The sequence below is a fragment of the Peptoclostridium litorale DSM 5388 genome (assembly GCF_900141635.1).
Taxonomy (GTDB): Bacteria; Bacillota; Clostridia; order Peptostreptococcales; family Peptostreptococcaceae; genus Peptoclostridium; species Peptoclostridium litorale.
In genome coordinates this window covers 1-57,671 of the sequence record NZ_FSRH01000016.1, presented here as the reverse complement: position 1 = coordinate 57,671, position 57,671 = coordinate 1, and the positions used below count along the sequence as shown (strand labels likewise).

Below are 57,671 nucleotides of genomic sequence, written 5' to 3'. Positions count from 1 at the left end.
CTTTAATATAAAACAAAAAGGCAAGTGGCGCTTAAGCGCCACTTGCCTTTTTGTTTTTGGACTTTAATAGACTGAGTCTAGTTAAGCCGTGTGCAGTTTTCATTTTTTAGCTTATCATATTTATTTTTAGACGGGATTAAGGGGTATTAATAATAAAACAGAGTAATATTGTTTAATAGTATTCCAGTCGTGGATGTGTACGCATATGAATTTGATTTTCACGAGTGCGCATGAGAGGGGTCGTATATATGGGGGGACACAGAAAAATGATTACGCCTTGCATTTTAATGATTATCTTTGCTATCCAAAATATGACGGTCCATCCGTCCGATAGGAGCGGAGGATTTGCATATACGGATACGCCGGCAGTCGTCAGCTGTGACACTGAAGATTCAATCGAAATCGAAAATGACTATTCGATACAAAACATTCAAGACTATATAGTTAAAGCAGACGTCTTTTATGACGACTTTGAAGGGGATCTTTCAAAGTGGGACCACCTCGAAAAAAGGAACGCCCAGGGGGGATCTATAAGGCAGGACCCTTTGGACTATGAAAACAATGTATTCATGGCATACACATGGAGGGGAGAAAACCCTTTCATAAGGCCAAGGTCAGAGCTTAGGGTGGATAATTACGAAAAACTCGGCAAGGACTACTGGTATTCATGGAAATTCATGATAGACCCGGATAAAAGGCACAACTCTGCATCTGAAATAATAGGCCAGTGGCACAGCAAGCCGGACTTTGAAGCGGGAGAAACCTGGGACGACTGGGTTGACGGAAGCTTTGCACTTGCTCTTGGACTGGAGCCTTTTACGGATGAGCTTGAATTTTCGGCCACATATATGGACGTGATAGACTTCAAGACCGGGATATTTCCCGAAAGAGGAAAATGGCACGAGATAGTTTGGCATATAAAGCACTCTGTCGAAGGTGACGGATATGTGGAAGCCTGGGTCGACGGCCAGCCGCTTTTGCCGTTCAATGGAGAGGATTACAAGATGTATGGAGAGACTGCTTATAACAATTCAGGAAGTTACCTGAAGATAGGCTCGTACAGGTACAACTATACAAGCTGGACAAATCCGGTTGATTTGGCTGTTGGGGAAAGCTGCATATACTATGACGATGTAAGGGTAGGAAGTGGAATATATGAAAGAAAAAATAAGTAGGTAAAAATAGTATTAACTGCGATTTGGGGATTATTGCTTATATGTTGCCTGTGCTGAATAGGAACTATTGACGTAGGGTATATTTAAATAAAATATTAAAAAAGATTTGTGTTTGAAAAGCGTTCAAAAATACAGTGAAAATCAGTAATGGAAAACAAACCATGACAGACACTTGATTGCAAGAGGAATGTTTTGTATAGAAAAGGGGGATTATTATGAGGGTGAGCATATTTGGTCTTGGATATGTGGGATGTGTTAGCGCCGGATGCCTTGCGGAAAAAGGGCATAGGGTAATAGGTGTTGACGTTAGCGAGAGCAAAGTGAATCAGATCAATTCGGGAAAACCTACAATAATAGAAAAGGATATAGATGTTCTTATAATGAAGGGACATGAAAATGGGCTTTTAGAGGCCACTCTCGATGCAACATATGCGGTTTTAAATACCGACATTTCCATAATATCTGTGGGAACTCCAAGCACCAGAGAAGGGCACTTGAATCTGGATTACATATTCAAGGTGGCCGAGGAAATCGGAGAGGCGCTCAGGGAAAAGGAGGAGTTCCATGTAATAGCCATAAGGAGCACAGTGCTTCCGGGAACGAATGAAAAGGTCGGAGCGGTGATAGAGGAATTTTCAGGCAAGAAGAGGAATGAGTCGTTTGCGCTTGTTTCAAATCCTGAATTTTTGAGAGAGGGAAGCGCCGTTAAAGATTATTTCAATCCCCCTATAACACTTCTGGGGTCGGACGACAAAAGGGCCATAGATGCCATGGAAAACCTGTACAGCAATATCTCAAGTGAATTTGTCGAAACAGACATAAGGGTTGCGGAGATAATGAAATACGTAAACAACACATACCATGCTCTAAAGATAGTGTTCGCCAATGAAGTGGGCAACATATGCAAATCCCAAAACATTGACAGCCACAAGGTCATGGACATATTCTGCAAGGACACCCAGCTTAACATATCGCCCTATTATTTCAAGCCTGGATTTGCATACGGAGGCTCTTGCCTTCCTAAGGATACGAAGGCCCTTATGACTCTTGCGAGGGACAATTACGTTAAAATCCCTGTGATAGAGCATATTATAGACAGCAATGAGCACCAAAAGGACAGGCTTGTTGAAATAGTAATTGAAAAGGGAAAGAGAAACATAGGGTTTTTGGGGCTAAGCTTCAAGCCCGGAACTGATGACCTTAGAAACAGCCCCATGGTAGACGTTGTGGAAAGGCTGCTTGGAAAGGGCTTCAACATAAACATATACGACAAGAATGTAAAGCTGTCTGAAATAACAGGCACCAACAAGGAATATATAGAGAGCAAGATTCCTCATCTTCAACATTTCATATCCAGCGATCTGGACGAGGTCGTAAAGGCGAGCGATGTAATAGTGGTCGGTCACAGGGCGGTCGAATTCGAGGATATCCCGGAGAAATACACAGGCAGGGTAATAATAGACCTTGTGAGAATGTGGAATGGCATTGAATATGACGGAAGCTACGAGGGCATAAGCTGGAGCAACATAAATGCCATAGAGGGGCTTTCGAAAGCAGGGGCAAGGTGATGATATGGACAGAAAAGTTCTCATAATAGTGGAAAACCTGCCTGTCCCTTTTGACACGAGGGTCTGGCAGGAGGCCACGACCCTTGTGAAAAACGGATATACCGTATCGGTGATATGTCCCAAGGGGAAGGGCTATATAAGTGAATATGAGCTTTTGGAAGGGGTTCACATATACAGGCACGACCTTCCGAAGGAGGGCAACGGATTTGGGGGCTATGTCAGGGAATATTCGGCAGCTCTGAGGGAAGAGACAAGGCTTGCGCAGAAGGTGTATGAGGAGGTTGGATTTGACGTTATTCACGGATGCAACCCGCCCGACAACATATTTCTTGTGGCAAGAAAATTCAAAAGCAGGGGAGTGCATTACATATTCGACCACCATGACATCTGCCCGGAGCTGTTTTATGCAAAATTCAAAAAGAGGGGAATGCTCTACCAGTCGCAGATAATGCTTGAAAGGCTGACATACAAAAACGCCTGCATGGCTTTTGTCACAAACGAGTCATACAAGAAAATAGCCATAGAAAGAGGGGGCATGAGCCCGGAGAGGGTTTTTGTCCTAAGAAGCGGGCCGAGACTCGAAAGGCTAAGGATAATGCCTCCAAAGCATGAGATAAAAAGAGGAAGGCGCTATATGGTTGGCTACGTTGGCGTGATAGGCCAACAGGAGGGCATGGACTACCTTCTGGATGCAGCGCACCACATAAAAAACCATATGAAGCGGGACGACATATTCTTTGGAATAGTGGGGGGAGGACCATACCTGGGGGAGGTCAGAAAAAGGACAGCAAACATGGGGCTTGACGACATGATTGAATTTACCGGAAGGGTGAGCGACCAGGTGCTTCTCGAATATCTCAACACCGCGGACATATGCGTAAATCCGGATGAATACAATGACATGAATGACAAATCGACAATGAACAAGGTGCTTGAATACATGGCCCTAAAAAAGCCCATAGTCCAGTTTGATCTAACAGAAGGGAGACATTCTGCGGGAGGGGCTTCGCTCTACGCAAAGCCAAACGATTCGAAAGACATGGCGCTCAAGATAGTCGAGCTGATTGACGATGAAGACAGAAGAATTCGAATGGGAGAGCTCGGGTATCAAAGGGTCGTAAACGAGCTTGGCTGGGAGCATACCAGCAAGGCACTTATTGAAGGATACGAGTATTTTTACAGAAATATAAAGGGGAAAAAATAGAAAGGAAGATGTCTATGAAAGGGATAATTCTTGCGGGTGGGAAGGGAACCAGGCTCTACCCCATAACAAAATCGATTTCCAAGCAGCTTCTTCCGGTTTACGACAAGCCCATGATATACTATCCGCTCTCAGTGCTCATGCTGGCAGGGATAAGGGACATACTCATAATATCGACTGAGAGGGACATCCCTCACTACGAGGAACTGCTGGGCGACGGAAGCGATATAGGAATATCCATAAGCTACAGGGTTCAAAAGGAGCCAAGGGGGCTTGCGGAGGCTTTCATAATAGGAGAGGATTTCATAGGTGGGGACAAGGTCGCACTTGTGCTTGGAGACAACATATTCCACGGGCAGGGCTTTACCCAGATTCTCAAAAGGGCTGCATCAACTGAAGAAGGGGCAGTGATATTCGGCTATTATGTAAAGCATCCTGAAGAGTTCGGGGTGGTTGGATTTGACGAATCGGGCAGGGTTACATCGCTTGAAGAAAAGCCGCAGGTTCCGAAGTCGAATTATGCAATTCCGGGGCTTTATTTTTACGACGAGCAGGTTGTGCAAATAGCCAAAAACATTAAGCCTTCTGCCAGGGGAGAGCTTGAGATAACATCCGTGAATGAGGAGTACCTGAGAAGGGGGCAGCTCAGCGTTGAGCTTTTCGGGCGTGGAATGGCGTGGCTTGACACTGGGACCCATACGACACTGCTTGACGCCAGCAATTTCATCGAAGCCATACAAAAAAGGCAGGGATTTTATATAGCGTGCATAGAGGAGATAGCTTTCAGGATGGGTTATATAGATGGGAAAAGGCTTGAAGAGCTTGCCAAACCTCTTTTAAAGACGGATTACGGCAGATACATACTGGACATCGCAAACGAGTGCAAAAACGGAGGGGAGTGCCATTGTCAAAGTTTAGATTTATAAGGACTGAAATAGAGGGGCTTTTGGTAATAGAGCCCACGGTGTATGGGGACGATAGGGGATTCTTCATGGAAAGCTATAATATGAGGGAATTCGCCCAAAACGGCATAGACAGGCAGTTTGTTCAGGATAATCACTCCAAGTCTTCAAAAGGGGTATTGAGGGGGCTTCACTTTCAAAAGGAGCATCCTCAGGCAAAGCTTGTGAGAGTGGTGGCGGGCAAGGTGTTTGACGTTGCAGTCGACTGCAGAAAAGGCTCTCCAACGTATGGCAGGTGGCATGGAGTTGAGCTTTCGCAGGAGAACAAAAGGCAGTTTTACATTCCGGAGGGCTTTGCGCATGGATTCTTGGTTCTTTCAGATGTGGCGGAATTCACATACAAATGCACTGAATTTTACCATCCCGAAGACGAATGCGGAATAATATGGAATGATCCGCAAATAGGTATAAAGTGGCCTACGGAAGGGATTGAAGATATAAAGCTTTCAAAAAAAGATGCATCCTTGAAAAAGCTCAGCGAGACAAATTTTTCATTTTAATGCGGGCCAAAAGGCTATGCGCGGCGCAAATCCAATGGGTGAGAAATGGAGGACAATATGAAAAAGACTATTCTTGTGACGGGCGGGGCGGGCTTTATAGGGAGCAATTTCATAAGGCACATGCTAAGAAGGCATACCGGATACAACATAGTGAATCTGGACGTTTTGACATATGCGGGGAACCTGGAGAACCTAAGGGACATAGAGGATAGTGATTCGTACAGGTTCATAAGAGGGGACATAGCAAACGAGGCACTTGTTGATTCCATATTCCAGTGCGGCATAGACATGGTTGTCAATTTCGCGGCTGAATCCCATGTAGACAGGAGCATAGAGGACCCCGGGGCGTTTGTGAGGACCAATGTACTTGGAACACAGGTTCTTCTTGAGGCTTCGAGAAAGCACGGTGTCTCGAGATATCTTCAGGTTTCAACGGATGAAGTCTACGGGAGTCTGGGAGGGAGCGGATTTTTCACTGAAAGCACTCCGCTCATGCCAAACAGCCCTTATTCGGCAAGCAAGGCTTCAGCCGACATGCTTGCAAGGGCGTACCATAGGACATACGGAATGGACGTACTTATAACCAGGTGTTCAAACAACTACGGCCCGTATCAGTTTCCAGAAAAGCTCATACCGCTTATGATATCGAATGCAATGAGCGGTATGCAGCTTCCGGTGTACGGAGACGGGCTTCAGATAAGGGACTGGCTCCATGTTAGCGATCACTGCAGGGCCATAGACGAGGTCCTCCACAGGGGAAGGCCGGGAGAGGTCTACAATATCGGAGGGAATAATGAAAAGACAAACATCGAGATAGTAAGGCTCATAATAGAGAGCACAGGTGCCGACGAAAAGCTCATAAAACATGTGACTGACAGGCTGGGGCATGACAGAAGGTATGCCATAGACTCATCCAAAATGCAATTGGAGCTGGGATGGAAGCCAATGTACGAGTTTGAAGACGGCATAAACGAGACCATAAACTGGTATGTAAAAAACAGCATATGGCTTGAAAGGGTTAGAAGCAAGGAGTATATGGATTATTATGACAGGATGTATGGCAGAATATAAGCTTGAAAGAGGGTGGATGTGGTGGAAAAACTGCTTATAAGCGGATGCAAGGGGCAACTTGGGACTGAACTTTCAAATCTTCTCAAGGGAAAATACAATGTGGTGGGAACAGAGAGAGAGAATCTGGATATTACGGACAGGGACGAGGTGGCAAGGTTTATACGGGATATAAGGCCGTCGGTGGTAATAAATGCAGCTGCATACAACAATGTAGACAGGGCCGAAAGTGAAGAGGCGTTTGCATTTTTGGTGAACTCAAAGGGCCCTGAAAACCTGGCTATCGCCTGCGAAGAGGTGGGCGCTAAGTTTGTGCATATCTCAAGCGACTATGTATTCGACGGGAAGAAGAGCTCGCCTTATGTGGAAGAGGATGACACCAACCCTTTGAACGTGTATGGAATGTCAAAGGTCGAGGCGGAAAGACTTGTAAGTGCAGCTTGTTCAAGGCATTTTTTGCTCAGGACAGCATGGCTGTACGGAGCGCATGGAAACAATTTTCTAAAGACAATGCTTTCTCTGTCGGAGCAAAAGAGTGAAATAAAAGTGGTGGACGATCAGGTGGGAACTCCGACATACTCACTGGATCTTGCAATGGCCATAGAGCATTTGATAAGCACAGATGACTACGGGCTCTACCATGTTACAAACAGCGGGCAGTGCAGCTGGAACGGTTTTGCAAGGGAGATATTCAGTATTGCGGAAAAGGATATAGATGTGATTCCCATAAGAACCCAACAGACGGGAAGGGATGCGCTGAGACCTTCGTATTCAGTACTTCAAAATAGAAGGCTAGAAAGGGATCATGGCTACTATATGAGGAGCTGGCAGGATGCCCTCAAAGAATTTTTGAGTACATATCTTTAGGAAAAGGGGTGATGGATATGCTTTCTAAAAAGATAAAAAGAAGGGTGAATCTCATAAGGGAGGACAGCAAAAGGGGAATTTACAGATTTTTTTCACTTTACTATTTGAAAAACAGGTTTGACAGGCAAAGGATTCAGGAAAACAGGGACATATACCCCATAAAGAAGGAGAACCCTCTCATATCGATAAGAATACCCACATACAACAGGGCTGACATACTTGTAAACAGGACTTTAAAGGGAATACTGAGGCAGACATACCAGAACTTCGAGGTTGTAATAGTGGCCGACCACTGCAGCGACAATACGGAAGAGCTCGTAAGGAGCCTGGATGACCCGAGGATAAGATATTATAATTCACAGGCGTATCCTAAGGAGCACTTCATGGACAGTGAAAAAAGGTGGTTTGTTCCGGGATACACTGCGCTCACTCAGGCTCTGGACCTTTGCATGGGAGACTGGATAGCGACTACTGACGACGATGACGAATGGCATCCGGATCACCTTGAAAAGCTCGTGAATTTCGCAATGGAAAACAACTATGAGGTTGTATATTCCAAGGTGAAAAGAGAGCTTGAAGAGGACGTCTGGGACACTGTTGGAGACGGGATATTCGAGTGGGGAAGGGTTTCGCACGCTTCAGTAATGTACAACAAGAGGCTGGCATTTTTGAGGTATTCAAGAGACTGCTGGAAATACCAGATGCCATATGACGGGGAGTTTTTTGACAGGCTCAGGATGCTTGGCGCAAGGATAGGATTCTTGGATGAAGTTACTGCCATACACTACAGAGAGCAAAATGCTGAATATCTAAAGGAAGAGAAGGAGACAAAAGACGAAGAAGAGGTGAAAAGGCTTCAAAGCCTCAAGGAAAATGAATGATGACATCAGTATTATAATGCTGCAGACATTAGTACTGCAGCATTTGCTTTATAGGGAACTTGGGCGGGGGTGAGGCATATGCGCAGGGAGGAAATTGCAAAGAAGCTTGATGTAAAAAAGATTAAAGAGAGCAAAGTGGCCAGAAACAGTTTTTTCATAACCGCGGCTCATTTCATGAACATAGCCTTTGGGCTTTTGGTCACTACAATAATAGCCAGATATCTTGGAGTAGAGCTTTACGGAAGGTTTGGATACTATACTGCGCTCATGAGCATACTGGCAATATTTCTCGACCTTGGAACCGACATATTTTCAGTGGTGCAAATATCAAAGGACAAAGACAGCATGGACAGGTACATATCAATGAATGTCACTTCGAGATTTTTTATGACAGCTATAATGAGCATTGTGTTTGTTTTCATGGGCATATCTGGAGTTGTAGATATGGAGGTGGCTGCGTTAATATTTTGGGCTGCGTTTTTGATGCAAAACTTCATAAAGGTTCCAAAGATATGCTTCCAGTCAAGTGAGGAGATGCACTATATGGCGCTTTATGACGTGCTGGACTATGTGCTGCTTCTCATATGCACAAGCGCATTTGTACTGCTGGGGCCAAAGGGCATAAAGCTGGAGCTTGTAGCCGGGGCTTATCTGGTCAGCCGCGGGCTGACGGTTGCAATGAGCATGAACAAGGCGATAAGAAGATACAAACTTAAATATGTGAAGGTGAGGTCAAGCGAGGTTTTGGCTCTTGTGAAAAAGAGTTCGCCCCTGTTTGTGAACTCCATAATAACTCTGCTTGCAATGCAAATAGACGTCATGATGATAAATGCGTTCATGGGAGACGTAGAAACAGGGTATTACAGCGCATCAAAAAGGATACTCACAAACCTTTTGATATTCCCGTCTGTAATGACTACTGTGCTTCTTCCAAAACTCAGCAACAAGTCGCTCGACGAGCAAAAGAGCGTTTATGTGCTTAAAATGAATTTTGCAGGAGGCATAATAGTTGCCGCAGGGATATTCATATTTGCAAAGCTGGGCATACTTCTGCTCTTTGGAAGAGACTACCTTCCGGCATACCACATACTCCAAATATTCGGATTTGCAATGCCAATGCTGTTTGTGAATTACTACCTCGGAACCTACCTTGTGGCAAATGAAAAGCAGTCGAAAGTGCTTTTTCTCAACATAATAAGCACTCTTGCAAACATAGGAATGAACTATGTGCTGATACCCGCATATCAGGGAAGAGGGGCTGCTATGGCCACGTTCATATCAATATCCATTGGCTTTGCGCTTTCCGCATACTACTATATGAAAACCAGAAGTGAAAATGACAGGGGTGAAGAGGCCAGCAGCTAAAAGGGATTAGAACCAGCATTAGTTAAACAGACCATCCGGTGAAAATTACCGGGTGGTTTTTATTTGGAATAAAAAGGAGATTGCAGGAAAAATATATTTGCAAAAAATCCAAAAAACCCATTGAAATAGTTGTTTAATTGTAGTACAATTAAACAAAGTTTGAAATAGACATTCAATTGTGCACGCAGCTAAGATAAATGATTGAAAGTATGATTGAATCCGATTTCAAACAAATGACACAGCGTTATTTTAGGTTCCACAAAACATAAGATTTCAAATAAAAATGCTATTCCTTGATTTAAATGGAGAATGTAAAAAATCTGTTGAAAAGGGGGCGCATATACCACGGTATAGTTTTGTCTTTGAAGGGGAGAGTGTTTAAAAGTCTATGGTAAAGAGTCTAGTGCTCTTTACTAAAAAAATCGAATTAAATGTAGGACAATCAGACAATCGAAAGGGAGGGGTATAACATGAGTAAGAAACTTAATTGGGCAATAGTAGGTGGAGGTAACGGCGGACAGGCGATGGCCGGACACATAGGAGTGAAGGGATTTTCAGTAAAGCTATATGACGTATTTGAAAAGACTGTAGACGCCATAAATGAAAAGGGCGGAATAGAGCTTACAGGAGCTGTTCAGGGATTTGGAAAGGTTGATATGGCGAGCACTGACATTTCAAAGGTGATCGAGGGTACTGACATAGTGGTAGTGGTGCTTCCATCACTTTACCATGCAAGCATAGCCAAGGCATGTGCACCTCACCTTGAAGACGGACAGATTGTAGTGCTTCACCCCGGTGCGAGCTGTGGAGCCCTTGAGTTTAGAAGGGTGCTTGATGAAAGCGGCTGCAAGGCGGATGTTGTTGTAGCTGAGACTCAAACACTACTTTATGCATGTAGGGCAAAGGTACCTGGAGAGGCGTACATATTCGGCGTGAAAAATATAAACGAGGTTGCAGCTCTTCCTGCCACTCAAAATAAGAAGGTTGTTGAGGCTCTGAACACTGCTTTCCCTGAATTCAAGGAAGGAAAGAACGTTCTTGCAACAAGCCTTGAAAATATAAATGCAATGCTGCATCCAGCGCCATCGCTGCTTAATGTTGCTAGGATAGAAAGCGAAGGAGAATGGCAGTATTACTATGATGGATTCACTCCTACAGTAGGACAGTATATTGAAGATATGGACAAGGAGAGGCTTGAGCTTGGAAGAGTTCTTGGACTTGAGCTAAGACCTATGACGGAGTGGTTTGAAGTTATGTATGATGCCTACGGAGACACTTTTGCAGACCAGGTTAAAGTGAATAAGTCATATGATGGAATAATGGGCCAAAAGACACTTAAGACAAGATATGTTCTTGAAGACGTACCAAATTCTCTAAAGGCAATAGTGTCGCTTGGAAAACTTGCAGGCGTAAACGTGGACAGAATGGAAACCATAGTTAAGCTTGGAGAATACATGCTTGGCGAAGATATAGATAAAGGCGGAAGAACTGTTGAAAATCTAGGGCTTGCAGGCATGAGCGTGCAGGAACTTGTAAACTATGTTGAAACAGGGGCAAGGAAATAAGCATTTAGATAAAAGTGTTAATATATACGAAAAGGCTTGTCGGAAATTTTTCCGACAGGCCGATTCGCATTGCAATTGCTTTAAAACCATCCAGCAGACAGGCATAATTAGTCGCGGATGGTTTTTGTTTTAATAAAAAACAAAAAAACTGTTTAAATGTAGAACGATTAAACTTGGATGTGGCGGGTAATATATGAAAGGCGGAAAAAAGGGAGGGGGCTGAATATGAAGTTGAAAACTAAAATATCCTTATATTTCATTTTGCTTGCAAGTATTGTCCTTATAAGTGTATCAAGTTTCAGTTATCTGACAATCAAAAAAAAGGTGGTTGAAAATATTGACACACATATGAAAACAAGTGTCATGAGCATAAAAAATGAATTGGAAGGATGGCTTAATCAAAAGTCAACGGTTGCCAAAACTGCTGTTGAGGTGTTAAAGCAAGAGACAGACATGGAAAGTGCGGCGCCAAATGTAGTGAAGGCGTATAAGCAAGACAAAGATATAATGAACATGTATTTGGGATTTGAAGAGAGCGGAATGTTTGTTGGAGGCGGCGACTGGATTCCTCCGCAAGGATATGATCCAAGAACAAGGCCTTGGTATACTGAATGTCTGGCGAAAAAGGCCGAAATATTTTCGAATCCGTACAAAGCGATATCTGGAGACTACAGAATTACATATACAGTGCCTGTAAAAGACCAATACGGCGAAATACGTGCTGTAATGGGCGCGGACATTGGGCTTAAAAAGCTGAGCGAGCTGACTTCGAAAATGAATGTCTCGGGAGAAGGGTACGGATTTTTAGTTGACTCGTCAGGCTCAATAATAGCGCATCCCAAAGAGGAAATGCTGAATGTGAATATTTTTGAAGATGTGCAATTTGAAGAGCTCGCCCAAAAGATTAAAGAAAGCGAAAGCGGCAAAGTGATAATGAACGTGGACAACGAAAAAAGAATAATACTGTATTCAAAGCTTCAGGACACAGGATGGCATCTTGGAATATCTGTGCCGGAAAATATTGTGTATTCACAAGTCAAGTCAATTAGAAACACTTATTATGCAATTAATGTAACAGCTTTAATCCTGGTGCTGGGATTTGCACTTTTCCTGGGAAGCGCAATAACAAAGCCCATTATCAGGCTTAAGCAAAATGCGGAAAAGATGGCAGAAGGAAATCTTAAGGTGAAATTCGATGAGATTAAAGGGAAGGATGAAATTTTCATGCTTTCAAAATCTCTTGAAAAGATGGCGGGAAATATTCAAAAGCTGATAGGGAATAGCCAGCATATAGCAAAGGCGGCATTTGAAAAATCAGACATCATATCTCAGTCAGTTGAACAAATGAGCCATGAGTCAGAGGAAATCTCATGCAGTGCAGCTGAGATTTCAGCAACAGCATTATCTCAGTCAGACAAAGTTCAAAACGGATTTGAAGTTACAGGTGTACTTGGGAAAGAGATTGAGAATTTAAGCAGCCGAATAAGGACTGTGGATGAAAGTGCAAATGAAATGAAAACAAAAAACAGTCTTATCAAGCAATCCATAGACAAGATGAAATCAATTTACACTGAAAATGAACAGTCTCAAAAAGACATTTCTGCAGGCATAGGGGAGCTGCTTTTGAAATCGAAATCAATTGAAACAATAGTGGCTCTTATAAATGCCGTTGCCGAAGAGACAAATCTATTGTCGCTAAATGCGTCCATAGAAGCGGCAAGAGCCGGTGAACATGGCAAAGGGTTCTCGGTGGTTGCAGACGAGGTTGGAAAGCTTGCTTACAGGTCTGCAGAGGCCTCGCTGGATATACGCAAAATGATAAGTGACATAATGAAAGTTATTGGAGATGTAGAGAAACTGCTTGAAGACTCCATTATAAAATCAGAGCATTCCAATGAATCCATATTTTATGCAATGGATGCATTTAGTCAAATACAAATGAAAATCGAAGAAGTGGTATCTCAAATTAAATGTTCGAATGAAAGCATATCTCAAATAAAAAATGTCAAGGAAAGCATGCTTTTATCGATAGAAGGCATACTTGAGGATTCCCATGCTGCAACAGCGTCAACACAGGAGATAAGTGCGTCAATAGAAGAGCAGACAATGTCCATAGAAAGCATAAAAGAGTCTGTAAAAGAGCTTGATGAGACTATAAAATTGCTTAATGAGTCGATAGGCATTTTCAAGGTTTAACGGCAAAAAGGGCTGCAGGAAGTAAAAAACAAGTTGATTATAATGCTACTAACTAGTAAAAACAAGTGCTGGAGCCGCTGAAAATAAGAAATATTCAGACTATTGAAAAAAACTGAATTTACTACTTGCAGATACTGTTTGATTGTAGTACAATTAAACAAATAAACTCAACAAACTTAATAAAGATTCAAAAAAATACCGAAAATTTTTTTGAAGGGGGGACAAACGTTTGCAAATGTAGAAAAGATTCAAACAAATCAACACATGCAATTTTAATTTTATTAATGCACCGCATAACTATGTGTTTATCAATTTAGTGAAGGAGGGAATTAGATGCAAATAAATTCTAATATGAAGAAAACTTGGACAACAGTAAATAAGTTTCAGGAAATAGCAACTTCATTTCTTATGATCCTGCTACCTTGTATGGTGTTTTATCAGGTACTGCTAAGATATGTATTCAAGGCGCCGCTCATGGGGATAGAGGAGATTATGATATTTCCGACTATATGGCTTTACATGCTTGGGGGGGCAAACGCCTCTATGGAAAGGAATCATATAACTTGTGGAATACTTACGCTTTATATCAAAGGTGATAGGGCAATTCAAATTTTCAACATAGTAAAGGGAATTTTAGCCTTAGGAGTCAGCTGTTGGCTGACATACTGGTCGTACTGGTATTTTTCTTATTCATTAAGTGTATGGAAATTTACAGACCTTGTTGGACTTCCGCTGTTTTTCGGAGAATGCGCTATTCTTGTAGGCCTTGTACTTATGACAATATACACAGCTGTTGAGATGGGTGACTATATGATACGTTTTGTTAAACATGATAAAGAAAAAGAGGAGGAGGCTGCATAATGTTAACGATTGTACTTTTAGACGTTTTACTTTTGGTATTTCTTTTGATGATGAGTATACCTCTTCCGTATTGCTTTGGAGGAGCACTGCTGTTCATGTCCATATTCGGGGGCGTGTCAATGAAGAGTATGATGCTTTGGTCGTTCTCACAGATAGTAAGCCCTATTCTTCTTGCAAGCCCCTTGTTTGTACTTGCGGGACTGCTTATGGGTGAAAGTGGTATAGCAAAAAGACTTCTTGACCTTGCGGATGTTTTCGTAGGCAGAGTGAAAGGCGGAATAGGCGTAGTTGCCGTAACGGTATCCGCTTTCATAGGGGCCATATCAGGCAGTGGATTTACAGGTATAGCTGCAACGGGCCCAATACTTATACCGAGGATGGTTGCACAAGGGTATTCAAGGGGTTATGCAACAGCGCTAGTTACGGTTTCGTCAATACTGGGGCTACTGATCCCGCCTAGTGTAATAATGATACTTTACGGATGGGTTACTGAAACTTCCATTCTTGCATGCTTTATGTCCACTTTGGTTCCGGGACTACTCATAGTTGCAGCGTTTTCGATTCTAAATCTTTTCTGGGCCAGAAAGAATCCAGACATAATAGTGCCGCCGCCAATGCCGGCAGCTGAAAAGACTAAACTGGCTATAAACAAGTTTACGGTTGCGCTACCAGCACTGGCAATGCCGGTAGTAATACTTGGGGGAATATACGGCGGAGTTTTCACGCCGGCAGAAGCTGCCAGTGTTGCGGCAGTCATGGCAATACCTATAGGATTCTTTGTTTATAAAGAACTAAAAGGCGACAATTTCTACAGGGTTGCAAAGGAATCGGCCACTTCGGTTGGAGCAATAATGACCATGATAATATTCACTCTTATGCTGAGCCAGACATATGTAATGTTACAGGTGCCGCAGGCCATAATAGAAATGTTCTTCAACATAACTCAAAACAAAATGATTATGCTCATTATAATCAATGTTTTCCTGTTCTTTGTAGGTATGATAGTAAACGATACAACTGGTATGATACTTGTTGCACCGCTGTTGCTGCCACTGGTTACAAAGCTGGGAATGAGTCCGGTTCACTTCGCGGCGATAATGGGTGTAAACCTTGCAATGGGAGGCGTAACGCCGCCTTATGCCAGCATACTGTACCTGGGAATGCGTATAGGTAAATGTGAATTCAGCGAAATATTAAAGCCGACAATGACATTCCTGATTTTCGGATATGCACCGGTTGTAGTGCTCACGACTTTCATGCCAGAACTTTCACTGTTTGTTCCAAGAATCATGGGGCTACTATAATTATTTGAATATAAAGGAGGAATTTTGATGAATATGGGAAATCATTTTAAAAAGGCAGGCGCGGTATTAATTTCATTAATGATGTTAGTGACGAGTGTTACAGGGTGCTCAAAAGCTGGTGCGGCTGATGGACCTAAAACTTGGAAAATAGGACACGTTAGGCCTCAGGGAACTCCGGCAGATAATGACGTGAACGCATTTGCACAGGCATTAAATGAGGCTTCAGGCGGAGATATCACATTAGAAGTATATCCTTCGGGATCGCTTGGAGACTATACTGTAGTTCAAGAACGTGTTGGACTTGGGGATGTAGAGATGCAGCTTGCACCTACTGCTACCGGCGTGGACAAGACTTTGGGACTTCCTGTTGCCCCATATCTTGTAAGAAACTGGGAAGAAGCTAAAGAGGTGTATAAAAAAGGCGGACCGCTTATGAATGTGGTTGAAGAAAGATTTGCAAAGCAGGGGATAAAAGTTCTAGCTTCATATCCTGTTTACTTTGGTGGAATAGCACTGACTAAAAAGCCTAATGACCCGGCTAATTTCGATGTCAACAAAATGAAAATAAGAGTTCCGTCAATGAAAGCATATGAAAAATCTGCACAGGCACTTGGATACCAGGCAACTCCGCTTGCTTTCTCGGAGGCGTTCACAGCTATGCAAACAGGTATAGTGGATGGAGCGATAGGTTCTGGCGCGGAAGGATACTATTCAAGCTTTAGAGATGTAACAAAATACTATCTTCCAGTAAACGACCACTTTGAAATGTGGTATCTATACATGAGTATGGATGTCTACAACAGCCTTTCTGATGAAGATCAGAAAATGATAGAAGGCGTAGCCGCAAAGATGGAAGCAGATCGTTATGAAGTGGCAGAGCAGCAGCAGGAAGAATTTGAAACCAAGCTTAAAGAAGCCGGCATAGAGGTTATAGAGTTTACCGAGGCTGAAATAGACAAGATGGCTGAAAAGGTAAGAAAAGAAGTATGGCCGGTAATAGCGGAAGAATATGGAAAAGAAGAATTCGAGTCGATTACAAAGGACTTGAAATAAAAAATAATTAAAAAGTTGAAAAAAATCAAAATAGAGTTAAAAAAGTTGAAAAAAAGTTGAATATAGTAGCTGGTTTTGGATTGAAGACAATAGTATCTGAAACCAGCTATTATAAAAAGAATAAATGTAGGATATTCGAACAATTCGATGCGGATAATTTCCGGATTTGGGATTTACTGTATCACAATTCAAAACAGGAGGGGTTATGATGAACAAGGAAGTTAAGTGGGCAATTATAGGTGGAGGTAACGGAGGCCAAGCCATGGCTGGGCACGTTGCACTTAAGGGTTTTGACGTTAAAATATATGATGTAAGCGAAGAAACGTGCAGTATTATCTCGGATAAAGGCGGAATAAATGTCAGCGGAGCTGTTGAAGGTTTTGGGAAAGTTGACCTTGCAAGCACAGACATGTCAAAGGTCCTTGAAGGGGCTGACATAGCAGTAGTTGTTCTTCCATCTTTATACCATGCCAGCATAGCGAGGAAATGTGCCCCATTTTTAAAAGACGGCCAGGTAGTTGTACTTCATCCAGGAGCAAGCTGTGGAGCTCTTGAATTCAAGAGAGTCCTGGAGGAAGAAGGGTGCAAGGCAGACGTTGCAGTTGCAGAGGCTAATACACTTCTTTATGCATGCAGAGCCGCTTCGCCGGGAAATGCACATATTTTTGGAAGTAAAAATTTTGTTACGGTGGCGGCGCTGCCTGCAACTGAAAACAAAAAAGTTCTGGGACTTTTGAATTCAGCATTCCCAGAGTTTATAGAAGCTAAAAATGTTATTCAGACAAGCCTTGAAAACCTAAATGCCATAATGCATCCTGCGCCTTCAATTTTGAATGTAGCAAGAATAGAAAGCGGCATAGACTGGCAGTACTATTATGATGGGTTCACACCGTCTATAGGTGAGTTTGTAGAAGGAATTGACAAAGAGAGAATTGAAATTGGAAAGGTATACGGACTAGATCTTATGCCTATCACAGACTGGTACAGAAAAACTTATGATGCCAAGGGAGATACGCTTTCTGAACTAGTGCAGACAACAAAGGCATATGATGGAATAAAAGGTCAAAAGACACTTAAAACAAGATATCTTTTAGAAGATGTTCCAAACTCGCTTAAGGCAATAGCTTCACTTGGAAAAAAAGCAGGTGTAAGCGTAGAAAAAATGGATCTTGTTGTAAGGCTTTGTGAGGTTATGCTTGAAGGAGATATATCAACTGAAGGAAGAACTGTCGAGAATCTGGGGATTGACAAGCTTTCAACCGAAGAAATGATAAACTATGTTGAAACCGGGATATACAGGTAAAAAGCATTTGCTCCAGGCTATGAAATCCAAAAAAACAATATTGAAATGCGGACACAAATGTAGTACAATATGACATATAGACAAATGAAAATATATCAAGCCAAATTGTTTGAAGAATAGTCTCAAAACCATTCCTTTTAAGCGTAGCTCAAAAATAAACGTAAAAAGAGAAGTTTTTTCTAAACAAACCCTTTGTAAAGATTATGTTTTCCAAAATGATTCCAAGTTAAAAAATTTGCAGACCAGAATAGCCAACTGATCTGCCCCGTGAAATTCACATGAGACTATTCGACAAACTGTGGATACATAACAACCATCTCTCTAGCATTTTGATATTTGCAATGGGGTGGTTGTTTTTTTTACCTGTGGAGAATAGGAGGGCTGTAATGAGATCATCATCACTGGTAATAATGCTGGGAATTTTCTGGTGTGTTTTAGAAGGGAAATTCAGCTCGGAGATATTGATATTAGGAGCTTTAATATGCACTTGCGTGTATTGCCTCAACAAGTTGAATTCTAAACCAAATAGGCGGGATGAAAATTGATTAAAAAATCATTATATGTATGCAAATATATATTTTTGTTGATAAGAGAAGTAATAATGGCAAATGTAGCTGTGGCAAAAATAGTACTCAGCCCAAAAATGGAAATTTCACCCGAGATTGTAGAGTTTGAAAGCAGGCTGAAATCGGAATTTTTGAGGGTTGTTTTGGCAAACTCCATAACGCTCACGCCTGGAACTATAACAATAGACATGCAGGACGGCATGTATACCGTGCACTGCCTTAAGGAAGAATTTGCCAGGGGGCTTTTTGATTCGGAATTTGAAAAAATACTTTTGAAAATTGAAGGGGAGTAGAGCATGGATACTATTTGGACAATAGCCAGCATAGCGCTTTCTGTTACGATAATACTTTGCATGTCAAGAGCCTCAAAGGGGCCATTGGCGGTGGACAGGCTTATAGCTGTAAACGTGATAGGAACGAAGACCATAGTACTGATAGCTCTCATTTCATTCATTTTAGATGAAACATATTTCATAGACGTGATTTTGGTATATGCGATGATAAGCTTCATAGCTTCTTTGGGACTTTCAGAGCTTATACAAAGAGCGGGAGGAGAAAGGGCATGAAGATGGCAATTGTAGTTCTCCTCATATCAGGCGGGATATTCTTTTTTTCTGTCGGCACAATCGGGATACTTAGATTCAAAGACACGTTCGAAAGGGCTCATGCTGCAGCAAAATGCGATACATTGGGTGCTGTTTTAAGCCTCTTGGCGCTTGTGGCGCATGATGGGATTACCAGTGCGAGCGTAAAGCTTCTTATTGTAATATTTTTTCTCTGGATGACAAATCCCACAGCCACTCACATTATTTCAAGGGCTGAATACAGAAGAAGAATCATGGAAAAAAGCGCTAGGGGAGTTGGTAGAGATGAAATTGTTTAGCCTTATAATGCTCCTGTTTTTGATAGGTTCGTCAATAGCAGTGTCACTTATAAAGGACATGCTCAGCACGATAATAGTATTTATGGTGTACAGCCTCATAATGGCGATACTCTGGCAGCAGCTCAACGCACCTGATCTGGCTATAACAGAGGCAGCCGTCGGAGCGGGGGTCACTACGCTCCTGTTCATATTGACGCTCAAGAGGATGAGGGGGGAGCGAAGGTGAGGAAAAGGTTTTCGGTGATTTTAACGCTTGCGCTGATAGCGCTGTTGCTTGGAGCGGTGGCTGACTTGCCGGAATTTGGGAGCGAGAGCTCGCCGGCACATAATTATGTGAGCAAAACTTATATTCAAGAGACGACAAAAGAGACAGGGGCTTTGAACATAGTAACAGGCATAATACTTGACTACAGGGCGTTTGACACTCTCATAGAGGCATCGGTGATTTTTACCGGGGTTATGGTCGTAATGATGCTTCTCAAGAAAGAAGGTGCAAAAGATGAAAAGCACGATACTTAGCGTAGTTTCAAGCGCGGTAATACCATTTATACAGATATTTGGCATATATGTCATAGTGAACGGGCATATTTCGCCGGGAGGGGGATTCGCGGGAGGGACAATAATAGGTGCAAGCCTCATACTTTACAGTATGGTGAACGGGGGAGAGTGTGCAAGGCTAAGGTACCCGCTTAAAAGGCTTCTTAAAATAACGTGTTTTTCGCTTTTGTCATATGGTCTTTTAAAGGGGTATTCTTTCATAAATGGAGGGCTGGGCCTGCACATGTACGATCTTCCGATCGGAACCCCCGGCAAAATATTTTCGGGAAGATACCTTCTACCTCTTAACATATTTGTGGGAGCCGTAGTTGCTGTTGCAATGTATTTTTTATATGCTCTGTTTAGCGAAGGGGAGGTATAATGGAAAAACTGCTTACAAACTACGTGGAGACTTGCTCGATTGTATTGTTTGGCATTGGGTTTATGACTCTTCTTATAAACAACAATATGCTCAAAAAAATAATAGGGCTGAACATAATGGACACTGCTGTATTCTTGTTTTTCATTGCAAAGGGATACATAAGCGGAAAAAAGGCCCCCATTGTAATTGGAAAGCTGGGGGCGGTTTTTGAGTACATAAACCCTGTTCCAACAGCGCTAATGCTTACGGGGATAGTTGTGGCTGTCAGCATGACTGCTCTTGCTCTTGCGCTTACAGTGAAGCTGCATGAAAAATATGGAACTATTGAAATGGATGAAATCATAAGGATTAGGGAGGCGTAGCTAAAATGGAGTATTTCAAGAGCTTTCCAATGTTTATTGTACTAATTCCGTTTATGAGTTCGTTTTTAATGCCGATGGTGAAGGGTGAAAAGACAGCTAAAGCCATTTCTTTCGCTGTGAACTTTGTTTGCCTTACACTGGCGGCGCTGACCTTTTACTATGTAAGCGTTAATGGGATGTTCAAATATGACATGGGACATTTCAAGGCTCCTTGGGGGATAGAGTTCAAGGTGGGAGTTTTCGAATCGGCGATGGCCTGCATTTTTACGCTTGTAGCATTTTTAGCGGCATGGCACTCCATATTAAATGTCCAAAAGGACATTCCAGCTGAAAAGATGCCTATTTACTACCTTGTATTCAACGTATTTAATGCGTCGATTTGCGGGATGACGTTTACGAACGACATTTTCAATGCATACGTGTTCATAGAGGTGAGCACTCTTGCCGCATGCGGAATGATAGTCGCCAAAGACAGAGCGCAGAACATAAACGCCGCAATAAAATATCTCGTCTATAGCAGTCTTGGTTCGGGCCTTATACTCATGGGGATAGCTTTCATATACTCAATCACAGGAAATTTGAATATGGATTTTATAGGGATTGAAATTTCAAAGGTCTACAGGGAGTACCGCGGTGTGGCCATGGCAGCTTTGGGACTTTTGACAATTGGAATAGGTATAAAGGGGGCAATGTTTCCATTTCACGTGTGGCTTGCGGATGCTCACTCGTCAGCAACCGACGTTACAAGTGCCGTCATATCGGCCGTAGGGCTAAAGGGTCCGGCGATTCTCTTGATAAAGGTTTTTCACACCGCATTTGGAGCTCAGATAATAAGGGAGAGCGGAGTGCTTGACATAGTGATTGCACTTGGGTCTGCAGGTATGATAATGGGATCTGTGTTTGCCGTATTTCAGGACAATATAAAAAAGATGGTTGCATATTCAAGCATAGCGCAGATGGGGTATGTTTTCTTTGGAGTAGGGCTTGGAAATACATTGGGATTTGTGATTTCCATAGTCCACATGATGGGCCACGCACTTACAAAATCAGCGATGTTTCTCAGTGTGGGATTGATAACTGAAAAAACAAATACCTATTCAATAAAAGGCATGAGCGGCATAGGGAGAAGAATGCCCCTGCCTTTGGGAGTGTTTGCATTGGGTGCGCTTTCAATGATAGGAATTCCAATTTTACCGGGGTTCGTAAGCAAGTGGAATCTTTGTATGGCAAGCATTGAATCAAAAAGGACAGGTCTTGTAGCTGTGGTCTTAATCAGCTCGATTTTAAACTGCCTTTACTATATTCCGGTTTTGACAAGGGGATATTTCAAATGCGAAGCTGAATTTGGAAATATCAGCAGTTCATGCAAAAGTTCGCTTGCCAATTCTATGCAGAGTGTGCTTTTGGTTGTTGCAATGGTTACACTTGGAATATTCTCGGGGAGAATTATAGAATTGTTGACTTTGGATTTTTCTAATATCATATAGACTATTTATTTTGCGAGGGGTGGGAATTTGGCCAGTCTTATAATTATGCCGATAGCATTACCTTTAATATCTTCACTTTTGATTCTATCAAGGCGGTTTGAAAGCGAAAGGCTCATGCGTATTATTGCGGGCGTTACCGTAATATTTAATATGGCAGTTGTAATATTGATTTTGGCTGTGGATTTTCCAAAGAGCATTGAGATTTTAAAACTCAATGAATATATAAGCATATTTTTAAAAATAGACAGGCTGGGGTCCTTATTTGCCGTATTGGCTTCAAGCCTTTGGATACTGACGGCTTTTTATTCTATGGAATATATGGAGCATGAAAAGGATTCCAGAGGTTTTTTTGCATTTTTCACTGCAACTTTGGGAGTGATTGTAGGGATAGCGTTTTCAGGCAATTTGGTTACACTGTATTTGTTTTATGAGGTGCTGACCCTGTTCACATACCCGCTTGTCATACACTCACGCAGCGAGGAGGCTTTCAGAAGCGGAAGAAAATATCTTGTATATTCATTTGGAGGAGCCGCCCTTATCGTTTTGGGAATGGTGATTTTATACAGCATTGCCCCAAATATGCAGTTTGCGCCTGCAAGCTTGGAATACAGCGCAAGCGAAAAAAACATGCTTTTGTATTCATTCATGCTTATGTTTTTAGGATTCGGAGTCAAGGCGGCTGTTGTCCCGTTTCATTCTTGGCTTCCAAGTGCAATGGTTGCCCCGACTCCGGTAAGCTCGCTGCTTCATGCGGTTGCGGTGGTAAAGTCGGGTGTGTTCTCCATAATAAGGGTGGCGTATTTTGTGTTCGGGGCCAATGCGCTTAAGGATATAAACGGGCATTTCTATGCCGGAGCATTTGCTTGCGTGACTATACTGATGGGATCTTTCCTCGCCCTTACTCATGATAATCTCAAAAAAAGGCTTGCATATTCAACCATAAGCCAGCTTGGATATATACTTCTGGGCGTTTTTGCACTCAATGAAAAGGCGCTTTGGGGCGGGCTTTTGCATTTTGTAAACCACGCACTAATAAAGATAGTGCTATTCTTTTGCGCAGGAGCAATATATGTGAAGCTGCACAAGAAAAACATATCAGAGCTCAGAGGCGTTGGGAGGAAAATGCCCGTTACAATGACATGCTTTGCCATAGCAGCTATATCGCTCATAGGAATACCCCCGACGAACGGATTCATGAGCAAGTGGTATATTGCAATTGGGAGTCTTGAAGCGGGCAGGGCTTGGTTCGCTGTAACACTATTAGTTAGTGCAGTTCTTACGGCCGCATATCTTATGCCGATAATTACAAAAGCATTTTTTTACCAGTGCAAAGAGGACAACGGAAGCATGGAAATGGAAAAAGAAGCCGGCTTCAAAATGCTGGTGCCCATAGTTGTTATTACGGCAATTATAATTGCCAACGGGATTTTCCCTTCGATAACGCTTGATTTTATTGAGGGGCTGACAAGTGAAATATCTTTTTAAGAGCGCAACACAATGGGGGGGATATTTTGAACAGTTACATTCTTTTATTCATACTGGCTTTCCCAGCAGTTTCATCACTGGCAGTTTATTTTTCAGGCAAAAGGAGCAAAAGGGCTGCAGATATTATACTGACTACAGCCCTTTTGATCGAATTCGGAGTTATATGCGCTTGTTTTAGAATGCTGCAAAAATCTGACATGAATATTCAACTGCCTCATGTAATGGGGTATGGATTGCACATGAAGCTTGACATGCTAAGGTATATCTTTGTATGCATGTCCGGATTCATATGGATGATTGCAGGAATGTATTCGACTTGGCATATTGATGCAGACGGCAGGGCACATAGGTTCCATGCATGCTTTATGGTTACGCTTTCAGCCGTTGTAGGTGTTTTTATATCTGAAAACCTGCTAAACCTTTTTACATTCTTTGAGGTCATGGCACTTGTATCATATGTGCTGGTGATTCACAAAGAAAGTGATGGTGCACATGAAGCGGGAAAATTATATTTCATGGTTTCTATAGCATCTGGAATGGCAAGCCTTATGGGTATATTCATACTCTACGAGCACACGGGAGAGCTCCAAATAGGCAAGCTGGCTGAAATGGGAAGTCAGATGGGCAACATAAAATACGCAGCTGCAATACTTATGAGTATGGGCTTTGCGGCCAAGGCATGCATGTTTCCGCTTCACATATGGCTTTCAAAGACATACTCGCACTCGCCTGCACCGGCCACTGTAGTTTTGTCGGGGGTGATGGCGAAAACTGGAGTTTACGGAATAATGGTGATTTCGTTCATAGTGAATTGGGATGAAAAATTCAGCATATTCCTCTTGATTGTATCAACAGCAAGCATGCTTATTGGAGGGCTTTTGGCGATATTGAATACTGAAATAAAAAAGATACTTGCCTACAGCAGCATGAGCCATATGGGATATATGGTTTTGGCTGTGGCGCTTGCGGGGCTTACTCACCATAATCCTCAGACTGCAATATCAGCGTCCGTATATCACGTTGTCAATCACGCCTTGTGCAAAAGCCTCCTCTTTATGGCTGCAGGGGTGATTATGCTGGATACAAAAAGCGAAGATATCAATTCAATACACAAGAGTCCAATAAAAGGCTCGCTCAAGATGTTTTGGGCGGTGGGGCTTCTTTCGAATATAGGATTTCCTGGATTTAATGGATTCACAAGCAAGACCCTCATACATCACGGCATTGCAGAGCTTGACATTGGATTTTGGAAGTATGCCATAGAGTCGGTATTTTTTATTTCAAGCAGCTTTGCAGTAGCTTATTCGCTAAAGCTATATTCAGCAATATTTTCATCGCCCATATGCAAGTCTGAGGGCAAGGGAAGCCCTGTGGGATATAACTTGTACATCCCGTTATTTATGACGCTGCTGCCTATGGCGTATATAAGTGCCGCTCCTGACTTTGTAAACCAGCTGATTCAGCAGGGGAGCGCTGGGATGTTCGCAGAATCAGCAATAATTGGTTTTGAGTTTTACAAGCTGGATTATTTGAAAGCTTCAGTTCAAGTTGTAGTTATGGGCTTTTTTGTATACAAAATATTCGAACTGAAAGGGTGCGTAAAAAGAAAGGGAGGAATATTGGTATACACTGATATTTTGGAGGATTGGTCAAAAAATATGAATTGGGTATTCGCTATAGCGTATAGATTTACATTCAAAGCTTTTAATGCGGCATTTGGTTTTATAGACGGATTCATGGAAAAAATCATACAGGGCGCTTTTGGGTGGTTTAAGCGAGTTTGCAAAATGCAGATGAAAAATGAAAGTTTGAAAAAGGGAGAAAATAAGTATTATGAAATATCAGAAATATCCAGAATGATTCTTATCAGAATGGAGAGTATAACCTATTCTGTATTTGTTACTGCAGTGATTTTTATAGCGGCGGTCAGTGCGCTTTTGATTAAATAAAAGAATCATTTCTAAAAAAAGGTTTAAATTTCAACGGGTTAGGGGAAAGGCGAGTTACAGGGGCGGAAATAAAGTGTTGAATATAATGTGGAAGTAGTGTAATATATACCGGGGAATGTAGGATGACTGGACAAGAGGTCCGGTCATGGAATTGCAAAGAGCAGTATATTGCGGGAGGTTTTATGGAGAGTTTTGATGGCTTTGAGGAAAGGGATAAAAACCTTGGAGTATTGAGCATTATTTTCACTTACACAGTTTGGGGGTTACAGCCCCTGTATTGGAGCCTTTTACAGGGGGTTCCGCTTATTCAACTTCTGGCCCACAGGATAGTATGGTCATTTGTGCTTCTAATATGCATGCTATTTGTCAAAGGCAGAGTACATGAACTAATTGATGTATTAAAGAATAGGAAAAAAAGGATTTGTGTAATTGCATGTGCAGCGCTCATTAGCTTGAATTGGCTTATAAATATATACTCTGTATATTCAAGACAGGTTGTGGAGGCAAGCCTGGGGCAATATATAACGCCCATAATGACAATTTTCATAGGTATATTCATACTAAATGAAAAAATTGATATATTTGAGGCGGTATCCTTATTTGTCGCTCTGGCAGGCGTTCTTATTATGACCGCCAATTTGGGGAAAGTTCCGCTAGTTGCAGTTTTACTGATTGTAACTTTTGTGGGATATACTTTTATGAAAAAGACTGTCGATATCAATCCCATTATAGGAATTACCGCCGAAGTCAGCATGCTGCTTCCAATTGCATTGGCATGCATAGCATACAGTGAAGCGAGTGGAAAAGGAGTACTGATTGGAGCAAGTGGCGCCAATATTTCAATGCTGATTTCAACGGGGGCATTTACAGCAATACCCTTATTGATGTTTTCTCATGGGGTGAAATTGGTAAATCTTTCGAGGATAGGATTCATACAGTATTACGCTCCGACATTAAGCCTTATTTTGGGAGTTTTCATATTCAAAGAGGTCTTTACGAAAACGCATCTAATTAGTTTCGGCGCCATATGGACCGCAGTAATAATTGCAATGATAAGCTCGTGTTTGAAAAGGAGGGGTGCAGCGTATAGGAGACAGTGACGGGATATAAGTAATAAGAGTGAAGGGTTATAAAAAGCACGTGAACTATAAATAGTTTACATATTAATTTTTTCGAATTGCTCATTGGAATAATTCTTTATGTGGTACAATATGAGTATATGAATGATTGAATATATTACAGTTGGACATGTTTTGGGAAAGTGTCGGATAGGAGGAAATATGATTAAACCACTTAGCAAAAAAACGCTATACGAAGAAGTTGTAAGTCAAATAATTGTAATGGTCAAAAATGGAGAGTGGAATCCCGGAGAGAAGATACCTGGAGAACTTGCTCTGTCTGAATCTTTTGGCGTAAGCCGAAACAGTGTAAGGGAGGCCCTTAAATACCTTGCGTTGTCGGGGATTGTAGAAGCTAAGCCGGGAAAAGGAACTTTTTTGTCAAAAAATGCACTTAACAGCATAAACTCAATGGAGCTTTTAAATGTGCTAAAAGAAGACAGCACCATACTGGAGCTTATGGAGGCCAGGCTTATTATTGAGCCTAAGATTGCACGTCTGGCAGTTGAGAGAGCTCAAAAAGAAGACATCGAAAAACTAGAGAAAATACTCAATAAGAGCAAAAAGGCTATAAAAGACAAAACATATAATGTATCAATGGGTTACGAACTTCACAAGATCATCGGGGATATGTCTAGAAATAGAGTGTTGAGCAAACTTTTAGATTCTATTACAAATGAACTCAATGCGCAAAGATTCATGTATATATACAGCTATGTGCATTCTAATGAATTGGAAAATGAAATAGCTGAACACATGGAGCTTTTAAACTTCATAAAAAATAATGAGCCTGGGAAGGCGGAAGCGCTTATGGTCAAGCACATAGAGACCAGAATAGAGCGCTACAGAGAAGAAATACAAAAAAATGGAATCGAAAAGCAGAAAAAATAAAAATATATAGCGGTACATCAATATAGAATATATTTTTTTTGAATAAATATGTTTAAAATTTTATGAACTGGGTATATAAAAACAGCAAATTTCGACACGAATGGCTGTTTTTTTTTTGCCTTCAAAAAAGTTTCAAAAAAAATCAAAAAGCCTCACAAGAAGCATTGGAATATTTGTTTGAATGTAATACAATCCAAAGAAATGGGATGATTTTTCAATGAAATCGGAGGGGTTTTGAAAAAATAAGTTTCAAATACGAGGGGGGATTTATTATATGAATGTGATTTTTCTTATGATTTTAAGCGCTGTAGTAGTGCTTGGAGGAACAGGGCTACTATCTTTTTTTATGGGCAAGCATACGAAATCAGGGGAAGACTGGGCATTAGGGGGGAGAAATCTTCCTATCTACGTAATAATAGGAACTCAGTATGCTACTGCCATGGGTGGAGGAGTACTGGTTGCGCATGTCGGCATAGGATATGCAAGCGGGTGGTCTGCACTTACCTACGGCGTTTTTTTATCGGGAACGCTTGTACTGCTTACAGCTATAGCAGACTGGCTCAGAAAATCAAATTTCACTACTGTACCTGAAATATTCGAGAGGCTGTATGGAAAAAATAAGCTTTTAATTTCAATGACAGCAATTATGACTATAATAGTTCCTTTTGGATGGATATGCACTCAGCTTGTCGCCTTCGGAAAGTTGTATTCTTCGCTCACAGGATTTTCCATGCCTTTGCTTATAATAGTGTTTGCGGTAATAAGCCTTATATATGTGCTGCCAGCAGGACTGGCATCTGTGGCATGGACGGATTTCATATTCGGCTGCCTTATGATTTTGGTATCGGCAGTATCGCTAGTGTTTACATTGAAAATGGGAGGAGGAATACAGACTATAGTATCCAACGTTCCGCCAGAAATAGCTGAATTTCCAAAAGGAATGAGTGCGGCAGGTGGATTTACTATATTGCTGTGGGCGCTTTCAATACTCCCCGGTGGGCTTACAAATCAGATGTACTACCAGCGAATATATGCAGTTGAAAATGTAAAAACTGTAAAGACGAGCCTTATAATAAGCGCAGTGGTGGTTCTTTCAGCTGACGTATGGGCTGCATTCATGGGGCTTTCGATAAGATCAATGAATCCGAATCTTGCACCTGAGATGGCTGCGGGATGGTTTTTGACTCAGGTTCCTGCGTGGTTTATGGCACTATATTCGGGATTCCTTGTGGCAACCATAATCTCCACAACTGATAGCGCCGTCCAGTCGATAGTGGTTAATCTAACAAGGGACTTTTATGCTAAGGTAATAAACCCAAATGGATATGATGAAAAGAAAATGATAAGACTTTCGCGCATACTTTCAGTAGTAGTAATGGCGCTGGCAGTTGCGCTTTCACTTGCGTTCCCACATGCACTGAATTGGCTTATAGCCACTTATGCATATTCTGCATCGGCGCTTCTTTTCCCTATATTTGTGGGGTATTTTATGAGGAATAAAAATTTTCTCACCGTTCAGGGTGCTATAGGCAGCATGTTTTGTGGATTTGGAGGATGCATTATAGGGCAGATTATGAACAGCAATGTGCCATATGTGGCGTTTGGACTGATAGGTTCATTTTTAGGACTTGTCATAATAAGCGCCATTACAAGCAGGCGAGTTCAATCGGAATATAGCTTGGATGAAGAGCTTGCTTTGGCGGAATAAATGGTAAAAAATCTTTTTTACTCTTGTTGGAGTTCACAAAAAAATGAAAATAAAATATAATACTCTTAAGGAATACTTCGTAATCAGTAGAACTTTATTGAAAAAAATCTGGAATAAGTATGGAGGATGGGGCCTTGAGAGATATAGATGTAAAAGTCATAACGCAGGCGGTAAAAAAAATGTGCATAAGCGCCAACATAAACCTTGGGGAAGATGTGGTGAAGTGCATCAATGAAAGAATAAAAGATGAAAGCTCTCCTACGGGAAGGGACATTCTCGAAATAATGCTTCAAAACGTGGACATAGCAAAGAGCGAGCAGACGCCTCTTTGCCAGGATACAGGAATGGCCGTAATATTCATGGAAGTGGGACAGGATGTGCATTTTACCGGGGGAAATATAGTGGATGCCGTGAATGAAGGCGTAAGGCAGGGATATAGCGAAGGATACCTTAGAAAATCTGTAGTTTCAGACCCGCTTATAAGGGAAAACACGGGAGACAACACCCCAGCCGTAATATACACTGACATAGTACCGGGTGAAAATGTAAAAATAGTGTTTGCGCCAAAGGGATTTGGAAGCGAAAATATGTCGAGGACTAAAATGCTCAAGCCTTCGGACGGGGTGCAGGGCGTAATTGATTTTGTGGTAGAGACGGTTTCAATTGCAGGCCCGAATCCATGTCCGCCGGTTGTAGTCGGAGTCGGTATAGGCGGAACAATAGACAAGGCGGCTCAGATTGCCAAAAAGGCCCTTACAAGGGAAATAGGAAAAAACAGCGAAAAAGAGCACATAATAAAAATAGAGCAGGAACTTCTGGAGAGGATAAACGAGCTGGGGATAGGGCCTCAGGGTCTTGGTGGAAACACTACGGCTCTTGCAGTCAATGTTGAGGTATATCCTACTCATATAGCGGGACTGCCTGTTGCAGTTAATATAAACTGCCACGTTGCAAGGCATGAGGAGATAACAATATAGCAGCTCAAAGTAAAATGCGATAAGCCAGCTTATCGCATTTTACTTTGAATCTCACAATAAGCACTGGCGGGCTCGGATCTAAGCGGCAATGACATTTTAAGCTGCTTCATCCACCAGGGAACCGAGCTTGAAGGTATGTCCCGGAGGTTGTCTTTTGGGGAGGAGACTCCGGGTTTGCACCACTCATAAGTATTGTCCATCAAGCTGCCGTTCGCCTTGAAAAAAAATATGTACACCCGATTGGCCTTGCTGAGTCTTCCCATGTCCTCAAGTGCCATGAGCATGCTTTCCTCCATGCCTTTGCTTTGAAGATTACGGAGAGGAATCTTCAATTTGTATTGAGTATGGAATTTCAAGCTGGAACACCATATAATTTTCCCGCCTAACGGATTTGAAAGACATTCTTGCGGCAGCTGCCGAAACGGCAAGGGCTGAATTTAAAAATGACTGCTTCAAATGCAGATTCATAAGGCCGCTTGATACTCCTTTTTCGGGAAAGGTAAGCGCAATAGGAGAGAAAATGGACACACAAAGCTTGCTGTTTCCCTCGCTCCATGCCGCCGCGTATATACCAGAGGATTCCATGTCATCCCTGAATGATTCTATGGCGCATGAGAGTATTGATTTTGCCACCTTGTCCAGCACAAGAATATTGTGAGTGAATGTGATTTTGTTTGAAAAATTCAATATTTCCACATTTTCGGTTGACTGTATTTGGGTTAAAAGCGACTTTATAAAAATTTCGGGTTTAAATTCTTTTTTTTCGCAGCGCAGGCCCTTTGAGAGCTTCTCATATGAACGGCGCTGAAATTCGAATACATATGGAATGTCCAAATCAGGATTCATTTCGAGTCTGCAGTTGAAGCCCAGGGTTTCCAAAGTGAATGAACTGAGCATGTCTGATTTCATGTTTGCTATGGAGACCTTGTCGTCTATGTTTTGGAGTATGTTCAAATAGGACTTGTTCTTGAGCTGAAGGTCCTTTTTTATCTTTGTATTTTCTTCACGCAGCTTGTAGTATTCTATGGATTTTCTTATGACTCCCTTGAACTCGTCTTCAAGATTCCAGGGCTTTGTTATGAACTTGAATATGTCGACCTGGTTTATGGTGGTCAGTATCTGCTGAAGCTGGGTGTATCCGGAAAGGATTACCTTTACTGCATCGGGGTGCTTTTGCTCCACTTCCTTCAATAGCTGAAGTCCATTCATCACAGGCATTCTCATGTCACTCACTATGACATGTATTTCCTGAGTATCCATTATGGTGAGAGCCTTCATGCCGCTTTCGGCAAAAAAGCAGTTGTAGTCTTCGTCTATAAGCCCTCTTTCAAGAGCTCTGAGTATGCTTTCCTCATCGTCCACAAATAAAACCGAGTATGTTTTTTCCATAAGCCGTGTCACCTCCAGAGTATTTATGATTTGAACCCTTTAAGTTTTTCTTCAAACTCATACTGGTCAATATTCAAAACATCGAATGCGTTCGGATCGAATTTGCATAAAAGTGGAGTGCCCAGAAGAATTGACGCATATCTGCTGGAAATATGCACTGCATTTAAAAGCTCCCTGTTTACTATCCTTTCATCCGAAGGAACGTGGTGGTACATTGCAGATTCAATTATGGGATATGGAAAATCCCACCAGTTGAGAAGGTATGCGCCGGCTTGCATGTGGTTTATTCCAAAGCGTTTGGATTCAGCGTCAGCAAGGCAGAAATTCTCTTTTTGGGCGCGAAGCAAGAGCTTGATGTAATCGAGCTTGAAATTCTTGAGAAGAAAGACCATTCCTATGTTTTGGAGCAGTCCGGCGGATGAAAATAGATCCGGAAGGTTTTTGCCAATATGTTTTTCGTATAGGTGATACAAAAGCCTGTTTGAAAGAGCCGCATGGTCCCATATATTGTCGGTCTGTTTGCTTTGAGAGTCTTCGCTGAGATAACTCATTACAGATGTCGATCTTACAAGATTTGTAGTGTTTTGAAGGCCTATGAATGTTATGGCCTTTTTTAGTGAACCCGTCTTGGCGCCGTAGAACGCAGAGTTTGCTATATGCAGCACCTTGCTTGCTATTGACTGGTCTCGCTCTATCTCGTCGGATATCTTTGAAATGTCAAAATCGCTTTCCAAAAGGCTTAGTATCTTCTGGTGGTTTTTAGGTATTGTGGGAAGATGGTCTATATTGTTCATGGCCTCCAAAAGATTTTTTGACTTGAGCATGCTTTCAGTCTGGAATATCTGAGTGACTATATTTAGCAGACGGTCGTTTTGCCAGGGTTTGAACATATATATTTTAGCGATGTTCATATGGAGGGATTTAAATACCATATCTTCTTCTGAATATCCACTCAGCATGATTCTCATCGCTTTTGGATACAGCTTTTTGACCGTGGACAGAAGTTCAAATCCATTCATATGGGGCATTTTGAAATCGCTTATCACAAGGTCTATATCATTTGAAGCGAGAATTTCAAGAGCCTGCAGGCCGCTTTCCGCCATGAATATTTCATAGTTGGTGTCTATGAAAAGGCGCATGAAAGAACGCAGTATCTGTTTTTCGTCATCTACGAAGAGTATTTTTTTCAATAATTACACCTCCGGTTCCTCTGGTTTGGGGGGCAGCTTCAATATGAATTCGGTGCCTTCTTCCGGACTGCTTATGACGTCTATTGTTCCGCCGTGCTTGTTTACTATTATGTCGTATGAGATGCTAAGGCCAAGGCCCGTGCCGCTGCCCACATCCTTCGTGGTGAAGAAGGGGTTGAAAATTTTATACTTGATATCTTCAGGAATACCGGGCCCATCATCGAGGATGCTTATGCATGTGAGGCCGTTTTCGTAATAGGAAGATATTTTTATATGGCTGAAATCTGCCCTTTCCAGGCTTTTTATGGCCTGCAGCGCGTTTACGATTATGTTAAGCAGAACCTGCCCGAACTGTCCCTTGTGGCACCAGATTTCAGGTGCAGATATTTCGCTTATGTCGAAATTGACCGAGTATTTGGCCTCGTTTCTCACTATGAGAAGCACTTCCTCCACCATCTCCCTTATCGAGCAGTATTCTCTTTGTTCATCAGAATCATAGCGTGCAAAATTTCTAAGCGTCTTGACTATTTTGGAAACCCTGTCTATCCCCTCAAGGGAATCATTTATCAGGATGTCCAGGTCATCAGTTATAAAGTCTATTTTAAGAGATTTGTATTTGGAACAAATGTCATTTTTAAGCTGGTCGATTTCAGCAGAGGGACATTTGTCTGAAAGTTGATCTATCTGCTGGGAATTGTAGTCTATGTACGATTGAATTTTGGCCAGGTATGATGAAAGTGTTTCGAAATTACTTCCGACATACCCGATGGGATTGTTTATCTCATGGGCAACGCCGGCCGCCAGCTCGCCTATGGCCGCCATTTTTTCAGATTGAATAAGGTGAAACTGCGTGTTTTGGAGTTTTTCATTCATCTGTTTGAGCTCCGCGTTTTGGTTTTTTACGGTTTCCCACATGTTTTTCACTGTAATGCTGTTTTCCCTGGCTCTTATTGCTGCGTTGACCCTGGCTTGAAACTCTATTATGTTTATAGGCTTTAATATATAGTCGTTGGCGCCTAAGTCGAAGCATTCCATTATGTTAAGGCTGTTTCCTATTGAAGTGAGCATTACCACTTGCATGTCATCATATTTTTTGTTGCTTCTGATTTGCTTTAGAAGTTCGGTTCCGGTGATGTGGGGCATTACTATATCCAGCAGAATTATGTCTATTTCATTTTCTTCAATAAGTCCGCCTACAAGTTCAGGTTCCAAGCAAAGAATTATTTCATTTTGAGGTGACATGTCTTTGAGCAGCCCCTCGGCTATTTTCAAGTTGAACCTTTCATCGTCTACAATGAGAATTTTCATGGCCATCATCCTTTGTAATTTATAATTGAATTGGTTTGAAATGCAAAAAATGTAGAATAATGCTTCAAGTAATTTGATACCCCAAAAAAACAGGGATTAAAAGTACCGGTAAGAATTTAATTTGGATGGGATGGGTAGCTCTGCAAAACTTCGGCACAGCCCAAATTGGCATTTAACGCCAAATTAGGCTGTTTTTTTCATTAAAACGCAAAAAAAAATAAAATTTGAATACGTTAAATAGTAAAGGGTATAAAGAAAATAGTTTATATATGAACCAATATCGAATAATGTCGAATGGAGGGATTGAGATTGTCGGATGAATATTCAAAAGAATCGATGATTGACATTTACATATTTGAAACGACACAAATACTGGAGCAGCTCGAACAGGCGATAATGGACGGCGAGCAGAGCAATGAGTATACGACAGATGCAATAAATGAAATATTCAGGCTTATGCACACAATAAAGGGCTCATCCGCCATGATGTCATTCGACAACATAACATCTCTAGCCCATTCTGTTGAGGATCTGTTTTTTATTTTGAGGGATAAGAGACCTGACGCTATGGACTGCTCGACTTTATCGGATATTGTATTCGAAAGCATTGATTTTATAAAAGTGGAGATTGAAAAGATAAAATCTGGGGACGACTCAAATGAACATCCTAAAGAGCTTATTGAAAGAATAAGAGGTTTTTTGGAATCGATTAAAGGGGAGGATGGAGGGAACAAAAATATTGAATCCAGACAAGATAAAGATATGGGGCCCCTGGATGTAAACATATTATTGAAAGAGCAGCAGGAGACAGATGTTGACAATCAGGATAAAAACCATTACAGGGCAAAGGTGTTCTTTGAGGACGGCTGCCAGATGGAAAATGTGAGGGCATATACGATCATACACAATCTCAAGGATATGGCTGACGAAATACTACATTTTCCAAAGGACATAATAGAAGATGAAAGCAGCGGCGAGCAGATAAAAAAAGACGGATTTGAAATACTGATGAAGACGGGTATGTCATATGATGAGGTACATGCTTTTTTTGGGCAGGTTGCGTTTTTGAAGGAACTCAGTATTTCAAGCATGGAAAACACACAAGAATTTGAAAAGATTAAGGCGGGGCAACAAACCTCAGCAGAGGACGAAAAATCACAAGATGTGAAAATGGATATCGGCGAAAAAGAGGGAAATGCAGATAAAAAAATTCGAAAAGAGGCGCACTCTTCGTCGAATCAAAAATTCATAAGCGTAAATGTATCAAAGCTAGACCAGCTCATGGATCTTGTAGGGGAGATGGTTGTGGCTGAAGCCATGGTCACCCAGAATCCGGATGTAAAGGCTCTTGAATTTGAAGGGTTTGAAAAGGCGTCGAGGCATTTGAACAAGATAACGAGTGAATTGCAGGATGTAGTCATGTCAATGAGGATGGTTCCTCTTTCAAATACATTCTTTAAGATGAACAGGATACTCCGGGATATGTGCAAGAAGCTTTCCAAGGATGCACAGCTGGAGGTCGTTGGAGAGGACACAGAGGTTGACAAGAACATAATTGAACACATATCGGACCCACTTATGCACCTTATAAGAAATTCAATGGACCATGGAATTGAAAGCAGCCAGGAAAGGATAGAGAAGGATAAGCCTCAAATGGGAACCATCACGCTTGAAGCAAGAAATGAGGGCAGTGATGTTGTAATAGCGGTAAAAGACGACGGCAAGGGTTTGGACAAGGAGCGAATACTCAAAAAGGCCAGGGAAAAGGGGCTGCTCCAAAAACCTGAATCAGAAATGAGCGATACGGAAGCTTACAATCTCATATTCATGCCGGGTTTTTCAACTAAGGAAAATGTAAGCCAGTTTTCCGGACGGGGAGTCGGCATGGATGTTGTAACTAAAAACATAGAAGCCGTAGGAGGATCGATATCGGTATACAGCGTCAGGGGAGAGGGTTCATCTGTCGTAATGAAAATACCGCTTACGCTTGCGATAATAGACGGGATGACCATAAGGGTGGGCAGTTCAAGATATACTGTGCCGGTCACCGCAATAAGGGAGTCGTTCAGGGCGGAGGAGAAGGACATCATAAGGGATCCAGGAGGCAATGAGATGATAATGGTAAGGGGAAACTGTTATCCTGTAGTCAGGCTGCATGAAATCTACGGACTGGATACTTATGTGAATGAGCTTACAAAAGGGATAATGGTCATGGTGGAGCAGCGAGGCAGATTCATATGCATATTTGCAGATGAGCTCATGGGGCAGCAGCAGGTGGTTGTAAAGGGACTTCCGACATATATAAAGAGAAACAAAACGATAAAGGGAATAGCAGGTTGCACTTTGCTTGGGGATGGGAGTATAAGCCTAATACTCAATGTTGAGGAGCTTGCAGGAAACGTCACATGAAAGGTGAATGGCAGATCTAAATCAATAGGATTTTAGGGATTGGAAAAGGGGTGGGAAGATGTCTGAAGTGCTAGGAAATGAAGCCTTGGAAATAGAGGAGGACACTCAAAAGAACAAGTTCTTGATATTCAGCCTGGAAAGTGAAAGCTACGGAATAGAAATACGGCATGTGACAGAGATAATAGGTCTTCAGCCAATCACTCAGGTTCCGGAAATGCCAGAATATATAATGGGGATAATAAATCTTCGGGGCAAGATAATACCGGTTATGGATGTGAGGCTGAGGTTCAACAAGGAAAGCAGGGAGTATAACGACAGGACGTGTGTGATAGTCATTGAAATCAATGACATTCCAATGGGTCTTATAATAGACAGCGTCTCAGAGGTGATTCCAATCACCGGGGAAAATATAGTCGAGCCGCCAAGCATATATAGCGAAGGGGGCAGGTATATAAACGGGATAGGCAAGGTGGAGGACGAAGTGGTGCTCCTGCTTGACAGCGACAGGCTTTTGAATGAAGAGGAATCTGAAAATCTGGCGAATACGATTTAAAAGGAGGGTAAAACATGCAGTGGTATAAGGATCTTAAAATATCTGTGAAGCTTTTGTCGGGGTTTATAATGGTCGCTGTTATAGCAGGGGTTATAGGCTTTATAGGGATTAGGAATATAAAGACCGTAGACGACAATGACACCCTTTTATACACTAATATGACAGTGCCTATATCATATTCGGCTGACATGTCAAAAGACTTTCAAAGAATACGGGTTCATATGAGAAACATGGTGCTTGAAAATGACATTGAAAAAATAAATACTGAATATAGCGAGATCCAAAATTTGGCAAAGGAATTGGATGTTTTGGGTGCACAGTTTGAAGAAAGGATTTTATCGGATGAAATGAGAAGGGCATATGATGATTTCATGGGGACGAGAGCTAAAACTACAGAAGGAATACTTCAGCTCCTTGAACTTGCAAGGGAAAACAGGGACTATGAGGCATATGCGCTGCTCAATGGCAGTTTGAAGACTAGTACGGAAGCTGAAATGAATGCCATTGAAAAATTGGTGGATATGAAAGTGACTGATGCAAAGGCTCAGGCTGAACTAAATACTGCAATCACCAACAAGGCTGTAATGACTATGATTGCCATAATAGTAATAAGCATGATTATCGCAATAGCGCTTGGAATCTATATATCCAGGAGCATAAGCAAGCCTATAGGAAACCTTGTGGGTTCCGCCAGAAAAATCGCAGATGGAGACCTTGATGTCAATATAGAGGTTGCTTCAAAAGACGAGGTGGGAATACTGGCAAAGGCATTTGGCAGGATGGCTGACAATATAAACGAGGTAATGACCAACATAAGCATAACTTCAGAGCAGGTTGCCGCAGGTTCCGGCCAGGTGTCAGATTCGAGCATATCGCTTTCACAAGGGGCTACAGAGCAGGCCAGCTCTATAGAAGAACTTACGGCTTCAATAGAGGAAATTTCAGGACAGATAAACCAAAACGCCCAAAATGCGGACAAGGCTAATGAAATAGCTGAAACTGCAAAGGCAAATGCCATGGAAGGAAATGAGCAGATGAATGAGATGCTAAAATCCATGGACGAAATAAACATGGCTTCGAACAACATATCCAAGATAATAAAAGTCATAGACGAAATAGCATTCCAGACTAACATACTCGCCCTTAACGCCGCGGTAGAAGCTGCAAGAGCGGGACAGCACGGCAAAGGTTTTGCAGTTGTAGCAGAAGAGGTCAGAAACCTGGCTGCAAGGTCTGCAAACGCAGCAAAGGAAACAACTACAATGATTGAAGGCTCAATAAAGAAAGTTGAAGGAGGAACCAGGATTGCAAATGAAACTGCTCAAAAGCTGGATAAGATAGTGCAGGATGTTGCCAAGGTTGCGAATCTGGTTGGAGATATAGCGGTGGCGTCTAACGAGCAGGCCAGCGGAGTCGAACAGATAAATCAGGCTGTAATGGAGGTTTCAGAAGTTGTACAGACAACGGCAGCGACTTCTGAAGAGACTGCAGCTGCAAGTGAAGAACTTTCAGGGCAGGCTGTAATGCTTAGGGAACAGACTTCGAAATTCAAGTTAAAGAGCTCTGGTGGAAGTTTCCAATCGAATGACGACAATGTAAATCCAGGCGTGTTCAAACTGCTCGACAAGATGAATAAAAAGAAAACTGCATACGGTCAAAAGGACGAATACTACAAAGAGGTTGCCAGCACAAACTCGAATAAAATATCATTGAGTGAAAATGAATTTGGAAAATATTGATATGATTAAAATTACAGAAAGGGAATTTGAACTATTATCAGACTATATAAAGTCCAATTATGGGATATACATCAAAAAGAAAAAACAGACCCTGCTTATGGGAAGGCTCAGTGGAGTGCTTAATGAAATGGGGTTTACAAGCTTCATGCAGTATTACAATTACATGCTTGCAGACAAGAGCGGCGCAGGGGTAGTGACTCTTGTGGACAAGATAACTACAAACCACACATATTTCATGAGGGAGTCGGACCATTTTCAGTACTTCAAAGGAACTGTGCTTCCATACCTTGAGCATTCAGTTAAAGACAGGGATCTCAGGATATGGAGCGCAGCCTGCTCGTCAGGTGAAGAGGCGTATACTTTGGCTATGATAATGGATGAATATTTTTCGGAAAAAAAAACACTTTGGGATACAAAATTGCTGGCGACAGATATTTCGCAGTCAGTACTTAAGACGGCGAAAAAAGGTGTATATACGAGAGAGAGGATGCATCCCATTCCGGAAAGTTGGAAGGTCAAGTATTTTAAAAGGCGTGACGATGAAAACTTTGTAATAAAAGATGAAATTAAAAACAAGGTGATATACAGGAAATTCAATCTTATAGAAAAGAGATTCCCATTCAGGCGTAAATTTCATACCATATTTTGTAGAAATGTCATGATATATTTTGACCATGATACGAAATATGAGCTAGTCGAAAAGTTTTATGACTGTATTGAACCGGGCGGGTATCTGTTCGTTGGACATTCAGAATCTTTGGAACGAGAAAAAACCAGATTCAAATATGTAAGACCTGCAGTTTACAGGAAGGAATAGAGTGAAATTAGAATATGACATTTTAGTAATGCTGCAGCATTACTCTATAAATTCAAAAGCAGAGGTGCATATGATGAATTTAGACAAAAAGATAAGGGTTCTCGTTGTAGATGACAGCCTGCTGTTTAGGGAGGTGCTCTCAAGAGGAATTTCATCAAATCCGAATATACAGGTTGTGGCAAAAGCAGTGGATCCGTTTGATGCGAGAGACAAGATACTAAAGTTTCGGCCCGATGTTATGACCTGCGATGTCCAAATGCCAAAAATGAACGGCATAGATTTTATAAGAAGACTCCTTCCGCAGTACAGTCTGCCCGTGATTGTTGTGAGCACTGTCAGTGAGGCGGTGTTTGATGCCATGAACGCCGGGGCGGTTGATTTTGTAACAAAACCGGATATGCGCAGCGTTGAAAAGGTGGAGTATTTCATACATGACATAATAGACAAGATAAAAATAGCGGCAAATGCACATGTTGTTGAGGGAAATAATATAAGGCCGCATTCGTCTTTTGTCAAAAATGCCATCAAAACAGACAAGGTCATAGCAATAGGTGCATCCACCGGAGGGACACAGGCCATAAACAGGGTGCTTGAAGAATTCCCTGCCCAGATGCCTCCGATTGTGATAGTGCAGCATATACCGGCGCTATTTTCACAGATGTTTGCGAAGCGGCTTGACAGCTCACTCAGCTTGAATGTAAAAGAGGCGCAGGGAGGCGAAATTTTGGAGCCGGGCAGAGTGCTCATAGCCCCAGGGGACAGGCATATGAAGCTTGTCAGAATAGGCAGAGGGCTCAAGGTCGAGCTTTCCGACGCTGAAAAGGTAAATGGCCATAAGCCCTCTGTGGACGTGCTATTTGAATCGGTTGCAAGGGAATGCAATGCCAACGCGGTGGGGGTGATACTTACAGGAATGGGATATGACGGGGCTAAAGGGCTTTTGGCAATGAAGAGGAAAGGGGCAATGACAATAGGGCAGGATGAAAAGAGCAGTGTGGTATATGGAATGCCCAAGGTTGCATTCAACATAGGCGCAGTGAAAAAGCAGGTTCCGCTTGAAAAAATACCTCACGAAATATTTTCGCTTTTGAGATGAACGTAAAAACTATTTATGAAAATTACCGGAAATCCATTGGGAAGACTTTGTTTTGAAAATAATTCCCTTTGGATTTTTGTTTGTCATAAGAATTTAAATAATATGAATGAAAATGGGAATATAGACATATATAAATGAGCCGCACAATCCAATTAAGCTATTAGTAGCACTTGCAAAAAATAAAAACAAATGAAATTGAAAAGAATATATAAAAAAATATGAACAAAAACGATAAAAGTTGTATAATTTGGATATGAATGCATATAAATGTAAAATAGGCTACTAATAGTATAATAGTTTACTGTAGATTTGGGGTTGTTGAAATATGAAGCTTTCAGACAAGATATCGGTAATATTCTTTATGGAGATGCTCAGTCTTACTATAATTATTTTTATATTTTCAAATACCATATTTCTTTCGGGGTTCGAAAATGTTGAAATTATGAACGTGAAAAAGGACATTGCACGGCTTAGCGACGAACTGGAATATGAGATAAACCTTTTGGACTCCATAAATCATGATTATGCGGTTTGGGACGATACATATGAATTTTCGGAGCATGGGAATGAAGACTACATAGATTCCAATTTTAAATATGAGACGATATCAAAGCAATTCATAGTGGATTTTGTGTTGATTACAGATGAAAAAATCAGGCCTGTATTTCAATCGGAATATGACACTGAAGACGCAAGTGAAATGCCTGTTGAAAATGACATAAAAGAACTTATAGACTATGAAAAACTGGCAGGTGAAGTTATCCAAAGCGGAAGGAGCCTAAAGGGAATAGTAAAAACAAGTGAAGGTTTTGCAATGGTGAGCATAAGACCTGTGCTAAAAAGCAGCGGGGAAGGCCCGGCAGCAGGTGTGATTATAATGGGGAGAAAGCTGGATGAGGGCGAGATAAGCAGGTTTGCAAAGATCACATATTTGGATCTTGACGTGTATGAAAACAAGCAGTTCAAGGCCATACAAGGCATAGAAAACCTAAATGGAGTGCTGGTTAAAATGGATGGGGAAATAATAAAGTCTTATCTGCCGGTGGAAACCATAAAAAAAGATACTACAATGGTACTTGAAATTTCAAGTGTTGCAGATATATATTCACTGGGGGCGCACCTGCTCAAAAAATACATATACATTGTAATATCCATGGCTCTCGTATTTGCATATACTTCAAACAGGATATTTGAAAAGGCATTCACATCAAGGCTAATGAATATTCAAAGATTCATGGAGAATATGGGAAAGGGAAAGAGCAAAAAAAACAGGGTTGCAGTAGGGGGGAAAGATGAGATATCGAGTCTTGGAATTTCAATAAACCTCATGCTGGACAGGCTTGAAGAGAGCCATGATAAGGCGGTTCAGGAAGAGCAAAGGTACAGGCTGCTGTTTGAGCATATGAGCGAGAGCTTTACATATTCAAAGGCCGTGTATTCAGATGAAGCCAAAACGGAGATAGTAGACTTTGAAATAGTAGAGGCGAACAGCCAGTTTTACAATATGGTGGGGGCACAAGGATTCGAGCCGGAGGAAAAGAGATTTTCTCAAATCGAAAAAAACTACGGATATCCTATTACTGCTGTAACCAAAGTATTCAAGGAATTTTGGAGTGAATATGCGGGAAACACCAGGGAGATACAGGTGAATATGGATGAGCGCTGGTATTCCTTAATAATATACGCTCTGCAGGCAGAGCATTTCGGCATGATATTTTGGGACATAACAGCCATAAAAGAACGGGAATCGGATATCATTGAAATGGCAAAACTGGACCATTTGACCAATCTTCCAAACAGAAAATACCTTGCCGAGTATATAGAGCTCCTTTCAAAAGAGGCGCTTGAAAATGAAAAGATGTTTGCCGTAATGTTTCTGGATGTCGATGATTTCAAGCAGATTAACGATACTTACGGGCATAAATATGGAGACTATGTACTAAAGACAATAGCGGACATAATAAGCGAATCTGTAAGAGGGGACGATTTTGTAGCCAGGATAGGCGGGGACGAATTTGTAGTGGTCATGTCCAGAGTACGGAGTGAGAAAGACCCCTTGGGACTTTCCGAAAGAATACAAAGCAGGATACATGAATATTTTTCAGAAAATGAAATTTCAAAAATGGGAATAAGCATAGGAATAAGCATATTTCCACGAAATGGCAGGAGCATAGAACAGCTCATTGAAAATGCGGACAAGGCCATGTACAATGCAAAGAAATCGGGAAAGGGCAAAAGTGAATTGTATGTAGAATAAAAGCTGGAAATACAATTTTAAATATAAAAAAAATATAATACATATTAAAACACCCCTTATATCCTTAAAAAAGCTTATTTTTGTTAAAAAAACGGGATTATCGCAAAAAAAATGTTTAAAACTAAAATATGCTCTATATTTTTAAAAAAAACTATTAAAAAGTATTTGAAAAAGCATTACGATTATGTATAATATAATGAGAGACGGATATTTTTTTGACAAGCCAGTCTCTTATTATTTTGTAGAGTTTTATGGGAGGTTTATGATTGATGGAAAATCAAACTAAAGAAGTAAAGGTTATTACTGCGGACCCATCTGCACTTGGACTTTTTGGTCTTGCAATGGTAACTCTTGTAGCTTCATCGCAAAAGCTTGGCATTACAAGCGGAGTTTCTTTTGTATTGCCTTGGGCGATATTCCTTGGAGCATTTGCACAGCTTTTCGCTTGCATAAATGACGCCAAGAAAAACAACGTATTTGGAACAACGGCATTTGGAGGATACGCATTCTTCTGGATGGGAGTAGCAATGTCTTGGATGATTCAGCAGGGAGTATTCGGAGAGAATCTTGCAGCAGGAGTTGACGGAAAGCAGCTTGGATTTGCATTTGTAGGATATCTTATATTCACGCTTTACATGACAATAGGAGCTATGGAGACTCACAAGGTATTATTCATAATATTCGTACTGATAGACTGTCTTTTCATAGGTCTTTCGCTTAGCTCATTTGGAATAGCTCACGAAGCTTCTCACACATTTGCGGCTGTATCAGAGCTTCTTATTTCAATGATGGCATTTTACGGTTCAGCAGCTGCAGTTCTTAACGCTCACTTTGGAAAAGTGTTCCTGCCAGTTGGAAAGCCGTTTGGAATATTCAAGGAAACTGCTTCATCAAGTAAAAAAGCTGCCTAATACGGTAGATTTATAGAGAAATCATAAAAGTGAGAAGGCCTCTTTGTAAGTGACGAAGGGGTCTTTTTTCGTATTCAAAAAAAGACAAAAAACGTATTATAGCCTGTGTTTTGTGGAAGATGTTTGTGTTATTATATTGTTATGTTGAATGCAAGGTCTGATTCTGTTCATTTATATAAGGTTTTTGCCTTTGAATCGGACTAATACTGTTTTAAAGGAGACGGATATGGCAGATATGATAAGCATAAATACGCCGCTTACAACTGAAGACGCCAGAAAACTAAAGGCGGGCGACATGGTACTGATAAGCGGAAAATTGTACACGGGAAGAGACGCTGCTCACAAAAGGCTCATGGAAGCTATAGAAAAAGGCGAAAATCTGCCTTTCGACCCGAAGGACCAGATAATATACTATGTAGGCCCATCGCCTGCAAAACCGGGAAAGGCCATAGGCTCTGCAGGACCGACTACGAGCTACAGGATGGACGATATGACGGTGCCTCTTTTGGAGCTCGGGCTTACAGGAATGATAGGCAAGGGAAGCAGAAGTGACAAGGTTATAGAGGGAATGAAAAAAAACGGTGCCGTATATTTTGCCGCCGTGGGAGGGGCTGCGGCCCTTATAGCATCGAGGATTAAAAGCGCCCAGGTCGTGGCGTATGACGACCTGGGACCGGAGGCCATAAGAAGGCTTGAAGTTGAGGACTTTCCGGCGGTTGTTGTAATAGACAGCGAGGGAAACAACCTCTATGAGACTGAAAGGGAAAAATACAGAAAATAAAGCAGACATGTTAATGAACATCAGGACGTCCTGCGCTTTTGATATGAAAGGTATTTAAAATAAAAAATGACTTTGGAGGAATTTTAATGGATTACAATAAAATGGCTATAGAACTGCACCAGAAGCATCAGGGGAAAATAAGCGTTTGCAGCAAGGTAAAGGTTGAAGATTCTGTGGATCTTTCAGTGGCGTATACTCCAGGAGTTGCACAGCCGTGCAGGGAGATAGCGTCTGACGAAAGCAAGGTTTACGACTATACGTCAAAGGGCAATCTTGTTGCGGTTGTGAGCGACGGAACAGCAGTGCTGGGACTTGGAGACATAGGGGCGAAGGCTTCAATTCCGGTAATGGAGGGAAAATCGATACTTTTCAAGGAATTTGCAGGAGTCGACGCTTTTCCAATATGCCTGGACACCAAGGACGTAGAGGAGATAGTGAGGACAGTGCAGCTTATGGAGCCTGTGTTTGGAGGGATCAACCTTGAAGACATATCAGCTCCAAGGTGCTTTGAAATAGAAAAAAGGCTCAAGGAAATATTGGACATACCAGTGTTTCACGACGACCAGCACGGAACCGCAATAGTTGTTGCAGCCGGACTTATAAACTCTTTAAAGCTTGCGGGAAAGAAAATCTCAGAGGTTGAGGCGGTAATAAACGGAACAGGATCTGCGGGGATAGCAATAGGAAAGCTGCTTATTGAAATGGGCATAAAAAACATAGTTTTTTGCGACATAAACGGGGTCGTGCATGAGGGCAGCGAGGGACTCAACTGGGCGCAGCTCGAAATGGCAAAAATAACGAATAAAAAAGGTGAGACTGGAAAACTTGTGGATGCAATAAAGGGAAAGGACATTTTCATAGGGGTTTCAGCTCCAAACATAGTAAGCTCTGAGATGATATCTTCAATGAATGAAAACGCCATAGTGTTTGCAATGGCAAATCCTGTGCCTGAAATAATGCCTGAAGAGGCTATAAAGGGAGGGGCTTTCATAATAGGAACGGGAAGATCAGACTTTCCAAACCAGGTCAACAACGTGCTTGCATTCCCTGGAATATTCAGGGGGGCTCTTGACGTTAGGGCGAGCGACATAAACGAGGAAATGAAAATAGCTGCCGCAAATGCAATAGCAAATACAATATCTGACGATGAGATTTCCAGGGAATACATACTTCCCAAGGCTTTTGACAGAAGGGTTGCGGAAAATGTGGCCGAGGCCGTGAAAAAGGCGGCAGTGGACTCGGGGGTTGCAAGAATATAGTATTTTTATGTTCGCATGGCCCCTTCAAGGGTATAAACAAATACAAATAGAATATGACTTGGAGGGGATTTTTTATGAAAAGATTTGCAGTCATAATGGCAGGCGGTGGCGGAACCAGGTTTTGGCCCATAAGCAGGCAAAAGACCCCGAAGCAGCTTTTGAATCTGAGTGGAGAAGACGCCCTTATAAACGAGACTATAGACAGGATATCATCCATTGTAGAGAGGGAGGACATGTACATAGTCACAAATGAAAAACAGGGAAAGCTGCTTGTCGACACCATAGAGGGCTTCTGCCACTGCACGGATGCTCTAAACATACTGTATGAGCCTGCGGCGAGAAATACGGCGGCAGCCATAGGGTACGCGGCATTTGCAATAAAGAAAAAGCACGGTGACGGGATAATGTGCGTATTCCCATCGGACCACTATATAAAGGACGGAGTGGGATTTAAAAGCACACTTGAAAGAGCTGCAGATATAGCGCAGAGTTCGGGCCATCTTGTGACAATAGGCATAAAGCCTACTTTTCCGTCAACTGGATACGGGTACATAAAACTTTTGAAAGATACCGCCCACCTATATGCGGGAAGCGCATACGGTGTGGAGGAATTTGTTGAAAAGCCGGAATTCGAAACGGCAAGGGCCTATGTGGAATCAGGTGAATACCTTTGGAACAGCGGTATGTTCGTATGGAAGGTTTCAAAGATTCTCGAAGACTTCAAAAGATTCCTTCCGAAATTATACAAAAGGCTTGAGGAGCTCTCGGCGTATATGGGAAGCAAGCAGGAAGACGAGAAGCTGCATGAGATATATCCAAGCCTCATAAGCACTTCTATAGACTACGGAGTCATGGAAAGGTCGGACGACGTGGTGGTTGTGCCGGGGGATTTTGGATGGAACGATGTAGGTTCTTGGGATGCCCTTGGAGCAATATTCGACACGGATGAAAAGGGGAATATAATACGGGCAGACAATGTGGGCATAGACACAAGGAATTCGATAATTTACGGCAATTCAAGGCTCATAGCTACAATAGGGCTTGACAGCATGATAGTAGTTGAAACTGAGGATTCCATACTCGTATGTCCGAAGGAAAAGGCACAGGATGTAAAGCAGATAGTTGAACATTTGAAAAGGCAGGGAAGGGAAGAATACCTGTAGAATAGAAAATTAAAAACGAATACTGCAAATATGAAAAAGACTGGCGTTTGCCGGTTTTTTTTTATAAAAAACAAAAATCGACTAAATACATGTGACTTTTTAATAAAAAATGTTATAAAATTAAATTATACATAGTAAAAATGAGCGAAATATGAATAAAAAAGAAAAAAAGGGATATATGTTAAACAATGAGGTATTTAGGGCAAGCGGGATTAGTATGGGCAGCAGGCGATGATTGGATAATTCATCAATTTGACATAGCAAATAAAATATATTTTAGAAATGGAGAGAATTATTATGGAGGACTACAAAGGAATACTTCTTGAATCAGGTACAGGAGAACTTGAAATACTGGAATTTGAAGTCGAGGGAAGAAAATATGCCATAAATGTTATAAAGGTAAAGGAGATACTGAGCATCAGCGCGCTCAATAAAATACCGAATTCCCATCCTGCGATTTCAGGGATTACGCTTGTAAGAGGAGATGTGATAAGCGTAATAGATATGAAATATGTCCTTGATAAAAAGCCGACCGTTGGAGACGCCAGGATGACTCTTCTTTGTGAATTCAACAACCTCAAAGTGGCATTCCTTGTGGACAAAGTCATAGGCATACACAGAATAAAATGGGAAGACATAAAAAAGCCGGACGCCATAATAGAAAACTCCCTCATAATAGGAAACATAAACTATCAAAACAACATACTCATACTGCTTGACTTTGAAAAGATAGTAATAGACATAAGCCCTTCCACTGGAATATCTGAAGAGAGGCTCGGAGAAATGGATTCCAAAGAAGATAGAATGCACAAGAGGATAATGCTTGCGGACGATTCGCCTTTGATAAGAAGGCTTCTTAGGGACGTGCTCATAAAGGCGGGGTATTCAAACCTCATATTCTTCAACGACGGGCTTGAGGCATACAACTACCTTGGAGAGCTAAAGGAAAAGCTTGGCGAGGATTTCAAGCGAAATGTGGACATTCTTGTTACAGACATAGAGATGCCGCAGCTGGATGGGCATACTCTGACAAAAAGGATAAAAACAGACAAGGTGCTCAAAAGCCTTCCTGTAATAATATTCTCATCGCTTATAACGGGAGACTTAAGGCACAAGGGTCAGGCTGTAGGCGCGGACGCACAAATGAGCAAACCGGAAATCGGACAGCTCATAGAGCTTATAGACGGATTTTTGGAAGTGTAAAAAATAAATTGATAATTAAGGCAAAAGGCATAAAGCCGGTGTTTTTCGGTTTTATGTCTTTTATTTTTGACATTTTTAAGAGTTCGAAATGCATATAAAAATTAAATTATATGCATTAAAAACACAGAGCATAAAAGCTTGTTATGAGTGTTTACTGAAAAGGCAAACTATTATACAATAGTAAGATACACGTTTTTAGCTATATCAAGATTATGTGTTTTTTAAAAATGATTTTGGCGTGTGCAAAATTTTGTAACATTGCAATGCTTTTTGAAAGGAAATGATGGCATGATAAATTTGATTTTGAATATAAAACGGCCGGAAAGCTCACCGTATTCAACTGGAAATATTTAAACAAGGGACATTCAAATATGGCGTCAATATGGAAAAAGTAGATGCAGCCATATGCGCATATCAAATGAGACTATAAAAGAAAAGTTTTGAAAGGAAGTTGAACTGATGAGTTTTGGAAATATGAAAAAATATAGCAAAGACATAAATAGGGTGGTAGTAAAGATAGGAACGTCAACTCTTACGTATTCAAGCGGAAAGCTTAATTTTGAAAGGATAGACAAAATAGCCAGGGTTCTTTCAGATATAAACAACCAGGGCAAGCAGGTTATACTCGTAACATCGGCGGCAATAGGTGTTGGAGTTGCAAAGCTTGGAATAAGGGACAGCGAAATAATAAAAACCGTGCAGGGCAAGCAGGCCGCGGCGTCTGTCGGACAGGCCATGCTCATGAAGATATATCAGAGGTTTTTCAACGACTACAACCAGATAGTGTCGCAGGTTCTGCTCACAAGATACGTGACTGAAAATGAGCAGACAAAGGTTAACGCCCAGAATACATTCAATGCACTCTTGGAAATGGGGGTAATACCTATAGTAAACGAAAACGACACAATAGCGATAGACGAGATAGTGTTTGGAGACAACGACACTCTTTCAGCGACGGTTGCGTCGCTTGTGGACGCTGACCTTTTGATACTCCTTACCGACATAGACGGGCTCTATACGGGAGACCCTAGGAAAAACCCTGATGCAAAGCTTATTCCAAGGATTGAGGACATAGGCAAGGACATAGAGAAGCTGGCATCGGGAACAAGCTCGACTCTTGGAACGGGCGGAATGATAACAAAGGTAAAGGCGGCCGAGATAGCTTATGAGTCGGGCATAGACACGGTGATAGCAAACGGAAGCGACCCTTCTATAATGTATGGCATAATAAATGGCGAAGAGATAGGGACACATTTTGTGGCTCCTCAAAACAGATAGAAAATAATGGAAGCAGTAAGTACATTACTGCTTTTATTGTACAAAAGAGTTTATCAAAATGAGAATTTGAGAATATAGAAATTGTAGGGACAAAAAAGACTGGAGGGAAAATCATTGAGTGAACTTATAGAAAAGGGAAAAAAGGCAAAGCGGGCTTCAAGGGAGCTTGCAAGATACTCGAGGGCGAAAAAGGACGAGATACTAATAAAGGCAGCAAAGGCGCTTATTGAAAAGCAGGACGAAATAATAGCGGCGAATGAAAAGGATATAAATGCGGCGAAGGAAAGCGGAATAAGCGGGGCTCTTTTAGACAGGCTCACGCTTGGAAAGGGCAGGATAGAGTCGATGGCAAAAGGCCTTGTCGACATAGCCGGCCTTGACGATCCCGTGGGAGAGGTTCTGTTCATGAAAAAAAGGCCTAACGGAATGACAATAGGCCAAAAGAGGGTTCCAATGGGCGTTGTCGGAATAATATACGAGGCAAGGCCAAACGTTACAGCAGATGCTTTCGGACTGTGCCTTAAGAGCTCCAACGTAGCCCTTTTAAGGGGAGGCAAGGAGGCCATACACTCGAACATGGCCATAGTGAAAGTAATCCAGTCGGCTCTTGAGGAGTGCGACGCTCCAAGGGAGATACTCCAGCTTGTAGAGGACACTGACAGGAAAGTGGCCCTTGAGATGATGAAGCTGAACGAATACCTTGACGTTCTGATTCCGAGGGGCGGGGCGGGGCTCATACAGTCCGTAGTCCAAAACAGCACGGTTCCTGTAATTGAAACGGGGGTTGGAAACTGCCACATATACGTGGATGAAAGCGCAGATTTTGACATGGCGAGCAGAATAGTCATAAATGCCAAGACCTCAAGGCCTGGGGTTTGCAATGCAGCTGAAAAGCTACTCGTGCATTCGAGTATTGCTGATGAGTTCGTGCCAAGGATATGCGCCGAGCTTGAGGCAAAGGGAGTCAAGATAATAGCAGATGAGAAGGTAAGGGATATTTACCCGAAGGCTGAAAAGGCCACTGAAGAGGACTGGTTCACAGAGTACCTTGACTATGTGATAGGAATGAAGATAGTTGGCAGCATCGACGAGGCGATGAATCACATAAGCCACTACGGAAGCGGACACTCCGAAGCCATAATCACAAACGACTATTCGAATTCACAAAGGTTCCTTGAAGAGGTTGACGCAGCGGCTGTGTATGTGAACGCGTCTACAAGGTTCACAGACGGGTCTGAATTCGGATTTGGAGCCGAGATCGGCATAAGCACCCAAAAGCTTCATGCTAGAGGGCCTATGGGGCTCAAGGAGCTTACGTCCACGAAGTATATAATATTCGGGGACGGACAGATAAGGTAGACAGCTAATGGAAAAGAGTTAGAAACGATTTAAGTTCAAATGATATAGAGAAATAAATGGATAATCAAAATGAAAGATAATTGAATGAAAAAATAAAATTAAAAAGGCGGCCTTGAGCATGTAATATGCGCAGGGCCGTCTTTTAATTGTGAAATACAAATCTGACAGATTGTATTGAAGGTGAGGCGGAAGATGGAAAATAAGAAATAGTAAACAATTGCAAATTGTAAACTTTTACACATAGTAAGACTTTACAATATGTTTACATGGTTTTGTGGATAAGTTGGCACAGTTAATCCAAAGGGATAAGCAGCCGAAAGCTTTCCGTTTTGAGCTTTCCGCTGGCGCTAATCTCATGCCCTGCCAAAACTCGGGGCTTTCGAAAACTCGCTGGGCTCAGACAGTCCGAAATCCCAGCGAGTTTGGCGTGCATTTCGATTGGAAAGCTTTCAAAACTCCACGAAATCGGCCTGGCTCATCCCGTTTGGATTTTTACAGTGGCGGAGGAATAGGAAAAATAGAAAACCGTATATGTATGAGGTGAATTAAGTTTTATGATTGGAGTTATATGCGATAAAATAGAAAGGGGCAATCAAATCAGAATATAGCAGTAAATGGAATATATGGTATAATACCTACATTGATAATACTGGGAGGGAGCCATATGTCAAATGCCATAATTGGAAATACTGTTCGGCTATACGATCCGCTAATAAAAGAAATTGAAAAGTCAAAAGAGATAAAAATAATAGTCTCATTCCTTATGGAATCCGGAGTCAAGCTTATTGTAAAGGATATGAAAAAGCGAGTGTTCAAGGGATGCACCGTGAAGATAATAACGGGGACATATCTCAATATAACGGAGCCGTCGGCATTATACCTTTTGAAGTCTGAACTGGGAGAACTGGTGGACTTGAGGTTTTACTCCAATGAAAGAATATCGTTCCATCCCAAAACTTACATATTCAGAAATGGTGAAGAAGGGAATCTTTTTATAGGTTCATCGAACATATCAAAATCAGCACTTACTACGGGTATAGAATGGAATTACAGGCTTTCGAGGGATATGTCACCTGTAGACTTTGATGAATTTGAAAAAAGATTCGACTATATATTTGAAAATGAGAGCAATGAGCTTACGGATGAAGAACTTAGAAAATATGCGTCAAACTGGAAAAGGACGAAGATACTAAAGGATAATATTGGCGAGCCATCTGGGGAGGAAGTTGAAAAACCGGAGCCGAGAGGAGCACAAATAGAGGCGCTTTATGAACTTGAAAATGCAAGGGAAGAGGGCGTTGAAAAAGGAGTGGTTGTCGCAGCTACCGGAGTGGGAAAAACATATCTGGCGGCATTTGATTCCGAGCAATATAATAAAGTGCTTTTTGTTGCGCATAGGAGCGAGATATTAAAGCAAGCTGAAAAGACTTTTAAAAGCGTTAAGCCAAATCTAAAGACTTCGTATTTTGATGGTGATAATAAGGACACTTTGGGAAAAGTTGTGTTTGCGAGTGTGCAGACTCTTGGAAAAGGCGACTATCTAAATAAGGATTTTTTTGAAAGGGAGCATTTTGACTATGTTATAATAGATGAATTCCATCATGCGGCGGCTAAAAGCTACAGGAAAGTTATTGATTATTTCAAACCAAAGTTTCTTTTGGGACTTACGGCTACGCCGTACAGGATGGATGCAAAAGACATATTCGAACTTTGCGATGACAACATAATATACGAAATAAATTTAAAAGATGCCATAAACAGAGACCTTCTTGTTCCATTCAGGTACTATGGGATATACGATGATATTGATTATTCAGATCTGCACGTTAAAAACGGGAAGTATAGTGAAAAAGACCTTGAAAAGGTATTGGCTACAAACAAGAGGGCTGATTTTGTACTTAAAAGCTATAGAAATATGAAGGGGAAAAGAGCAATTGGATTTTGTTCATCGGTAAAACATGCGGAATACATGGCTGCCCACTTCAATGAAAATGGAATAAAGGCAGCAGCGGTCCACAGCGGAAGAGATATATCTGAATACAGGCTTGAAAGAGGTGTTGCAATAGAAAATCTTGAAAATAACGAAATTGAAGTTATATTTGCCGTGGACATATTCAATGAAGGCGTGGATATTCCCTCCATAGATACAGTGCTTTTTTTGAGACCTACAGAATCATATGTGGTATTTTTGCAACAGCTTGGAAGAGGGCTTAGAAAATATGAAGAAAAAGAATATCTGAATGTACTTGATTTCATAGGGAATTATAAAAGGGCACACCATAAACCGTTTTTCCTTGCGGGGATAAATCCACTGAATTTTGGAGATGGAAAAACAAAGAAAAGCCGCATAGACGAAATAGAATTTCCAGAAGGCTGCAGCGTGAGTTTTGACTTTAAGCTCATAGATTTATTTGAAGAAATGAAAAAGAACGACCCGCTAAGAGAAAGAATGGCTGACGAATACCGCAGGTTGAAGGAGAGTATTGGAAGAAGACCTTTGCGATGCGATTTGTATGAGGGCGTGGATATTGATATAAAGCATTACTTGAAAAACGGATACATCCAATTTTTAAACAGCATAGAAGAGCTTGAAGGCGCTGAAAAGAAATGGGTTGGTTCTATAGCTTATGAATTTTTAAAGGAAATTGAAAAGACAAGAATGACCAAGTCTTACAAGATTCCGGTGCTCAAGTCGTTTGTAAAGGATGGGGAGCTTAAAGGTAAAGCGAGTCTGGATGAAATAGGCAAAAGCTTTATGGAGTTTTACACTGATAGTAAATTCCACCAAAAGGATTTGAACAACAGTAATCACAAAAACTGGAAAAACTGGGGCGCTGAAAAATTCAATAAACTTGCATTTGAAAATCCAATTGATGCCTTTTTGAAATCCGGATTCTTTTATTATGATGAAATAAACAGAGAGCTTTGCATTGTTGAAGAACTGAGCGAATATCTGGATGAAAATATGAAAATACATTTTGAAGACATATTGAATTATAAAAACACTAACTATTTCAAGAGAAGATTTAAAGGGAGCGAATAGTCATGGAATGTATATTTTGTGATGTGGATGAAGAAATTATAGAACTGGAAAACGAACTTGTATTTGCTATATTTGACAAGTATCCGGTAAATGAAGGGCATATGCTTATAATTCCAAAGAGACATTTTAAAAATTTTTTCGATGCAACAAATGAAGAGATTGTTGCCATATATGACATGCTGGGCAGATGTAAGAAATATATAGAAGACAAGTACAGCCCTACGGGGTACAATATAGGTATTAATGTAAATGAAGATGCAGGGCAGACCATAATGCATCTTCACGTGCATCTTATCCCAAGGTACAAAGGAGATGTTGAAAATCCAAAGGGAGGGGTCAGAAGGCTTAAGGCCCAACTTGTATACTATGATGGATAAAATGATAGTGTTCGATTATAAGAGTAATAATTGTGGAGGGAAGATTTAAATGCCTACATATAATAAATTGGTAAGGGACAAAATACCGAAGATAATAGAAAATGCCGGCAAGGAGGCTCTAACAAGGATTCTTGATGAGATGGAGTATGAAAAGCATTTGATTGAGAAGCTCGGTGAAGAAGTTGAGGAATTTGTGCAGACTCCGAATGAGGAAGAACTTGCCGATATAATGGAAGTTGTTGAAGCAATAATGAAAATGAAGAAGATATCATGGGAAACGGTTAGAGCTGTCCAAGCGAAGAAGAGGCAAGAAAGAGGAGGATTTGAGGATCGGGTATTTCTCGAAGAAGTTATGGAATAGACCGATTAAAATCATATATAGCGTATATACTTCAATTAATAGCATTTGAAAAGCTATGTCATACTGTAGGCCGGCAAACCGAAAGCCATCGGGTGCCCGCCCCTTTGAGGTGTGCCGAAAACTACAAGCCTATTAATGAAGGAAAAAATTTGCACATGATCGAGCCTGCATCCGAATGCTCATCATGTGCTTTTTTCGTGTACAACCGTACAGGAAATGTTTCGTGGCGGCGAATTTTGTTGTAAAATAACATTAGGAGACAAGAAATAACAAGAGGTGGACATCATGTGCAAAAATGAAAATTACGACAGCGAAAAAGGCAGGTACATGTGCAAAAGAAGCAAAGGTGTTTGTATAACCAAGGAAAAGGGGCTCATGTGTTCCTTGTTTGAAGATGCAGACGGGGACGACAAGTTTGGAAAGCTAAGAGAGCTTAGGCTTCTTAAAAAGAAAAAGCTCAGCGAAAAGAAGGCGCAGGTCTAAGGCCATAAAGTATTCTCATGGTTTTAATATTCTTTGCACCCCGCTAAAAAGCAGCTATTCAAAATTGTATACAATTTTCACCACAGACATTGTATGCAAAATCAAAATGTGTTATAATATCTCAAAAGTCTTTGAATGGAAAACAGTTGTATATGGAATATAAACAAAAAAGTACTGGAGGTTTTCTTGAATGGGAGAAAATAAAAGCGGTTATCTTATAGTCGACAAGGAAATACTTCCTGACGTATACGAAAAGGTGGTAAAGGCGAAAGACCTTCTTCGAACGGGACAGGCAAAGGGAATAACCCATGTATGCAAAATGCTTGGCATAAGCAGAAGCACTTTCTATAAATACAAGGATTATGTTTTCACGGTTTCTGAGGCTACAAAGGGCAGGAAGGCAACTATAATAATGATACTGGACCACACTCCAGGAGTCCTTTCGAAGGTGCTTGACAAGATCGCCGAAAGAAAGGGAAACATACTGACGATATCGCAGGACATACCTATAAACAATGCTGCAAATGTAAGCATAACGTTCGACCTTAGCAACATGGAAATTAATGTAGACGAGCTCATAGAAGAAATAAACGGCATGAGCGGAGTATTCAAGGCTAATCTTATAGCAATGGAATAGGGCATATTCAAAAAAATAACCAGTCGGCAGGCTATGCTGTTTGACTTGTTATTTTCTTTATAGATACCTAGAGAATTTGAGATATTAAGAGGGTGGGGGAAAACAATGTTTAACATAAAGGTACCGGCTACTACTGCAAACATGGGACCGGGATTTGACGCGCTCGGAATGGCGCTTAACATGTACAATGAAGTTGAGATACAGGAGCAGGAAGATGGCGTTGAGGTAATATGGGACGGCATGGATGTGGATCTGCCTCTTGAGGAAAACCTCATATATACAAGCCTTGTGCTTGTGCTGGACAGGTATGGATATGAGTACAAGGGATTCAAAATCAGGATGAAAGACTGCAGCATACCTCTTAGCAGAGGTCTTGGAAGCAGCGCTTCAGCAATAGTTGCGGGAATAGCAGCTGCAAATGCAATAATGGGCGGAAAGCTTTCCGAGGACGAAATAATAAACATAGCCACAGAGATTGAGGGGCATCCGGACAATGTAGTGCCTGCAATAACAGGGGGCATGGTAGTATCGCTTTCAAACGAAGGAAAAGTTGTACACTCAAAAATTGATGTGCCTGAAAACCTTAAGTTTGCAGTAATGATACCGAGCTTCAAGGTGAGCACGGAAGAGGCTAGGGGTGTAATGCCAAAGAGCTATGGAAAGAGCGAGTGCATATTCAACATATCAAGGGTTGCAATGCTTGTAAATGCATTCAACAAGGGAGAAATTGAAAAAATAAGATGCTGCACTAAGGATATGATACACCAGCCTTATAGGAAGACTCTTATACATGGTATAGATGATATATTCAAAAAGTCGGAAGAGCTTGGAGCCGTAGCCGAATTCATAAGCGGATCAGGTTCGACTCTTATTTCAGTTGTGGAAAGCCAAAACACAGGCTTCGAAAAGAATATGAGGGAGTTTTTGGAAGGGATTGAAGGTGGATGGCAAATAAAAATGTTAGAAATGGATGCCCACGGGGTAAGAATAGATATATAAAAGTACCTTAAGATTTTCCACTTCTTTTTTAAAAACTTTTAGCAATAATTTAAAAATGGCGACATGGGCTTTGACCAAGCAAAGACCCAATGGCGCCATTTTTTTATGCACAATGCAAATATGAAAAACTATATACGCAAATAAACAAAGCATAATTCGTAAATCAACGCACTTAAAACACCTATTATTATAAGAAAATTCGGGGTGACGCTATTAATAAAAAAAGTTTTGAAAAAGTGTTGACATGTTTTTTGAAAGTTGGTATAGTATTACTTGTCGCCGGACGAGGCACACGGCAAACGAGCCAAAGGCCAAAAGAACTGTGGCAGTATGTTGCAGCCAATCGAATTAGAAATTCTCTTGGGCAACACTTGCATGAGACGTACATCTGATTGCTTTGCAAACAGTGTTACGGCTTCAAAAAGTTCTTGACAGAATGAAGGCGATAGAGTAAAATGATAAGAGTCGCTGCAAGGCGGCACACATTGAACCTTGAAAACTGAACAGCAAAACCATAGACTGATTTTAATCAGTCAAACCATAAACAAGTCAGTGATAACTGTAATTTTACAGTTTGTCATGAGTCAAGAGGATTTTTCCTCAAGGATTTTTTATTAAGAGTTTGATCCTGGCTCAGGATGAACGCTGGCGGCGTGCTTAACACATGCAAGTCGAGCGAACAAAGCGATGTGAAGCCTTCGGGTGGATCATCGCGGCGTGAGCGGCGGACGGGTGAGTAACACGTGGGTAACCTGCCCTGTACACTGGGATAACGCACCGAAAGGTGTGCTAATACCGGATAAAGTGAACCTTTCGCATGGAAGGATCACCAAAGCTCCGGCGGT

At 41.5% G+C, this 57,671-nt stretch carries 52 protein-coding genes and 1 rRNA gene; 49 read left to right on the top strand and 4 right to left on the bottom strand.

Annotated elements, in window-relative coordinates; all coding sequences use genetic code 11:
- Positions 1-287: 287 nt before the first annotated feature.
- The 29 genes from BUQ87_RS13145 to BUQ87_RS13005 all read left to right on the top strand — a co-directional run bounded on the left by BUQ87_RS13145 (position 288) and on the right by BUQ87_RS13005 (position 30,214).
- Positions 288-1,175, top strand: a complete 888-nt coding sequence (locus tag BUQ87_RS13145) for a heparin lyase I family protein (protein WP_159434340.1) — start codon at positions 288-290, stop codon at positions 1,173-1,175.
- Positions 1,176-1,390: 215 nt separating this feature from the next.
- Positions 1,391-2,743 (top strand): nucleotide sugar dehydrogenase, encoded by a 1,353-nt coding sequence (locus BUQ87_RS13140; RefSeq protein WP_038266433.1) that lies wholly within the window; start codon positions 1,391-1,393, stop codon positions 2,741-2,743.
- A gap of 4 nt (positions 2,744-2,747) precedes the next feature.
- Positions 2,748-3,947 (top strand): glycosyltransferase family 4 protein, encoded by a 1,200-nt coding sequence (locus tag BUQ87_RS13135; RefSeq protein WP_038266431.1) that lies wholly within the window; start codon positions 2,748-2,750, stop codon positions 3,945-3,947.
- 14 nt (positions 3,948-3,961) lie between these two features.
- Positions 3,962-4,870 carry a glucose-1-phosphate thymidylyltransferase RfbA gene (rfbA, locus tag BUQ87_RS13130; RefSeq protein WP_038266429.1) on the top strand — a complete coding sequence of 303 codons (909 nt, stop codon included), beginning with the start codon at positions 3,962-3,964 and terminating at the stop codon, positions 4,868-4,870.
- Complete coding sequence (rfbC, locus tag BUQ87_RS13125) at positions 4,849-5,406, top strand: dTDP-4-dehydrorhamnose 3,5-epimerase (RefSeq protein ID WP_038266426.1); 558 nt, start codon at positions 4,849-4,851, stop codon at positions 5,404-5,406. Before rfbA ends, rfbC begins: the two co-directional genes overlap by 22 nt.
- A 57-nt stretch (positions 5,407-5,463) precedes the next feature.
- Positions 5,464-6,477, top strand: a complete 1,014-nt coding sequence (gene rfbB / locus BUQ87_RS13120; RefSeq protein ID WP_038266424.1) for a dTDP-glucose 4,6-dehydratase — start codon at positions 5,464-5,466, stop codon at positions 6,475-6,477.
- 18 nt (positions 6,478-6,495) lie between these two features.
- Positions 6,496-7,341: a dTDP-4-dehydrorhamnose reductase gene (rfbD, locus tag BUQ87_RS13115; RefSeq protein WP_077216604.1), complete on the top strand. Its 846-nt coding sequence runs from the start codon at positions 6,496-6,498 to the stop codon at positions 7,339-7,341.
- Between the two features lie 17 nt (positions 7,342-7,358).
- Complete coding sequence (locus BUQ87_RS13110; protein WP_052636194.1) at positions 7,359-8,222, top strand: glycosyltransferase family 2 protein; 864 nt, start codon at positions 7,359-7,361, stop codon at positions 8,220-8,222.
- 78 nt (positions 8,223-8,300) lie between these two features.
- Positions 8,301-9,587: a flippase gene (locus BUQ87_RS13105; protein WP_038266422.1), complete on the top strand. Its 1,287-nt coding sequence runs from the start codon at positions 8,301-8,303 to the stop codon at positions 9,585-9,587.
- Positions 9,588-10,057: 470 nt separating this feature from the next.
- Positions 10,058-11,152: an NAD/NADP-dependent octopine/nopaline dehydrogenase family protein gene (locus BUQ87_RS13100; protein WP_038266419.1), complete on the top strand. Its 1,095-nt coding sequence runs from the start codon at positions 10,058-10,060 to the stop codon at positions 11,150-11,152.
- 177 nt (positions 11,153-11,329) lie between these two features.
- On the top strand, positions 11,330-13,348 hold the full coding sequence (locus tag BUQ87_RS13095; protein WP_077216602.1) for a methyl-accepting chemotaxis protein: 2,019 nt from the start codon (positions 11,330-11,332) through the stop codon (positions 13,346-13,348).
- Positions 13,349-13,774: 426 nt separating this feature from the next.
- Entirely contained in the window at positions 13,775-14,209 is a 435-nt protein-coding gene (locus BUQ87_RS13090; RefSeq protein ID WP_207647196.1) for a TRAP transporter small permease, read from the top strand.
- Positions 14,209-15,513 carry a TRAP transporter large permease gene (locus BUQ87_RS13085; protein WP_038266416.1) on the top strand — a complete coding sequence of 435 codons (1,305 nt, stop codon included), beginning with the start codon at positions 14,209-14,211 and terminating at the stop codon, positions 15,511-15,513. Before BUQ87_RS13090 ends, BUQ87_RS13085 begins: the two co-directional genes overlap by 1 nt.
- 27 nt (positions 15,514-15,540) lie before the next feature.
- Complete coding sequence (gene dctP, locus BUQ87_RS13080; protein WP_052636191.1) at positions 15,541-16,566, top strand: TRAP transporter substrate-binding protein DctP; 1,026 nt, start codon at positions 15,541-15,543, stop codon at positions 16,564-16,566.
- Between the two features lie 208 nt (positions 16,567-16,774).
- Positions 16,775-17,869, top strand: a complete 1,095-nt coding sequence (locus BUQ87_RS13075) for an NAD/NADP-dependent octopine/nopaline dehydrogenase family protein (RefSeq protein WP_038266414.1) — start codon at positions 16,775-16,777, stop codon at positions 17,867-17,869.
- A gap of 541 nt (positions 17,870-18,410) precedes the next feature.
- Entirely contained in the window at positions 18,411-18,728 is a 318-nt protein-coding gene (locus tag BUQ87_RS13070; protein ID WP_052636189.1) for a Na+/H+ antiporter subunit E, read from the top strand.
- A 3-nt stretch (positions 18,729-18,731) separates the two neighbouring features.
- Complete coding sequence (locus tag BUQ87_RS13065) at positions 18,732-19,001, top strand: MrpF/PhaF family protein (RefSeq protein WP_038266413.1); 270 nt, start codon at positions 18,732-18,734, stop codon at positions 18,999-19,001.
- Positions 18,998-19,318: a monovalent cation/H(+) antiporter subunit G gene (gene mnhG, locus BUQ87_RS13060; RefSeq protein ID WP_143182476.1), complete on the top strand. Its 321-nt coding sequence runs from the start codon at positions 18,998-19,000 to the stop codon at positions 19,316-19,318. The genes BUQ87_RS13065 and mnhG overlap by 4 nt, the downstream gene beginning before the upstream one ends.
- Entirely contained in the window at positions 19,305-19,544 is a 240-nt protein-coding gene (locus BUQ87_RS13055) for a hydrogenase subunit MbhD domain-containing protein (protein ID WP_038266411.1), read from the top strand. The genes mnhG and BUQ87_RS13055 overlap by 14 nt, the downstream gene beginning before the upstream one ends.
- The gene (mbhE, locus tag BUQ87_RS13050) at positions 19,541-19,837 is read left to right on the top strand and encodes a hydrogen gas-evolving membrane-bound hydrogenase subunit E (RefSeq protein WP_052636188.1); all 297 of its coding nucleotides are present in this window, start codon (positions 19,541-19,543) and stop codon (positions 19,835-19,837) included. Before BUQ87_RS13055 ends, mbhE begins: the two co-directional genes overlap by 4 nt.
- Positions 19,818-20,237: an MnhB domain-containing protein gene (locus BUQ87_RS13045; protein ID WP_052636187.1), complete on the top strand. Its 420-nt coding sequence runs from the start codon at positions 19,818-19,820 to the stop codon at positions 20,235-20,237. Before mbhE ends, BUQ87_RS13045 begins: the two co-directional genes overlap by 20 nt.
- Positions 20,237-20,599: a sodium:proton antiporter gene (locus BUQ87_RS13040; RefSeq protein WP_038266408.1), complete on the top strand. Its 363-nt coding sequence runs from the start codon at positions 20,237-20,239 to the stop codon at positions 20,597-20,599. Before BUQ87_RS13045 ends, BUQ87_RS13040 begins: the two co-directional genes overlap by 1 nt.
- A gap of 5 nt (positions 20,600-20,604) precedes the next feature.
- Positions 20,605-22,086 carry a complex I subunit 5 family protein gene (locus BUQ87_RS13035; RefSeq protein ID WP_052636186.1) on the top strand — a complete coding sequence of 494 codons (1,482 nt, stop codon included), beginning with the start codon at positions 20,605-20,607 and terminating at the stop codon, positions 22,084-22,086.
- 45 nt (positions 22,087-22,131) lie between these two features.
- The gene (locus BUQ87_RS13030) at positions 22,132-23,571 is read left to right on the top strand and encodes a complex I subunit 5 family protein (RefSeq protein ID WP_074210121.1); all 1,440 of its coding nucleotides are present in this window, start codon (positions 22,132-22,134) and stop codon (positions 23,569-23,571) included.
- Between the two features lie 26 nt (positions 23,572-23,597).
- The gene (locus BUQ87_RS13025) at positions 23,598-25,520 is read left to right on the top strand and encodes a complex I subunit 5 family protein (RefSeq protein ID WP_038266403.1); all 1,923 of its coding nucleotides are present in this window, start codon (positions 23,598-23,600) and stop codon (positions 25,518-25,520) included.
- 122 nt (positions 25,521-25,642) lie between these two features.
- Complete coding sequence (gene rarD / locus BUQ87_RS13020) at positions 25,643-26,620, top strand: EamA family transporter RarD (RefSeq protein ID WP_052636185.1); 978 nt, start codon at positions 25,643-25,645, stop codon at positions 26,618-26,620.
- A gap of 180 nt (positions 26,621-26,800) precedes the next feature.
- Positions 26,801-27,529 carry a FadR/GntR family transcriptional regulator gene (locus BUQ87_RS13015; protein WP_038266401.1) on the top strand — a complete coding sequence of 243 codons (729 nt, stop codon included), beginning with the start codon at positions 26,801-26,803 and terminating at the stop codon, positions 27,527-27,529.
- A 274-nt stretch (positions 27,530-27,803) separates the two neighbouring features.
- Entirely contained in the window at positions 27,804-29,237 is a 1,434-nt protein-coding gene (locus BUQ87_RS13010) for a sodium:solute symporter family protein (RefSeq protein WP_038266399.1), read from the top strand.
- Between the two features lie 134 nt (positions 29,238-29,371).
- Positions 29,372-30,214 carry a fumarate hydratase gene (locus BUQ87_RS13005; protein WP_038266397.1) on the top strand — a complete coding sequence of 281 codons (843 nt, stop codon included), beginning with the start codon at positions 29,372-29,374 and terminating at the stop codon, positions 30,212-30,214.
- A 29-nt stretch (positions 30,215-30,243) separates the two neighbouring features.
- On the opposite strand, the gene BUQ87_RS13000 is transcribed toward BUQ87_RS13005, so the two are convergent.
- From BUQ87_RS13000 to BUQ87_RS12985, 4 genes are read right to left on the bottom strand one after another with little or no spacing between them, the layout of a single operon-like run.
- Complete coding sequence (locus BUQ87_RS13000; RefSeq protein WP_038266395.1) at positions 30,244-30,498, bottom strand: hypothetical protein; 255 nt, start codon at positions 30,496-30,498, stop codon at positions 30,244-30,246.
- 28 nt (positions 30,499-30,526) lie between these two features.
- On the bottom strand, positions 30,527-31,603 hold the full coding sequence (locus tag BUQ87_RS12995) for a response regulator (protein ID WP_052636184.1): 1,077 nt from the start codon (positions 31,601-31,603) through the stop codon (positions 30,527-30,529).
- Positions 31,604-31,626: 23 nt separating this feature from the next.
- Entirely contained in the window at positions 31,627-32,793 is a 1,167-nt protein-coding gene (locus BUQ87_RS12990; protein ID WP_038266392.1) for an HDOD domain-containing protein, read from the bottom strand.
- A gap of 3 nt (positions 32,794-32,796) precedes the next feature.
- Entirely contained in the window at positions 32,797-34,101 is a 1,305-nt protein-coding gene (locus tag BUQ87_RS12985) for a hybrid sensor histidine kinase/response regulator (protein ID WP_038266390.1), read from the bottom strand.
- Positions 34,102-34,410: 309 nt separating this feature from the next.
- On the opposite strand from BUQ87_RS12985, the gene BUQ87_RS12980 reads away from it, so the two are divergent.
- The 20 genes from BUQ87_RS12980 to BUQ87_RS12885 form a co-directional block, all read left to right on the top strand.
- Positions 34,411-36,510 carry a chemotaxis protein CheA gene (locus BUQ87_RS12980; protein ID WP_038266387.1) on the top strand — a complete coding sequence of 700 codons (2,100 nt, stop codon included), beginning with the start codon at positions 34,411-34,413 and terminating at the stop codon, positions 36,508-36,510.
- A 58-nt stretch (positions 36,511-36,568) separates the two neighbouring features.
- The gene (locus BUQ87_RS12975; protein ID WP_038266385.1) at positions 36,569-37,063 is read left to right on the top strand and encodes a chemotaxis protein CheW; all 495 of its coding nucleotides are present in this window, start codon (positions 36,569-36,571) and stop codon (positions 37,061-37,063) included.
- A 14-nt stretch (positions 37,064-37,077) separates the two neighbouring features.
- Positions 37,078-38,802, top strand: coding sequence for a methyl-accepting chemotaxis protein (locus BUQ87_RS12970; RefSeq protein WP_038266382.1), 1,725 nt, complete (start codon positions 37,078-37,080; stop codon positions 38,800-38,802).
- 1 nt (position 38,803) lies between these two features.
- Positions 38,804-39,619, top strand: a complete 816-nt coding sequence (locus tag BUQ87_RS12965; protein ID WP_038266591.1) for a CheR family methyltransferase — start codon at positions 38,804-38,806, stop codon at positions 39,617-39,619.
- 1 nt (position 39,620) lies between these two features.
- The gene (locus BUQ87_RS12960) at positions 39,621-40,715 is read left to right on the top strand and encodes a protein-glutamate methylesterase/protein-glutamine glutaminase (RefSeq protein ID WP_330391361.1); all 1,095 of its coding nucleotides are present in this window, start codon (positions 39,621-39,623) and stop codon (positions 40,713-40,715) included.
- A gap of 325 nt (positions 40,716-41,040) precedes the next feature.
- Entirely contained in the window at positions 41,041-42,972 is a 1,932-nt protein-coding gene (locus BUQ87_RS12955) for a sensor domain-containing diguanylate cyclase (protein ID WP_038266380.1), read from the top strand.
- A gap of 269 nt (positions 42,973-43,241) precedes the next feature.
- Complete coding sequence (locus BUQ87_RS12950; protein WP_038266587.1) at positions 43,242-43,883, top strand: acetate uptake transporter; 642 nt, start codon at positions 43,242-43,244, stop codon at positions 43,881-43,883.
- A 235-nt stretch (positions 43,884-44,118) separates the two neighbouring features.
- Entirely contained in the window at positions 44,119-44,664 is a 546-nt protein-coding gene (locus tag BUQ87_RS12945; protein ID WP_334292816.1) for a Fe-S-containing hydro-lyase, read from the top strand.
- Positions 44,665-44,750: 86 nt separating this feature from the next.
- The gene (locus BUQ87_RS12940) at positions 44,751-45,923 is read left to right on the top strand and encodes an NAD(P)-dependent malic enzyme (RefSeq protein ID WP_038266377.1); all 1,173 of its coding nucleotides are present in this window, start codon (positions 44,751-44,753) and stop codon (positions 45,921-45,923) included.
- 74 nt (positions 45,924-45,997) lie between these two features.
- Positions 45,998-47,086 (top strand): mannose-1-phosphate guanylyltransferase, encoded by a 1,089-nt coding sequence (locus tag BUQ87_RS12935; protein ID WP_038266374.1) that lies wholly within the window; start codon positions 45,998-46,000, stop codon positions 47,084-47,086.
- A 297-nt stretch (positions 47,087-47,383) separates the two neighbouring features.
- Positions 47,384-48,289, top strand: a complete 906-nt coding sequence (locus BUQ87_RS12930) for a chemotaxis protein (protein WP_038266372.1) — start codon at positions 47,384-47,386, stop codon at positions 48,287-48,289.
- Positions 48,290-48,763: 474 nt separating this feature from the next.
- Entirely contained in the window at positions 48,764-49,567 is an 804-nt protein-coding gene (gene proB / locus BUQ87_RS12925; RefSeq protein WP_077216611.1) for a glutamate 5-kinase, read from the top strand.
- A gap of 114 nt (positions 49,568-49,681) precedes the next feature.
- Entirely contained in the window at positions 49,682-50,926 is a 1,245-nt protein-coding gene (locus tag BUQ87_RS12920) for a glutamate-5-semialdehyde dehydrogenase (RefSeq protein ID WP_038266367.1), read from the top strand.
- 664 nt (positions 50,927-51,590) lie between these two features.
- Entirely contained in the window at positions 51,591-53,969 is a 2,379-nt protein-coding gene (locus BUQ87_RS12915; RefSeq protein ID WP_052636183.1) for a DEAD/DEAH box helicase family protein, read from the top strand.
- Positions 53,970-53,971: 2 nt separating this feature from the next.
- Positions 53,972-54,346: an HIT family protein gene (locus BUQ87_RS12910; protein ID WP_038266362.1), complete on the top strand. Its 375-nt coding sequence runs from the start codon at positions 53,972-53,974 to the stop codon at positions 54,344-54,346.
- 49 nt (positions 54,347-54,395) lie between these two features.
- Positions 54,396-54,707, top strand: a complete 312-nt coding sequence (locus BUQ87_RS12905) for a nucleoside triphosphate pyrophosphohydrolase (RefSeq protein WP_038266360.1) — start codon at positions 54,396-54,398, stop codon at positions 54,705-54,707.
- A gap of 285 nt (positions 54,708-54,992) precedes the next feature.
- Positions 54,993-55,190, top strand: a complete 198-nt coding sequence (locus BUQ87_RS12900) for a hypothetical protein (RefSeq protein ID WP_038266358.1) — start codon at positions 54,993-54,995, stop codon at positions 55,188-55,190.
- Positions 55,191-55,380: 190 nt separating this feature from the next.
- Positions 55,381-55,827 carry an ACT domain-containing protein gene (locus BUQ87_RS12895; protein ID WP_038266355.1) on the top strand — a complete coding sequence of 149 codons (447 nt, stop codon included), beginning with the start codon at positions 55,381-55,383 and terminating at the stop codon, positions 55,825-55,827.
- A 105-nt stretch (positions 55,828-55,932) separates the two neighbouring features.
- Positions 55,933-56,826 (top strand): homoserine kinase, encoded by an 894-nt coding sequence (thrB, locus tag BUQ87_RS12890; RefSeq protein WP_038266353.1) that lies wholly within the window; start codon positions 55,933-55,935, stop codon positions 56,824-56,826.
- A 610-nt stretch (positions 56,827-57,436) separates the two neighbouring features.
- Positions 57,437-57,671 (top strand): 16S ribosomal RNA (locus BUQ87_RS12885); the annotation flags it as partial.

Coding starts and splice junctions, on each gene's coding strand:
- BUQ87_RS12950 (WP_038266587.1), top strand. CDS start 43,242: ATGGAAAATCAAACTAAAGAAGTAAAGGTTATTACTGCGGACCCATCT.
- BUQ87_RS12910 (WP_038266362.1), top strand. CDS start 53,972: ATGGAATGTATATTTTGTGATGTGGATGAAGAAATTATAGAACTGGAA.
- BUQ87_RS12945 (WP_334292816.1), top strand. CDS start 44,119: ATGATAAGCATAAATACGCCGCTTACAACTGAAGACGCCAGAAAACTA.
- BUQ87_RS13140 (WP_038266433.1), top strand. CDS start 1,391: ATGAGGGTGAGCATATTTGGTCTTGGATATGTGGGATGTGTTAGCGCC.
- BUQ87_RS13000 (WP_038266395.1), bottom strand. CDS start 30,498: ATGCTCATGGCACTTGAGGACATGGGAAGACTCAGCAAGGCCAATCGG.
- BUQ87_RS13040 (WP_038266408.1), top strand. CDS start 20,237: ATGGAAAAACTGCTTACAAACTACGTGGAGACTTGCTCGATTGTATTG.
- BUQ87_RS12970 (WP_038266382.1), top strand. CDS start 37,078: ATGCAGTGGTATAAGGATCTTAAAATATCTGTGAAGCTTTTGTCGGGG.
- BUQ87_RS13105 (WP_038266422.1), top strand. CDS start 8,301: ATGCGCAGGGAGGAAATTGCAAAGAAGCTTGATGTAAAAAAGATTAAA.
- BUQ87_RS13135 (WP_038266431.1), top strand. CDS start 2,748: ATGGACAGAAAAGTTCTCATAATAGTGGAAAACCTGCCTGTCCCTTTT.
- BUQ87_RS12975 (WP_038266385.1), top strand. CDS start 36,569: ATGTCTGAAGTGCTAGGAAATGAAGCCTTGGAAATAGAGGAGGACACT.
- BUQ87_RS13010 (WP_038266399.1), top strand. CDS start 27,804: ATGAATGTGATTTTTCTTATGATTTTAAGCGCTGTAGTAGTGCTTGGA.
- proB (WP_077216611.1), top strand. CDS start 48,764: ATGAAAAAATATAGCAAAGACATAAATAGGGTGGTAGTAAAGATAGGA.
- dctP (WP_052636191.1), top strand. CDS start 15,541: ATGAATATGGGAAATCATTTTAAAAAGGCAGGCGCGGTATTAATTTCA.
- rarD (WP_052636185.1), top strand. CDS start 25,643: ATGACTGGACAAGAGGTCCGGTCATGGAATTGCAAAGAGCAGTATATT.
- BUQ87_RS13095 (WP_077216602.1), top strand. CDS start 11,330: ATGTGGCGGGTAATATATGAAAGGCGGAAAAAAGGGAGGGGGCTGAAT.
- BUQ87_RS12995 (WP_052636184.1), bottom strand. CDS start 31,603: ATGGAAAAAACATACTCGGTTTTATTTGTGGACGATGAGGAAAGCATA.
- BUQ87_RS13065 (WP_038266413.1), top strand. CDS start 18,732: ATGGATACTATTTGGACAATAGCCAGCATAGCGCTTTCTGTTACGATA.
- BUQ87_RS12915 (WP_052636183.1), top strand. CDS start 51,591: ATGTCAAATGCCATAATTGGAAATACTGTTCGGCTATACGATCCGCTA.
- thrB (WP_038266353.1), top strand. CDS start 55,933: ATGTTTAACATAAAGGTACCGGCTACTACTGCAAACATGGGACCGGGA.
- BUQ87_RS12900 (WP_038266358.1), top strand. CDS start 54,993: ATGTGCAAAAATGAAAATTACGACAGCGAAAAAGGCAGGTACATGTGC.
- BUQ87_RS12955 (WP_038266380.1), top strand. CDS start 41,041: ATGAAGCTTTCAGACAAGATATCGGTAATATTCTTTATGGAGATGCTC.
- BUQ87_RS13145 (WP_159434340.1), top strand. CDS start 288: ATGATTATCTTTGCTATCCAAAATATGACGGTCCATCCGTCCGATAGG.
- BUQ87_RS13110 (WP_052636194.1), top strand. CDS start 7,359: ATGCTTTCTAAAAAGATAAAAAGAAGGGTGAATCTCATAAGGGAGGAC.
- BUQ87_RS13045 (WP_052636187.1), top strand. CDS start 19,818: ATGAAAAGCACGATACTTAGCGTAGTTTCAAGCGCGGTAATACCATTT.
- BUQ87_RS13100 (WP_038266419.1), top strand. CDS start 10,058: ATGAGTAAGAAACTTAATTGGGCAATAGTAGGTGGAGGTAACGGCGGA.
- BUQ87_RS13055 (WP_038266411.1), top strand. CDS start 19,305: ATGAAATTGTTTAGCCTTATAATGCTCCTGTTTTTGATAGGTTCGTCA.
- mnhG (WP_143182476.1), top strand. CDS start 18,998: ATGAAGATGGCAATTGTAGTTCTCCTCATATCAGGCGGGATATTCTTT.
- BUQ87_RS12935 (WP_038266374.1), top strand. CDS start 45,998: ATGAAAAGATTTGCAGTCATAATGGCAGGCGGTGGCGGAACCAGGTTT.
- BUQ87_RS13035 (WP_052636186.1), top strand. CDS start 20,605: ATGGAGTATTTCAAGAGCTTTCCAATGTTTATTGTACTAATTCCGTTT.
- BUQ87_RS13030 (WP_074210121.1), top strand. CDS start 22,132: ATGCCGATAGCATTACCTTTAATATCTTCACTTTTGATTCTATCAAGG.
- BUQ87_RS12895 (WP_038266355.1), top strand. CDS start 55,381: ATGGGAGAAAATAAAAGCGGTTATCTTATAGTCGACAAGGAAATACTT.
- BUQ87_RS13075 (WP_038266414.1), top strand. CDS start 16,775: ATGAACAAGGAAGTTAAGTGGGCAATTATAGGTGGAGGTAACGGAGGC.
- BUQ87_RS12905 (WP_038266360.1), top strand. CDS start 54,396: ATGCCTACATATAATAAATTGGTAAGGGACAAAATACCGAAGATAATA.
- BUQ87_RS13085 (WP_038266416.1), top strand. CDS start 14,209: ATGTTAACGATTGTACTTTTAGACGTTTTACTTTTGGTATTTCTTTTG.
- rfbB (WP_038266424.1), top strand. CDS start 5,464: ATGAAAAAGACTATTCTTGTGACGGGCGGGGCGGGCTTTATAGGGAGC.
- BUQ87_RS12930 (WP_038266372.1), top strand. CDS start 47,384: ATGGAGGACTACAAAGGAATACTTCTTGAATCAGGTACAGGAGAACTT.
- BUQ87_RS12985 (WP_038266390.1), bottom strand. CDS start 34,101: ATGAAAATTCTCATTGTAGACGATGAAAGGTTCAACTTGAAAATAGCC.
- BUQ87_RS13090 (WP_207647196.1), top strand. CDS start 13,775: ATGGTGTTTTATCAGGTACTGCTAAGATATGTATTCAAGGCGCCGCTC.
- BUQ87_RS12940 (WP_038266377.1), top strand. CDS start 44,751: ATGGATTACAATAAAATGGCTATAGAACTGCACCAGAAGCATCAGGGG.
- BUQ87_RS13015 (WP_038266401.1), top strand. CDS start 26,801: ATGATTAAACCACTTAGCAAAAAAACGCTATACGAAGAAGTTGTAAGT.
- rfbA (WP_038266429.1), top strand. CDS start 3,962: ATGAAAGGGATAATTCTTGCGGGTGGGAAGGGAACCAGGCTCTACCCC.
- BUQ87_RS12965 (WP_038266591.1), top strand. CDS start 38,804: ATGATTAAAATTACAGAAAGGGAATTTGAACTATTATCAGACTATATA.